The organism is Trabulsiella odontotermitis (assembly GCF_030053895.1).
GTDB classification, from domain to species: domain Bacteria; phylum Pseudomonadota; class Gammaproteobacteria; order Enterobacterales; family Enterobacteriaceae; genus Trabulsiella; species Trabulsiella odontotermitis_C.
In genome coordinates, this window is record NZ_CP125781.1 from 4,416,020 (window position 1) to 4,473,690 (window position 57,671).

The following is a 57,671-nucleotide window of genomic DNA, read 5'->3' on the forward strand; positions in this document are numbered from 1 at the left end:
GGGTCGCCGTGGAGGAAATCCACAATCACTTCCTGCCCCACCCGCGGCAGGGCGAGGTTGCCGAACCCGGCACCGGCCCATGCCTGAGACACCCGTATCCAGCATGAGCTGTCCTCATTCCCCGGCGCGTACCGGTCCCAGTGAAAACGCACCCGTACCCGGCCGTACTCATCACAGAAGATTTCCTCGCCGGCCGGGCCGGTCACCATGGCACTCTGCGGACCGTCCACTTTCGGTTTCGCGGCCGGCCGCGGCCGCCAGGTGCGGTCTGCCGGTATCACTGTCAGGCAGTTGCTCAGGGTGGTGCCCTGACCCCGGCTGCCGTGCAGCGCCTGCGGCTGTTCACCACTCAGCACACCACTCACCACCTGCCAGTCCCGGTTGCACGGGTCTGACGGATGTCCGGTCAGGGTGAAGCGGGCACCGGGCCACAGGGACGGTGAGTTACTGACACAGGCGGCCATTTCCGCATCATTACGCCAGCCTTCCGTCTGATAACGCGCAAAGTCCCGGCCGTGCTGTTCATCCTTAAAGCGCCCCGGGTAGTCGAAGATTTCATACTGCGTGTACTGCCCGTTCAGGTGCTCACCGTCTCGACCGAAGCGGGCGTCCCACAGCGGTGATTTGAAGGTGTGGTCCTGTGTTTCGACAGAGGAGGGGCGAACCTGCACCTGATAGCGGAATTCACTGATGCAGGGGTTTGTGGTGTCTGCGTGGCTGTCAGGGTTAAACGCCATCTCCCCGGCCGGGTACAGTCCGGCTTCGTCATCGGTCAGCCTCAGCGTCAGCCCGTCTCCTTCTGCTGACGGACGGTCATAAAAGAAGATACCTTCTTCAGACCACAGGCGGGTCAGGAAGGCCAGGTCGCTTTCCCCGTACTGCACGCAGAATTCCCGGGCGGGGTGTTCGCCGTAACACCACGGGGTCCAGTCGGTGATACCGTTTTCCGCCAGCAGGGTGGCGGTGATGGCCTCAATGTCCTGCTGCTGGAATATACGGAAGTTCTGCCGCAGGCTGCTGCGCCACAGCGGCGGATGGATGCGCAGCATATACTGCGTCTGCCAGCCGTTGTCCGCCCCCGTGCAGAAGGCGGCCACCACACCGGTGACCCGGCGCAGCGCGGTCATGCCCTGCCAGACAGTCAGGACGGCGGTTTTCTCGAGCAGTGCATCCGCGGCCTGGCGGAACCGGTTGCCGGCCACTTCCGCCTCGAGTGTAAAGGGGGTGGACAGTGCCTGGGTGAGGCGGAAACGGACAACGGCGAAGGTTTCCGTCCTCTGCCCGTCGATATCCAGCGTGAAGCGTAATCCCTGTAATGACATACCGGCGTCCCTGAGATATTCATGGCATCAGTGCGGGAGTCTGATTTATTGATAACATGAATAAAAACAATGTGTTATAAACTGGAGACGAATGCTGGCATGAGGAGAGGGCAGAGACTGTGAGCGGGGTCACGAAGGGAAATGTTGAATGCGTCAAAAGCCGGTTTCGGACAGGAATGTAGTTAGTGCAGAGAACCGATATAAGGCAGGCATTCACCTGCCTTATACGAAGAGGGAATTAGCGGGAAAGGATCAGATGCAGCCCAAACGCAGCGAAGAGCGTTCCGGCGACGCCGTCGATCCATTTCGCCATGCGCTGATAGCCACGGCGCATCGCCGGGAGCGCAAAGAGGCTGGCGACGAGGGTGAACCAGGCAAAGGTTTCTACAATGATCAGCAGGAAAATGCCCCAGCGCTCGGCGCCGCCGATGTTGTCGCCAACAAACAACGAGAACACCGAACCGAAATAGATAATCGCTTTGGGATTGGCGAGGTTCGTCAGCAACCCCTTCAGAAAACTGCGCCCGCTGCGGGCTAATTCTACCTGCGGTGCCGGCGCGGTACTGACCTCTTTCTTCAGCGCGCCGCGCAGCATCTGATAGCCCATCCAGCAGAGATAAAGGCCGCCGCCGACCATGATGATATTATGCAGCCACGCCATTTTTTGCAGGATTAAGTGCAGACCAAGCAGCGCAACGCCTGCCCAGACCATAACGCCAGCGGTGATCCCCAGCACGCCCATCATGGCTTCTTTGCGTGAGCGGCTGACCGCTGTTTGCGAAACGAAGAAAAAGTCCGGTCCTGGGCTCATCAGCGCGATGATATGCACCAGCGCCACGGTGAGAAAGAGCATTAACATAGGCGATTACTCATGGAGGAAATAGTTCAGCAAGTAACCATACTGGCACTTTTTTCCTGCCTTGACTACTCCTCGTCGTCACCATCGACGTGCGAGCGAATCAGCGTCATGAACGCTTTACCAAAACGCTCCAGCTTGCGCGTTCCCACGCCGTTAACGCTGAGCATCTCTCCCGGCGACAGCGGCATTTGCTCGGCCATTTCAATCAGTGTGGCATCGTTAAAGACCACGTAAGGCGGAATGTTCTCTTCATCGGCAATGGCTTTACGCAGCTTGCGCAGTTTAGCGAACAGTTTGCGGTCGTAATTACCTACCGCCGCTTTCTGCATCACGCGCGGTTTCAGGGCGACAATACGTGGTACGGCAAGCTGCAGCGGCGCTTCGCCACGCAACAGCGGACGGGCGGCATCGGTCAACTGCAATGCGGAATGTTGAGCGATATTCTGCGTGATAAACCCTAAGTGGATCAGCTGACGGATCACGCTGACCCAGTGTTCGTGGCTCTTTTCCCGCCCCATGCCGTAGACCTTGAGCTTATCGTGCCCAAACTCGCGGATACGCTGATTATTAGCGCCGCGAATCACTTCCACCACGTAGCCCATCCCAAAACGCTGGTTGACGCGACCAATGGCGGAAAGCGCGATCTGCGCATCGCTCACGCCATCGTATTGCTTCGGCGGATCAAGGCAGATGTCGCAGTTGCCGCAGGGCTCCTGCCGCCCTTCGCCGAAATAGTTGAGCAGCACCAGGCGACGACAGGTTTGCGCTTCGGCAAAGGCGCCCATCGCATTGAGTTTGTGACGTTCGATATCCTGCAGTTGCCCGGCGGGTTTTTCTTCCAGGCAGCGGCGCAGCCACGCCATATCGGCCGGATCGTAAAACAACATGGCTTCAGCGGGCAGACCGTCACGCCCGGCACGGCCCGTTTCCTGATAGTAGGATTCGATATTGCGCGGGATGTCAAAATGCACCACAAAGCGCACGTTGGGTTTGTTGATACCCATGCCGAACGCCACCGTCGCCACCACAATTTGCAAATCATCGCGCTGGAATTTTTCCTGCACGTCGGCGCGAACGTCGTTCTCCAGCCCCGCGTGATACGCCCCGGCGCTGATGCCGCGGCTTTGCAGACGCGCAGCGGTATCTTCCACTTTCGCCCGGCTGTTGCAGTAAATAATGCCGGACTTACCGCGCTGTTCCTGTACATAGCGCATCAGTTGATCGAGCGGTTTAAATTTTTCCATCAACATGTAGCGGATGTTCGGGCGGTCAAAGCTGCTGATCTGAATTAGCGGATCGTTCAACCCCAGCAGACGTACGATATCGAGGCGGGTGGTGTCGTCGGCGGTCGCCGTCAGCGCCATAAACGGCACGGCAGGGAAACGCTGACGCAACTGTCCCAGCGCCGCATATTCCGGGCGGAAATCATGGCCCCATTGCGAGATACAATGCGCTTCGTCCACCGCCAGCATCACCGGATTCCAGTGGCTGAGGTTATCGAGGAAGTTGTCGAGCATCAGGCGTTCAGGCGCGATGTACAGCAGGCGAATTTTGCCGGTACGGCAGCCGGCCATCACCTCAAGCTGCTGCTCGCGGCTTTGCGTGGAATTGAGACAGGCCGCCGCCACACCGTTGGCCAGTAGCTGATCGACCTGATCTTTCATCAGTGAAATCAGCGGCGATACGACAACCGTAAGCCCGTCAAGTACCAGCGCCGGGATCTGATAACAGAGCGATTTTCCGCCGCCTGTCGGCATCACCACCAGGCAGTCGCGCCCTTCCAGCGCCGTATTGATGATCGCTTCCTGGCCCGGGCGGAACTGCTGGTAGCCAAAGGTTTCCTGCAAAACCTGCTTCGCCAGTGATTCCTGATTGAGTACTTCCGCCTGTGCCACAGTGACCCCATTTCTCAGAATAAAAACAGGCGCTATTTTCAGCGCCTGTGAGCGAAACTGCAATGTTTTAAAACAGATCGTTGAGCATAACGCCAACGCCGATGCGCGTCTGGTTAAAGTTGTAATCAATCAACGATTCACCATAGCCGCTATAAACCTGTGTATAAACACGTACATGCTTCGTGATCGGATAACTGACGCCGACTTCTGCGCCGCCATAGCCCGTATTCCAGTTGTACTGGCCCTGCGCGCTGAGCACCGCATCACCAAGCTGATAGCCGATTTTCAGACGGTAGTAACCCATGTATTTAGCGATATCCGGGTTATCGTTGGTGCTGCCAATCACATACCAGGGTTTCACTTCCACCAGCCAGTTACCGTTCTGCGCCATCAGGCGGGTATAGAGACGGTTCCAGCTACGGGACGTCGGGTCGGAACGGCCGTTCGAGTCGTGGTTATAGCCGAACTCCACGTCACGTAACGTCCAGCCGGCAAAAGAGTAATCAGTGGCAAAACCGAGAAACAGCTGAGGTTCATAGTTGGTTTCGCGAAACGGCGCGGATTCTTTGCTGTTGGAAAGCTGCCACCACGAACGTTGCGTATACGACGCCCCCAGCACGGAGTTATCGCCCAGAATGCCGCGCCAGAGCGGAAATGCCAGGCTCAACTGGAATTTCACTTCATCTTTGCGCGCATTCTCCGACCAGTCGTAGCTCCGAATCGCTTCTTTGTTCAGATCGCTGGTCCAGGTGTAGAGCAAATAGTTGCTCTCATAAGGATAAAGGGTGAAGGGATTATCATGTTCCTGCAGCAGATTCGCGATGATGCTACCGCGAACGGCGGGCGCGTCATGAACTTCCTTAATTGTCGCTTCCTGCGCGAGGGCCGAAAATGACAGCCCGACCATTGTCAGCAGCCAACCCAGAAAAATACGCATCGATTCTGTTCTCCCGAACCTTAGATTATTTGCCAGAGTTATTATTCTGCGCCTCATTCTACAGACTTACATGACACAACGCTTGCCTGAATATTCTTTCTTAAAAGTGGAAATCAACAATTGATAATCATAAAATCAACATTTCATTAACCAACGGATAAACTGTTATGTCTGCTGAATTAACGGCCGAAGCGGTACTCAACATGGTGGGCGAGATCTTTGTGTATCACATGCCGTTTAACCGTGCACTGGGCCTGGAGCTGGAACGCTACGAGAAAGAGTTTGCCCAGTTGAGCTTTAATAATCAGCCGATGATGGTCGGTAACTGGGCGCAAAGCATTCTTCACGGCGGCGTGATTGCTTCTGCGCTGGACGTGGCGGCGGGCCTTGTTTGCGTGGGCAGCACGTTGACGCGCCACGATACCATCAGCGAAGAAGAACTTCGCCAGCGTCTGTCGCGAATGGGAACTATCGATCTGCGCGTGGATTATCTGCGTCCGGGGCGCGGCAACCGTTTTACCGCGACCAGCAGCCTGCTGCGTGCGGGTAACAAAGTTGCCGTGGCGCGCGTGGAGTTGCACAACGAAGAGCAGGTGTACATCGCCAGTGCAACTGCCACATATATGGTGGGTTGAGTCGCTATTATCGGGTAAAATCCCTTCACTTTTTTGCAAGGAATTGAACCGATGGATGCTAAACAGACGCGGCTGGGTGTATTGCTTGCACTCGCCGCTTATTTTATCTGGGGTATCGCACCAGCCTACTTCAAACTGATTTATTACGTTCCTGCTGATGAAATCCTCACGCATCGGGTCATCTGGTCATTTTTCTTTATGGTGGCGCTGATAAGCCTCAGCCGTCAGTGGCCGCAGGTCAAAAAATTACTGCATACGCCAAAGAAGATATTCTTGCTGGCGCTGTCGGCCGTGCTGGTCGGGGGAAACTGGCTGCTGTTTATCTGGGCGGTGAATAATCACCATATGCTGGAAGCCAGTCTCGGCTACTTTATCAATCCGCTGGTGAATATCCTGCTGGGGATGATTTTTCTCGGCGAACGTTTTCGCCGAATGCAATGGGTGGCCGTTGCGCTGGCAGTATGCGGTGTACTGGTTCAGCTATGGACGTTTGGCTCGCTGCCGATCATTGCGCTGGGGCTGGCGTTCAGCTTTGCTTTTTACGGCCTGGTGCGGAAGAAAATCGCGGTGGATGCGCAGACCGGTATGCTGGTTGAAACGCTGTGGCTGCTGCCGGTGGCGGCGGTTTATCTGTTTGGTATTGCTGACAGCGCCACCAGCCATATGGGGCAAAACCCAATGTCACTCAATCTGTTACTGATGGCGGCAGGGGTAGTGACCACCGTTCCGCTACTGTGCTTTACCGGTGCCGCGACGCGTCTGCGCCTCTCCACGCTCGGCTTCTTCCAGTACATTGGTCCGACGCTGATGTTCCTGCTGGCGGTCGCGTTCTACGGCGAAACGCCGGGCGCAGACAAAATGGTGACGTTCGCGTTCATCTGGGTCGCGCTGGTGATCTTCGTGATAGATGCAGTGTATACACAAAGACGAGGACGTCAGAGCTAGAAGATTGCCGGATGGCGCTTCGCTTATCCGGCCTACGATGATGTGCTCTTGTAGGGCGGGTAAACGCAGTGCCACCCGCCATTTTTTTACAGCCAGTTCTTGCGCTTAAAATAGAGGTACGGCGCCAGGCCGGCGAGGATCATAAAGATAATCGCGCCCGGATAGCCAAAGCTCCACTTCAGCTCCGGCATAAACTCGAAGTTCATCCCATAGCTTGAAGCCACCAGCGTCGGCGGCAGGAATACCACAGAGACCACCGAGAAGATCTTGATGATGCGGTTCTGCTCGATGTTGATAAAGCCCATCGCCGCCTGCATCAGGAAGTTCACCTTCTGGAACAGCGATTCGTTGTGTGGCAGCAGGGACTCGATATCTCGCAGGATCTCGCGCGCCTGCTCCAGTTGACCGGCAGGAATACGCGCTTTACGCACCAGAAAGTTCAGGGCGCGCTGGGTATCCATCAGACACAGGCGAACCTTCCAGCCGATATCTTCCAGTTCCGCCAGTGTAGAAAGCGGTTCGTCGTATTCATCACCCTGATGGCCTTCCATGATGACGCGGCTCAGCTTTTCCAGATCGCTGTAAATATTTTCAATTTCATCCGCCAGCTGTTCGATTTTGGTTTCGAACAGATCCAGCAGCAGCTCATAGGCGTTGCCGTCGACCATTTCCTGGCTGCGGGCGCGCATACGATAGAGACGAAATGCCGGCAGTTCACGTTCGCGCAGCGTGAAAAGACGCCCTTCGCGAATGGTAAATGCGACGGTGGAGTTACCGGCGTGGTCTTCCGCATCTTCAAAAAAGAAAAATGAGTGAATGTGCAGCCCGTCTTCGTCTTCAAAAAAACGCGCGGATGCTTCGATGTCTTCCAGTTCAGGTCGTGTCGCCAGGTTCTGGCCCAATTCCGTTTGCACACGGCTTCGCTCGTCATCGTCCGGCTCGACGAGATCCACCCACACGGAACTGGCCAGGTGTTTGATCTCATCCGCCTCAAGACGCGTTAAGCGGTTATTTTCCAGTTGAAATGCGCTCAGCATGACCGGGACTCCCAATGCAAAATATTATCGGACAGTTCGGAGGGCACACAGAAACGAATGGAGTTTCAGACCATTAAGTCTGACTCAGCGCGACGGGATAGAGAAAGGTCGCCGACAACCGCTAAGGCTATCAGCATAAGAGGATAGCCTTAGGAGTTGTTCCTGATTGACAGGAAGTTGAGCCAGCATCTACTGGGTGTGTCCAAGGCGAATGTCCTCTTAGCGTAATCGTGCGCGCATGTTACGCCAGCAAAAATGCAGCGTCAACAGACAACGAAACGCCAGAGAGTATTAATTCCCCTCTGGCATATAAGGCTAGCAGATTATTACAAAAAAATGATATTTTTCTGAATGTTACACAGTTTCAAGGCGCGCATAAGCGGCAACCAGCCATTTGATGCCCTGGCCCTGGAACGCCACCTGCAACCGGCTGTGCTCACCGCTGCCTTCCAGATTGACGATAGTCCCCTCGCCAAACTTCGCGTGACGCACGCGCTGGCCCAGCTTGTAGCCAGTATCGTTCTCCGTCACCGGCGTACCCAGACGCTGATGGCTGACCGGGCGGCTCACCGTCGCGCGTAAACGTACCTCTTCAACGCAGGCTTCAGGCAGTTCACCGATAAACCGTGACGGACGGTGGTACACCTCTTTGCCATACAGACGGCGTGTTTCGGCGTAGGTCAGCGTCAATTTTTGCATCGCACGGGTTACGCCCACATAGGCCAGACGACGTTCTTCTTCCAGACGACCGCCTTCATCCAGCGACATCTGGCTCGGGAACATCCCCTCTTCCATGCCGACGATAAACACCTGTGGGAACTCCAGCCCTTTTGCCGAGTGGAGCGTCATCAGTTGAACAGCATCCTGCCACGTGTCTGCCTGCCCTTCGCCCGCTTCAAGTGCGGCATGAGACAGGAATGCCTGCAGCGGTAGCAGATCTTCGTCTTCATCCTGATAGCTGAACTGGCGCGTTGCCGTCACCAGTTCCTCTAAGTTTTCGATACGCGTTTGACCCTTCTCGCCTTTTTCCTGTTCGTACATCATTCGCAGGCCAGAATCTTTAATGACCCGGTCGGTCTGAACATGCAGCGGCATGTCGGCCGTTTCCTGCGCCAGCGCGTCAATCAGTTCCAGAAAACGCTGTAACGCGCTGGCAGCGCGCCCGGCGAGGGCTTTTTCCTGCAACAGTTCGCGACAGGCCTGCCATAGTGTCAACTGACGATCACGCGACGCCTGGCGCACCACGTCCAGTGTGCGATCGCCAATACCACGCGTCGGGGTATTCACCACACGCTCAAACGCCGCGTCGTCATTGCGGTTGGCAATCAGACGCAAATAGGAGAGCGCATCTTTGATTTCCTGGCGTTCGAAGAAGCGCATACCGCCGTAAATACGGTACGGCATACTCGCCTGCAGCAGCGCCTCTTCCAGCACACGCGACTGGGCGTTGCTGCGATAAAGAATGGCACATTGTTCCAGCGCGCCGCCGTTGTCCTGCCAGGTTTTGATCCGGTTAACCACAAAGCGTGCTTCATCCAGTTCGTTGAAGGCGCAGTAGAGGGAAATCGGTTCGCCGTCGACCCCGTCGGTCCAGAGTTTTTTACCGAGGCGGCCATCGTTGTTTTCGATCAGGGCATTCGCCGCGCTGAGGATATTACTGGTCGAACGGTAGTTCTGCTCCAGGCGGATGGTTTCCGCACCCGGGAAATCGTTCAGGAAACGCTGGATGTTTTCCACCTGCGCGCCGCGCCAGCCGTAGATCGACTGATCATCGTCGCCGACGATCATCACTTTGCCGGTGTCGCCCGCCAGCAGACGGATCCACGCGTACTGAATGTTGTTGGTATCCTGGAATTCGTCGACGAGGATATTAGTGAAGCGTTCGCGGTAGTGTTGCAGGATATGCGGCTTGTTGAGCCATAGCTCATGCGCACGCAGCAGCAGTTCGGCAAAATCCACCAGCCCGGCACGGTCGCAGGCTTCCTGATAGGCCTTATAGACATCGATCCAGGTTTGCTCCATGGGATTACCGTAACTCTGGATATGATGCGGGCGCAGCCCTTCATCTTTCTGACCGTTGATGTACCACATCGCCTGACGCGGCGGCCACTGCTTCTCATCAAGATTCATGGCTTTGATCAGGCGTTTCAGCAGACGCAGTTGATCTTCGCTGTCGAGGATCTGGAAATCCTGCGGCAGGTTGGCATCCAGATGATGCGCCCGCAGCAGACGATGCGCCAGACCGTGAAAAGTACCGACCCACATGCCACCCTGGGAGGTGCCCATCAGTTGCGAAATACGATGACGCATTTCCGCCGCCGCTTTGTTGGTGAACGTCACCGCCATAATTGAATACGGCGAGCTGTTTTCCACGCTCAGCAGCCAGGCGATGCGATGCACCAGCACACGCGTCTTACCACTGCCCGCCCCCGCCAGCACCAGCATATTGGTGCGCGGCGCCGCCACGGCTTCACGCTGTTTATCATTGAGGCTGTCGAGCAGGTAAGAAACGTCCATTGGCACCGCCGAATATGTGTCGGGGACGGAAAGCGTGACGCCTTCCGTCAAAACCCTGGGAATTTATACAGAACTGCTGGTGATTATATCAGCGTCGTGAGGGATGCCAACCGGGAAATTTCGATGTGCGGCAGCAGGCGACTGTCATTGATTTGCATCAGCGAGCCTTCAAGCAGGTTGATCCAGCATGCCTGCATGCCACAGCGGATCGATCCCGCAACATCGGTTGTCAGGTCATCGCCAACGTGCAGGATCTGGCCGAGCGGCACATTCAAACGCTCTGCGGCCAGATGGTACATATCAGCAAAGGGTTTGGAGCGGCCGTCCGGGCCGGCGCGCAACACAAACTGGAAGTAGTCGCTCAAGCCAAACAGCTCCGGCTGGGCGTTACCGTTAGTGATCGCCACCAGCGGCCACCGTTTCGCCAGCGCGGCCAGCGTATCGTGCGTCTCCTGTGGGACATCAACCCGGCTACGCCATTTGGCGAAATTGACCATCGCCGCCGTCGCGCCAATGGACGCCTCTTCGGCGCTCAACCCTGCCTGCAGCATGGCCTGTTCCACCGCCCGACGGCGCCATTCGGTGACGTCATGGTAAATATCGGGTTCGATTTTGCGCAGCGCATGGCGCAGTTGCATAAAGTCGCTGCTCGCAAAACCGCTGAGCGCAGGATGATAATTTTGCAGAAACGCCAGCGATTCCTGCTCCGTTTTCAGGATCACCTGACGGTTATCGTAAAGGGTATCGTCCAGGTCAAACGTCAGCGCGGAAATCTGACCTAATGGGCGGTAAAAACGCATTATTTCCCCCGTTTGGCGCGTGGGTGCGCCGCATCGTACACCGAGGCAAGGTGTTGAAAATCAAGGTGGGTATAAATTTGAGTCGTCGCCAGATTGGCGTGGCCCAGCAGTTCCTGCACGCCGCGCAGATCGCCACTCGATTCCAGCATATGTGTGGCAAACGAGTGACGGAGCTTATGCGGATGCACATGGCTGTTCAGCCCCTGCTTAATGCCCCACTCGGCAAATCGCTTCTGTACGTTGCGCGCCGAAATTCGCTTGCCCTGCTTCGATAAAAACAGTGCGTCGTCATCGCCGCCGAACAGGCCGCGAAGATCGAGCCAGTGTTCAATCCATGTCACCGCAGTGCGGCCAATGGGTAAGCGACGCTCCTTGCTGCCTTTGCCGATGACCCACACTTCGCCGGTAGTGAGATCGAGGCTTTTGATGTCCAGGTTCACCAGCTCGGACAGGCGCAACCCGGCGCCGTACATGATTTCCAGCATCGCGCGGTCACGTACCGCCAGCGGGTCGTTAAGATCAATATCCAGCAACCGGTTAACATCGTCTACGTCGATATTTTTCGGCAAATGGCGCGGCGCTTTTGGCGCAGAGACCGCTTTCGCCGGGTTGGCGTTCAGCTCTCCCTGCCACACCATCCAGTCAAAGAAACTGCGCAGCGCCGAGAGCCGCAACGCCAGGCTTGCCGGGCCGAGACCGTTACGCCGACTGCGAACCACAAAGTTACGCACTACGGCGACATCACATTGCTGCCAGCCCGAAATGCCAGTGTCACCGGCTATCTGGATGATGGCATCAAGTTGCTGTCGGTAATTGCGTAAGGTGATGGGGCTGAGCTGGCGCTCAACGCCCAGATAGCGAAGGAAGCGTTCGACAGCGTCGTGCATTGAGGAATCGGTCATACGCGCTCAATCCAGCGCTCCAGCAGTCCGGGCAGCATCAGCGCAATTTCCTGTAACAGCTGGGTGCCTTGCCCCTGCTGGTAATGATGCGCATCGCGGCTGCTAAAGAGGATTACGCCAAGATCGCTGTCGCTGCCGAGCATCGACATCGCGACCGAGCCAATGGCCTTCGCGTCCGGCAGGACAACCAGCAGTTCCGGCCCGTTCAGCGAGCCAAGGTAATGACGTGCGTGGCCCAGCCGCTGAATACGCAGCGGCTCAAACGCCTGGCGGGACAACGCCAGATGCGTCGCGCGGGTCGGCGCGCCGATGCGCCAGCGATCAGGGAACAGGCGAACTGTCGCCCCGGCAAGACCGAGATCTCGCGCCCAGCGGTGAAAACGGGTCAGCATGTCGTCGAGGCTTTCAGCGGACGCCAGCCGGGTTTGCAGGTGCAACAGACGATAGAACAGGCTTTCGTTTGTCGTGGCCTGCTCCATTAGCAGCGAAATGTTTTCTTCCAGCGTGCTGATGTGGTTACGCGCCCGCGCCATATGCCATTCCACCAGCGATACGGTGCCGCGAACCGGATGAGGAACCCGCATCTGCTCGACGAACGGCGCATTGCGGGTAAAAAATTCAGGATGTTGCAGCAGGTACTCCACCACGGCGCGATCGTCCAGCGCCGTGACCACATCCTGCTGTTCTTCCCCGACTTGTTTCATAAGTGAATAAATCCGTCGTAGACATGTGCCGCCGGGCCAGTCATAAACAACGGTTGACCCGGACCTTTCCAGGCGATATCGAGTCGCCCGCCTGGTAATTCCACGCGTACTTCTTCTGCCAGCAGCCCTTGCTGAATGCCGACAGCGACCGCCGCGCACGCGCCGCTACCGCAGGCCTGCGTTTCCCCTGCGCCGCGCTCATAAACGCGCAGACGAATATGGTCACGGTTGACTATCTGCATAAAGCCGATATTAGCGCGCTCGGGAAAACGTTCGTGACTCTCCATCACCGGTCCCAGCGTTTCTACCGCCGCGGTGTCGACGTCATCGACCTGAATCACGCAGTGTGGATTTCCCATCGACACCACGCCGCACAATATTGTCTGCTCGGCCGCACGCATAATATAGGTCTTTTCCGCTTTGTTCGCGCGAAACGGCACCTGTGACGGCTCAAAGTTGGGCTCACCCATGTTCACCCGAACCAGATCGTCATCTGTTACGCTTAATACCATACGACCATTCGCCGTACTGACGCGAATATCACGTTTATTGGTCAGCCCTTTCAGGCGCACAAAACGCGCGAAGCAGCGCGCACCGTTGCCGCACTGCGACACTTCGCTGCCATCGGCATTGAAAATACGGTAGTGAAAATCCAGTTCAGGATCGTACGGCGGTTCAACGATCAGCAGTTGATCGAAACCGACACCGAGATGCCGATCCGCTAACCGCCGGATCAGCTCCGGCGAAAAAAACACATTCTGCGTTACCGCGTCGACGACCATGAAGTCGTTACCCAGACCGTGCATTTTAGAGAACTGCATCATCTACTCCATTCACGGGATTGAGAACGGAACCGTCAGTAATTCACCTGAGTCGGGCCGCCATTGTCGCCACGATCGTTACGATCCGGCGTTGTACTCTGAATTGTGCTATCAACCGGTTTTGTCGGCGGCGGTGCGGTTTTATCTGCCGGAGGGAAATAAAGCGGCCCTTTCAGTCCACAGCCGGTCAGGCTGAACATCGTCAGTAGTATGGCGAGCGTTCGGTAAACGTTTTTCATTCTAAAATGCCTGTTGTTCATGCTTTCTGTTTTCTATCATCGCAGGAGAAGACGTAAAAGCAAGCGTTTAGCGCCTAACTGCAACGCATTATGTTTCGCGTTATACTGCCGCCATCACTAAAAAATAGGAAACAAAAATGAACGACAGTGAATTTCATCGCCTTGCGGACGCCCTGTGGCTGACCATCGAAGAACGCCTTGACGACCGGGACAGCGACAGTGATATCGACTGCGAGATTAACGGCGGCGTGCTGACGCTCTCTTTCGACAACGGCAGCAAAATTATTATTAACCGTCAGGAGCCGTTGCACCAGGTGTGGCTGGCGACAAAACAGGGCGGCTATCACTTTGACCTGAAAGGGGATGAGTGGGTCTGCGATCGCAGCGGCGAAACGTTCTGGGATCTTTTAGAGCAGGCTGCCACGCAGCAGGCGGGAGAACCGGTCAGTTTCCGCTAAGCGCGGTCTGCCGCGTAACTACGAAAAATATTGCTGCAGTAACGGCGCCGTGTTGTCCTGATCGATCGCGGCGGCCGTGCCAATCGCCTGGGTGCGGAACGGAATGACCTGCGCGCGCCCGTCGACTTTCACAATCTGGTAAAACTGCGGCAGGTTGAAGTTGATAAAGCTGGAGCCGTAGGTAAAGCGGTCGTGAGACGATGAATAGAAGCGGCTGACGTCACGAACCAGCTCCTCTTTACTCCCTTCGCAGTGGTGGTAGACCTCTGCCCGGTTTGTCTCATCCAGAATGTAAATATTAAAGCCGTTATCATCACTGGTATCTTCAAAGAAGAACTGGATGATCCCTTCGCTGGCGAAACCGTCAACCACCGGCGGTAGCTGAACCTGATTGGTTTCGACCTGAACAGACAGACCGTGCAGCTTGTTATGCGAAATGGCGCCGTAAAACTCGATGGCGTTTTCCAGCTTCTGTACCGACACGTTCAGACGTTCGAAGAACAGGCCCCAGGTCTGCCCGGAGACGCGCAGCGCTTTGAAGCGCCCGGTTTCCTGACGCGTACTGGAAAGGCGCAGCTCGATACATTCAGAAACCAGTTGCTGCACGCGGGTGCGAATCAAACCACGAAGGTGCTGGCTGTAGCAAAAGACTTCAACGCTGTCCGGCGGCGCGGCATCCTGGTGCATTTTGCCGAGAATCGTTTTTAAAGCTTCGATCATCGCCTGCTCGCCGTTGAAATGCAGTGTCCGCACTTCGTTCCACGAGTTGCGATACAGCAGATCAATACTGCCAATCAGGCAATTTTGCGCTTCGCCAAAGCTGAAGACATCCAGCTTGCGGAAATCGAAATGAACCACCTGATTGCGGAACGCCGCCGTCGGGTCGTATTCGAGGTTAACGATAATCGCCAGATGGCGGATTTCACAGGGGCTGTACAGCGCTTTTGGCGTCGGTGCCGGCAGGCGCAGCGGGAAGTGATGAGACACATCCGCCACCATTTCCTGCAGTTTCGCCAGATCAACAAGACCGTTGCCCTTAATAAACAGGTGCGTGCGTGACGTCAGCAGGCCGTTAAACCAGGCCCAGGCCACCAGCTTATTAAGATAACGGTTATATTCCAGCGGTTGATGGCTGACGATAGATTCCATGTTCGGCGCACGGTTGTAGAGATACCACCCCGTACGGTTAGCGCGGCCCGGCGGCACATAAATAAACGTCAGATTCGGCTCGGAAAGATCCGGGGAAATCTGCGGATTCACCAACGTCACTTTGCCCGGTAAGGCTTCAAATGCGGCATACAGTTTACGCGTCAGCACGCCGATATCCTGCGGGCTGGCGGAGACGCTCAGGTTGTTACGGCGGGCGAAACGGATGAGGTTACGATAGCTCTGCATCATCGCATCGAGCAGTTCGTTATGCGCATTGCGCACTTCATCGATTTTCCAGTTCGCACGGTTGTCGAGCATGGTCAGACGCGCATCGTCCCAGCCCCACTCTTTCACTAACTGGGAGAGCACTTCACGACGCCAGCCGACGCAGGCGCGCTCGCGGCTCAGTTTTTCGCACACTTTGAGATAGAAACAGCGGCGTACCAGATCAAGACGCGTTTCGTCTTCAATATTAACGAGATATTCGGTGACGCGCTCCAGCATCATGCAGTACGGGTCGAGACCAAACGAAATGATCTCACCGTCATGCAGGCGCTGTTTGATATCTTTCGCCAGCAGGCGCGGATTGGGATATTCCCAGGAATAGGCCTCCAGCAGCAGGGTTTTCAACACCGCTTTGTAGGGCGAGTCGATGCTTTTATAAAGCTGCCACAGGCTGGCGCCAAAGTACTCTTCCGCCGACAGCGAGCTCAGACCGCCAAGATCCAGCCACTCGTTCGGTGTCAGCACGCCCTGCGCATACAGTGTCATCACGTAGTCGTCGTAATGCTCTTCTTCGTCGCCAGGCACCATATTCCACAGAATACGTTTCCCGGCGAGGCGCACGGCGGTACGATAAAATTCGTCGAGCAGCAGGATGTGCTGCGTTGAGCCGCAGTCCTCGCCGCCGAGGCTGCCGCTTTCATTGTGGCGGAAGCGGTTTTCGTCAATCAGGAAGAAACTAACCTCAACACCCAACGACGCGGCCCAGCTTTCCAGCAGACTGCATTTACGTTGCAGCAGTTGGCGTTCGTCGTTGTCGAGCCACGACTGGTGGCAGACCCAGATATCCAGGTCAGAGGAACAGCTTTGCCCTACCGACGACGTACTGCCCATGGTGTACACGCCAGTGATCGGCAGTTCACCCTGCGGGGTTTCCTGCCTCGGCATGCCGCGGTGCAGTTCGAGTTCATCAAGATAGTGGCGTTGGGTTTCATCAGGCGTGAAAAGGCAGATGCCAGCGGGAACGTTACCGTCAAGGTAACCCGGCATCAGCGGGTGATGATAATGCAGCAATGTCGGCAGTAGACTGTAGACCTGTTGGAACGCAGGCCCCATGGCAGCAAGCGCGCGATCCACACGCAATTGATTGATGGCATCCAGTCTCTGTTTAAGTGTCTCAATGTAGAGGTACAAGACATTTCGCCTGATGTTCAAACCCCGGTACCCAAGGCGATGAGCCGCCAGAGATACGACATGGGTTGCAGTAATTCAACAAATACCGTTACCGTTTGTCGTCGTTTTCGTTTTGGTCGCGTTGACGAACAAATGGTTTAAAACGTGATCAATCTAACACCTTGCTGATTGACCGTAAAGAAAGATGCGCTACATACAAGTGTAGCATCAATTAATTCACGAAAATTTCTGAAAGCGGTCCGGGCGGGTTACGCAGTCGATCGCATAATGACGTAACGCTTCCACTTCCCTCTTCCCGCAAAAAACCGTGAAAACTGACATCCTTAAGGCAAGAGTGTTAGGATGGTTAGTGGACGATTATGACGGTAACAAGCATGTTAGACAAAGTTTTGAGAATTGCCACACGGCAGAGTCCCCTCGCGTTGTGGCAGGCACATTATGTCAAAAATAGCCTCATGGCCTGTCACCCCGGACTGGATGTCGAACTTGTGCCGATGGTGACCCGCGGCGATGTGATCCTCGACACCCCACTGGCCAAAGTCGGCGGTAAAGGGCTGTTCGTCAAAGAGCTGGAGTTAGCGCTGCTTGAGAATCGTGCTGACATCGCCGTTCACTCGATGAAAGACGTGCCCGTTGATTTCCCCGAAGGGCTTGGGCTGGTGACCATTTGCGAGCGTGAAGATCCGCGCGACGCCTTCGTCTCTAACCACTATAACTCGCTGGATGATCTCCCCGCCGGCAGCGTTGTTGGCACCTCCAGTTTACGCCGTCAGTGTCAGCTTGCCGCCCACCGCCCTGATCTGGTGATCCGTTCCCTGCGTGGCAACGTCGGAACGCGGCTGAGCAAGCTGGACAACGGCGACTATGACGCCATTATTCTCGCCACCGCCGGGCTGATCCGTCTGGGGCTTGAGTCTCGCATCCGCATGGCGTTGCCGCCAGAAACCTCGTTACCGGCCGTCGGTCAGGGCGCGGTTGGCATTGAATGCCGCCTGGGCGATGACTGGACCCGTGCGTTGCTGGCGCCGCTGAACCATACCGAAACCGCAATCCGCGTAAAAGCGGAGCGCGCCATGAACATGCGCCTCGAAGGCGGTTGTCAGGTTCCGATTGGCAGCTATGCTGAGCTCATTGACGGCGAAATCTGGCTGCGCGCCCTGGTTGGCGCCCCGGACGGTTCGCAGATGGTGCGTGGCGAGCGCCGCGGCAAACCCGAAGAGGCGGAACAACTGGGCATCTCGCTGGCGGAAGAACTACTGCAAAACGGGGCGCGCGCTATCCTGGCGGCGGTCTACGATGGAGAATCGCCTGCATGAGTATTCTGGTCACCCGCCCGTCTCCGCAGGGAGAAGAATTAGTGAGCCGCTTGCGCACACTGGGGCGAGTGGCCTGGAATTTCCCGCTGATCGAATTTACCCCCGGGCGGGAATTACCGCAGTTGGCCGGCCTGCTGAGTAACCTCAGTGAAAACGATCTGCTGTTTGCGCTGTCCCATCACGCGGTGGCATTTGCCGACGCGCAACTGCGCCAGCAGCAGGTTCACTGGCCGCAAGCGCCCCACTATTTCGCCATTGGCCGCACCACAGCGCTGGCATTACATCAGGTCAGCGGCAACGCGATTCACTATCCACAAGATCGGGAAATCAGCGAAGTCTTGCTACAATTACCTGAATTACAAAAAATTGCGGGAAAGAAAGCGCTGATATTGCGCGGCAACGGCGGGCGGGAATTGCTCGGCGAAACGCTGCAATCGCGCGGTGCTGAAGTGACCTTTTGCGAATGCTATCAGCGAACGGCAAAACATTACGATGGCGCGGAAGAAGCCATGCGCTGGCAATCACGTGGGGTGACCACGCTGGTCGTGACCAGCGGTGAAATGCTACAACAGCTCTGGTCGCTTACCCCGCCGTGGTATCGTGAACACTGGCTACTACGCTGTCGGCTGCTGGTTGTCAGCGAGCGACTGGCGCATCTCGCCAGGGAATTAGGCTGGCAAGAGATACAGATTGCCGATAGCGCCGACAACGATGCGCTGCTGCGCGCGTTACAATAACTCTCAAAACTGGAAGCCATAATGACGGAACAACAACATTCCTCCGCCGTGGTTGAAGAGACCAGGGAGGCCGTGGAAACCACGCCACAGCCAGAAAAAAACCCAGAGCCGCAGAAAACGGCCCCCAAAGGCAGTGGCAACAAGACCAGCCTGGTACTGAGCGCTGTCGCCATTGCTATCGCGCTGGCGGCGGGCGTTGGCTTATACGGTTGGGGAAAACAACAGGCGTTGACGCAAACAACGGCGAATGACACTCTTGCTAATCAACTGATTGCGTTACAGAAATCGCAAGAAACGCAAAAAACCGAATTCGAAGGCATCATCAAACAGCAGGCAGACCAGCTCGCTGAGGCGAAACGCCAGCAGGATGCACTGACTAAACAGCTCGACGAAGTACAGCAAAAAGTAGCCACTATTTCCGGCAGCGACGCCAAAACCTGGCTGCTGGCGCAGGCGGATTATCTGGTCAAACTTGCTGGTCGCAAACTGTGGAGCGATCAGGACGTGACCACCGCGGCGGCGCTGCTGAAAAGCGCGGACGCCAGCCTCGCCGACATGAACGATCCCAGCCTGATCACCGCACGCCGCGCCATTACTGACGATATCGCCAGTTTGTCCGGCGTCGCGCAGGTGGATTACGACGGCATTATTCTGAAGGTTAACCAGCTGGCGAATCAGGTCGATAACCTGCGTCTGGCCGATAACAACGACGACGGCTCGCCGATGGATGACGACGACAGCAGCGAACTCTCCAGCTCGCTCAGCGAATGGCGGGTGAACCTGCAAAAGAGCTGGCAGAACTTTATGGACAACTTTATTACCGTTCGTCGCCGTGATGAAACTGCCGTTCCACTGCTGGCGCCAAATCAGGATGTCTATCTGCGAGAAAATATTCGTTCCCGCCTGTTAGTCGCGGCGCAGGCTGTACCGCGCCATCAGGACGAAACCTACAAACAGGCGCTGGATAACGTCTCCACCTGGGTTCGGGCTTACTACGATACCGAAGACGCGACGACCAAAGGTTTCCTTGAAGAGATCGATAAGCTCAGCCAGCAAAGCATTTCAATGGATATCCCTGACACGCTGCAAAGCCAGGCAATTCTGGAAAAACTGATGCAAACAAGGGTGCGTAACCTGCTGGCCCAGCCCGCTGCTCCGTCTGCAGCAGATGCCGCACCGCAAGCTGATGCCCCGGCTGCGGCACCGCAAGGAGAATAATCATGTTGAAAGTGTTATTGCTCTTTGCATTGTTGATCGCCGGGATTGTACTCGGCCCGATTGTCGCCGGTCATCAGGGCTATGTGCTCATCCAGACGGATAACTACAACATTGAAACCAGCGTTACCGGTCTGGTGATCATTCTCGTTCTGCTGATGGTCGTACTGTTCGCTATTGAATGGCTGCTGCGTCGTCTCTTCCGTACCGGCGCACACACGCGTGGCTGGTTTGTCGGTCGCAAGCGCCGTCGCGCACGTAAACAGACAGAACAAGCGTTGCTGAAACTGGCGGAAGGCGACTACCAGCAGGTTGAAAAGCTGATGGCGAAAAATGCCGATCACGCCGAACAACCGGTAGTGAATTACCTGCTGGCGGCGGAGGCGGCACAGCAGCGCGGTGATGAGATACGTGCGAATCAGCATCTGGAACGCGCCTCTGAGCTTGCCGGTAACGATATGATCCCGGTGGAGATTGCTCGCGTGCGTCTGCAACTGGCGCGTAACGAAAACCACGCGGCGCGCCACGGTGCTGACAGGCTGCTGGAAGTGACGCCGCGCCACCCGGAAGTGCTGCGTCTCGCAGAACAGGCGTTTATTCGCACCGGCGCATGGAGCTCGCTGCTCGACATCATTCCTTCTATGGCGAAAGCCAACGTCGGTGACGATGAGCATCGCGCCGCGCTGGAGCAGCAGGCGTGGATTGGGCTGATGGATCAGGCGCGCGCCGATCAGGGCAGCGACGGTCTGCGTGAGTGGTGGAAGAATCAAAGCCGTAAAACGCGTCATCAGCCCGCACTGCAGGCGGCGATGGCGGATCATCTTATTGAATGTGACGATCATGACACCGCGCAGCAGATCATCATCGACGGCTTAAAACGTCAGTATGACGATCGGCTGGTATTGCTGATCCCGCGTCTCAAGACTAACAATCCGGAACAGCTGGAAAAAGTGCTGCGTCAGCAAATCAAAACCGTGGGTGATCGCCCGCTGCTGTGGAGCACACTCGGTCAGTCGCTGATGAAACACGGCGAATGGCAGGAGGCGAGCTTCGCTTTCCGTGCGGCGCTGAAACAACGTCCGGATGCCTTTGACTACGCCTGGCTCGCCGACACGCTTGACCGTCTCCATCAGCCTGAAGAAGCGGCCACCATGCGCCGTGACGGCCTGATGCTGACCCTGCAGAATAACCCGCCGCAATAATCCTTCCGCTCGCGGTATGGCGAGCACATAAAAAAACGCCTGCGCTGTTTCCAGTGCAGGCGTTAAAACAGGTCTGTTTGACAACATAAATAGGTGCTTCACTCAACGTTATGTCCATGGTGTTTGATGAGGCCGAAGCGACATCTGTCTGTGGACGATAAGCACCGTAAATGGCTCTGCATCATTCCTGAGTTTATGAGGCACTAAGGCGAGCATAAGAGATGGAATGAGCATCTACACGCATATTATTGCACAACGCGTGCCAGAGTTGCATCCCCATTCTGCGTGGCTTCGCAACCTTTAAGAATTGAGGAGATGTCGCCGGACGGAGACATAAACGAGCGATATGGAAAAGTGACGGTAAAATCAGTTAGTTATATGTCACCTGCTGGCAACAGTGCTCAGACGGGTTGTCGTGGTGTAGAGACGGCGGGATAACACATTGAAATAGCGCAGAAAACAAAAAACCCCGCCGAAGCGGGGTTCAAAATTGGTCGGCGAGAGAGGATTCGAACCTCCGACCCACTGGTCCCAAACCAGTTGCGCTACCAAGCTGCGCTACTCGCCGATGTACTGCTTTTTTGAATTTTTAGTTCAATCTGTTAAGTCGTGGTGCGAGGGGGGGGACTTGAACCCCCACGTCCGTAAGGACACTAACACCTGAAGCTAGCGCGTCTACCAATTCCGCCACCTTCGCATATCACAACTTCAAATAATGGGGTGGCTAATGGGATTCGAACCCACGACAACTGGAATCACAATCCAGGGCTCTACCAACTGAGCTATAGCCACCACTGTATTCTTTCACGCGGCCCTGCTTAACTTCACAGACCACCGCAGCTCCAGCGCCGGGTAAAATGGCGCGCCCGACAGGATTCGAACCTGAGACCTCTGCCTCCGGAGGGCAGCGCTCTATCCAGCTGAGCTACGGGCGCTTAGCGCCGTTGCGGGGGTGGATAGTACGGACTTAAGGCGCGCCTGTCTAGTGCTTTTTTTAAGAAAATGCGCGTTTGGTTATGCTTTGCGCATTTTGCCGCTTATTCCCTCACCTTGTCTGCCGAACCATGCCGATTCAGGCCAAACACGTTGTAAATCAGCGTCACCGCGGCCAGGAAGATAATGCCGACAAACAGCGACATACGTGTGTCTTCATTGAATCCCATGCCAATTAATACGCAAACCAGGAACGCCATCGTCAGATAGTTCGCCCAGGGAAACAATACTGAACGGAAGGGGTGGCTGGCGATCGCTTCTTTGTGCGCATGGCGGAAACGCAACTGGCTAATCAGGATGACGAACCACGGCACCATTCCCGGCAACACGCTGGCGCTATAAACATAGACAAACACCCGCTGTGGATTGGGAATGAGGTAGTTCAGGCAGGAGCCGAGCAACAGAATGATAATGGAGATGGTCACACCCGCCACCGGGACACCGCTGCGGGACAGTTTCGCCACCCCAGGCGGTAACTGGCGGTTTTTCGCTAATGCATAAAGCATACGCCCGCAGCTGTACATGCCGCTGTTACAGCCGGACAGCGCTGCCGTCAGCACCACAAAGTTGATGATCCCGGCCGCCGCCGTAATACCGATTTTCGCGAAAGTGAGTACAAACGGGCTGCCGTTGGTGCCGATCTCATTCCATGGGAAAATGGTGACGATAACGAAAATAGCCCCCACGTAGAAAATCAGGATACGCCACAGCACCTTGCTGACCGCGCTGCGCAGCGTCACCTGCGGATTTTTCGCTTCACCGGCGGTAATGCCGATGAGCTCAACGCCCTGATACGACGCCACCACAATACAGAGCGCCGTCAGGAACCCTTTCCAGCCCCCGGCAAAGAAACCGCCGTGTTCCGTCAGGTTGCCGAAACCTACCGAATGTCCCCCATTACCGAAGCCGAAGAAAATGACGCCCAGCCCGACCACAATCATCACAATGATGGTGGTGACTTTGATCATTGCGAACCAGAACTCCAGCTCACCGTACAATCTGACCGCCGCAAGGTTTGCCAGCGCCACCAGCGCTACCGCAATAATGGCCGGTATCCATTGGGGAAGTTCAGGGAACCAGAACTGTACGTAGACACCGATGGCGGTGATTTCGGATATCCCCACCGCCATCCACATAAACCAGTAGGACCAGGCGGTTAAATAGCCGAAGAACGGGCTCATGTAGCGGTGCGCGTAAACGGCGAATGAGCCTGCTACCGGCTCAAGGAACAGCATTTCGCCCATCGATCGCATAATGAAAAAGACAAACAGACCGGCAACGATATAGGCCAGCAGAACGGAAGGTCCGGCCCATTTCAGGGTGCTCGCAGCCCCCATGAACAGGCCGACGCCAATGGTGCCCCCGAGGGCGATTAATTCAATATGACGGGCTTCCAGACCACGCTGGAGCTCCGGTTTTTCCTCAGCCATAGAACCTCTTGTGTTTGCATTGTTCCGGTCATTGCCGGTTATTTTTATGAGTAACGTGTTTTATCGGATGGTGAAGAGCAGTCAAAAAATGCAGCAGACAGCCATTCAGGCAGCGAATGGTTTAACAATTTCTGAGAAATGGCAAACAAAGTCTTAAAAAACTGGAATCATTGCACAATAATCGTTCAATGCTTCCAGTTATGAGCGAGGATCAGAGCTGACCGGTGTAGTGCCAGCGGAGATAGCGGAGGAGTTTCAGTTGCCGCTTAATACGGCTCGGTTGGGAGAGCAGACGGTAAAGCCACTCCAGCCCCAGATTCTGCCAGATTTTCGGCGCGCGTTTGACGTGGCCGGTAAAGACGTCATAGGTGCCGCCGACGCCCATGTACAACGCGCCCGGATAGACCTGGCGGCAGTCGCGCATGAAAATTTCCTGCTTCGGCGAGCCCATCGCCACAGTGATAATTGCCGCCCCGCTGTCGCGGATACGTACAAACAGTGCCTGACGCTGTTCTGGGGAGAAATAGCCATCCTGGCTGCCGACAATATTGACGTTCCACTGCTGGCGGAGTTTGTCTTCGGTCTGCGCCAGTACGTCCGGCTTACCACCGACTAAAAATACTGGCGTCCCTTCCGCCCCGGCGCGCGCCATCAGCGCTTCCCACAGATCAGCGCCCGCCACGCGGGAAACGTCCGCCTGTGGGTATTTTTTGCGTACCGAACGCACGACGCTGATGCCGTCAGCATATTTAAATTCCGCAGCGTCAATCAATGTTCTGACTTCAGCATTCCCTTCAGCAGCCAGCACTTTTTCCGCATTAATGGCCACCAGCGTGCCGGATTTCAGCATTCCGCCCGCGTAGAGGTAATCCAGCGCATGCTGCATATTGCGCCAGCCGATAAGTTGTAAACCACGCAATGTATACAGCGGCGCGGAGGTTGGATCAGTCATGGGATTCCTTATCAGACCTGAGGTTGCGACAGGGGGCGTATCCGCTTGTGGATCAACCCTGCATTTTCCAGGAGCCAGTACAACAGTTTAGCCATCAGCAGACAGAGACCGAAAACCACAAGGAAAAAGACGACGCGCGAGGCGAAGGAGTCCAGCCCCTCTCGCGCCAGGACAATCATGTTGAAAATCGCGCCGAAGCAGAAACTGTGCAGGATAGCCGCCTTGTAGCGGTTGGTTTCCTGATTCCCCAGCGCATACAGCCAGTCAAACCACTTGATGATAAGCCCGACGACCACCGCGCCCAGCGGGATAAACCAGACGCCGCCCATTACCACCAGCGAGCCGATCAGCGTCGGGGAAATCGCCAGCCCGGAATGGTTGTTCAGCACTTCCCAGGTAAAATAGTTCGCGGTGTTGAGCACCAGGCCGGGGCGATCCGGCCACAGCCAACTCGGGATAAAGACGTAGAAGTCACGCATGACTGGCGCGAGCCCCTGGAAATCGATCTTGTCGTAATTTTGCAGCAACAGCGCGAGGTTTTCCCACGGCGAGAAGGTATCGCGGGTCAGATACAGGAACGTGTAAAACGCTTCATCGCCGCTGACGTTCAGGCCATAGCGTTTCAGCGCCAGCCAGAACATGCCGACAATTCCCAGCACGCCTGCCGCCGCCAGCATCCACAACGAAATCCAGCCGCGAATAATACCGATGAACAGGAAAATGGCGAAGGCGATGATGATATTGGCACGTGTGCCGCCGACGATGGCGTATGTCAGCAAGCCAAACGCGACAGTACTGATGAGGAAAAAGCACCACGCTTTCCAGCCCGGACGCAGAAAATAGACCACCAGCATCGCCGGAATAAAGAAGTAGAAGAAGCGCTTCAACGCCACGCCGGAAACTTCGCTGGAAAAGATCTGGCTGTAAGAGTGCAGCTTAAACAGCAGAAAACCGTTATGCATGAAGAAAGTGCCGACGCTCAGCAACGCAATCCCCATCAGCAACATCCAGGTAAGATGCGCTTCCACCCGGTTAATGGTAAACAGCGGACGGCGTGGCGCCGGTGCTGTGGCAGCGCGCAGGCGCGTTTTATAGGTGACGTAGTAAATGGCGTAGAAGCAGACGGCAGCCAGCAACGTTTGCAACAGGATATCCGGCGGCGCGACGCCGACGTCGAAACGGAATACCAGCGTGCAGGTCAGCGGGAAACCGAAGAAAAAGGTCAGTAAAAACAGCAACGAGAAAAAAACGTTGAAGTTAAAGCGCACGCGACGAAATTCGAAGTACGTCAGCGTGGCGATAAACAACGTCGACAGCAGCCAGACCACGAACAATCCGGTAAATTGCATCAGACTCATGCACGCTCTCCTGCGGCGACACGCAGCGCCTGATGCCACGGCTCAAGATATTTGGGCCGGAAAAACGCGATCTGACTTTTATCAACAGACAGCAACTGCCGCTGCGCCTCGCGCAGTATCTCCGCATTGAGCGGATCGGTAGTGAACAGCACCGGAATATGCTGCTCGGCCATATCCTGCCAGAATGGGTTTTCGCGGTTCAGCACGCACGGCACACCCGCCTGAATCAGCAGACACAACGTGCCGATCCCTTGTTGACGGGCAAAGATGAAATAACCTGCATCACAGCGGCGCAGCAGCGCCAGGTAATCATCAAACGCCATTTTTTCGCTGAGGATGTGCAGATTGTCGCCGCTGAAGAGAGTGAGCCCGGCAGTACGCACTTCCTCAATATAACGCGCATTGTTGGCCGGGTAGCCCATCGGCACAATCACGTTGACCGTATCACCAAACTGCTGATGAACCGCCTTCAGCGCGGCAATGTGTTCATTGCTGGGGTCGCCGGAGTTGCCGACCAGAATCGTCAGCTTCCCTTCCCGCGGCGTTTCATTCGCCATGTGGTTAAGTGCCGGATCCATCCGCGTCGGGAAATAGAGTAACTCACCCGGCACGCGCGGATGCAATTGAGCTAAATAGTTCAGATCGCCCCGCGTCGCGAAAGCGCGCCCGACACGCCCCTGCGCCATGCGGCGCAACGGATAAAACAGACGGAATTTCCAGCCACGGGACACTTCGTACAGATCAGCGCCCCAGATATGCCAGTTAAACTGTTGCGGCTTAATGCCGCCATTTAACAGCGCCAGCCACAGGCCGGTGTTGAACTGCCCGTGAAAGAAGAAGCGCTGGGAACGATCCTGTTTTGCCCGGGCAACCACCGCCTGCGCCAGCGCTTTTTTGCCTGGAAAGAACGTTAATGACAACGCCGGAAATGCGTCGCGAAGTCCGTCCCCGGATCCTGCCACCATAAATTCGCGCGCATGCGCGCTTCCCGCCGCCAGCTCGTCGTTAAAGAAAGCCAGAACGGTTCGGTTATGATGAGGGATATCCGATCCCAGTACGTGTATCAGTGCTGTCATGCCCGCCTGTACCAAAGTAAAAACACGCCACTACAGAGCGCAAAATAAACGATATACGTTGCCATATAGGCCTGTGCCGCCCCCAACGCGCCATGCGACGGGATCAGCCAATGCGAAAATGCCGTCAGCAAGGCAAACTGGCTGATTTCGGTCAGAATATAAAACCGCAGCGACGCTTTGGCGATCACCAGATAGCCATAAACGTAAGCGCCGACTTTCAGTACATCCCCCACCAGTTGCCAGGCAAAGAGATCGCGCATCGCGGTAAACTTCGCTGAAAACAGCAGCCAGATGGCGAAATCACGCAGCAACCAGACGGTAAAACTGGCAGCCGCCACCGCAGGCAGGACGAATTTCAGCGACTTCACGATCTCGCGGGTGATCTCCGCTTTGGCCGTCAGCCGCGAGAGCGTGGGTAACAGATAAACGCTGAATGAAGCGGTGATAAACTGCAGGTAAGCGTCAGAAATACTGCTGACCCCCTGCCAGATCCCTACCTCATCCCAGCTGTAATGCGCCGCCAACAGGTTTCGCATCATTACGTACGCAACCGGCAGCGTCACAGAGGTGATGAGCGCCATCAACGTAAATTTGCCCAGCTGACTTGCCAGCCATTTATCCCACTGCGGTTTGAGATAGCGCAACGGGATCGCGCCACGACGGGAGAGCATGACTGCCGCCGGAATCACGACTAACGCCGGGACCAGCGCCAAGCCGAGCAGCGCGCCCTGATAACCGCCAAAGTAATAGCAGGCGTAGTACGCCAGCACGCCGATAATGCTACCGGTAATGAGCGACAACGCATTGCCCGCCGCATCACGAAAGCCTTTCATCAACGCCAGTAGCAGGTTCGCCCAGGCGATCCCCATCTGCACCAGCGCGACCAGACGCACCAGCCCCTGGTAATGCGTATGACCAAACAGCCCCTGGCTAATCGGCGCGGCCGCCAAGACGAAAATCACCGCCAGCAGCGTGGAAAACCCCAGCACCATGGCTGACGAGGTGCCGACCACTTTCTGCAGTTGATCCGGCGAGTCATGATACTGGGCGACATATTTGGTGACGCCGTTGAAGATCCCGGCGCCCGCCAGCACGCCGAGCACCGTCACCAGTTGGCGAAAGTTACCCGCCTGCCCGACGCCTGACGGCCCGAACGAGACCGCCAGTATTTTAATGACCAGCAGGCCTGCACCGATTTTTACCAACGTGGACGCTGCCGTCCACACCGACGCTTTTGCCAGCGACATATCAGCCGAAGAAGCTCAGTAAAGAGTTAATCACCGTACGCTGGTTAACTGACGACAGGTTATAGAACAGCGGCAGGCGCAACAGGCGTTCGCTTTCGCGGGTGGTAAAACGATCTTCACCGTGGAATTCGCCAAACGCTTTACCCGCCGGACTCGCATGAAGCGGAATGTAATGGAACACCGCGAGGATTTCCGCTTCTTTCAGCCAGCTAATCAGCGCGCTGCGGTCGTCGATGTCGCGCAGCTTGATGTAGAACATATGTGCGTTCTGTTTGCAGTCCGCCGGAATGGTGGGCAGCTCAATGCGCCCGGTTTTCGCCAGCGGCAGCAAGGCATCGTAATAGGTTTGCCACAGCGTCAGACGCTGCTGGTTAATGCGCTCAGCGGCTTCCAGTTGCGCCCACAGATACGCGGCCTGGAGATCAGCCATCAGGTAACTCGAACCAATGTCCCGCCAGGTGTATTTATCGACCTGACCACGGAAAAATTGACTGCGGTTCGTGCCTTTTTCACGAATGATCTCCGCGCGTTCAATTAGCGCGCGTTCGTTAATCAGCGTCGCCCCACCTTCGCCGCCTGCCGTGTAGTTTTTGGTTTCATGGAAACTGAAACAGCCGATATGGCCGATGGTACCCAGCGCCCGGCCCTTGTAGGTCGACATCACGCCCTGCGCCGCATCTTCCACAACAAACAGGTTATGCTTTCTGGCGATGGCCATGATGGTGTCCATCTCACAGGCCACGCCCGCATAGTGAACCGGCACAATGACGCGGGTCTTTTCAGTGATGGCGGCTTCAATCTTCGTTTCATCAATGTTCAGTGTATCAGGGCGAATATCCACAAAGATGATTCTGGCGCCACGCAGCACAAAGGCATTGGCGGTGGAGACGAAGGTGTAGCTCGGCATAATGACTTCATCGCCCGGCTGGAGATCCAGCAGCAGCGCCGCCATTTCCAGCGACGCGGTGCAGGACGGCGTCAGCAACACTTTCGCGCTACCAAAATGCTGCTCCATCCACTGCTGGCAACGGCGTGTGTAACCGCCATCGCCGCACAGCTTGCCGCTGCCCATGGCTGATTGTATGTAATCTATTTCGGTTCCCACCACCGGCGGCGCGTTAAATGGAATCATCTTCTCACCTGTATAGCCAGTAAGCGGTGCTCTCGATACAGGCACCGCTTTGAATGTAACGTTTAAGCGCGGCGGTGTTGCCCATCTGGGTCGCCACCCGCAATGTTGTCAGCCCGCGCTGCTGCGCCCAGTGGATGGCCGCCTGCATCAGTTCAGCCCCGGCACCACGACCCGCCAGCAGCCCGATACGCGCGTCGGTGTCGTTTAACTGCCGCAGCGACACAAAGGCGCGAATATCGCCATTTGCGGCGCGGAACACCAGGCACTGGTGATCAAAAACGCCCTTCACGGCATTTTCAATCCATCGGGCATAGAAGCGCCCGCTGGCCTCCGGCGCATACCAGGGCGCGCGAAAACGGCTTTGGGCAAAGGCCTGCGCCGCCTGCTCGCGCAGCAATGGAATATCGGCGTCGTCGGCAATGTGCGCCTGAGGATCGGTCACGTCGACGACGGGCAGAACCAAATCCACCTCGCCTTCCACCAGCCGGAAATCGAGCCGTTGTAACGCATCCAGCAAATCGGTGCGCTGTGCAGGGATTTTCGCCTGCACTCGCCACCAGCCCACCAGTCTTTCTGGTTTCAGCGCAGGGGCGTCTTCCGTGAAACGCAAAATGGCGCTTTTCACGCCGAAAAATTCATTTTCCCACGTCAGGGGTTCAATACTGGCGCGGACGTGCACGGATGATCTCCAGCAGATACTGACCGTAACCGGTCTTCGCCAACTGCGTGGCAGAGCGTTTTAACGCCTCGTCGTCAAGCCAGCCATTGCGCCAGGCAATCTCTTCCAGACAGGCAACTTTAAAGCCCTGCCGTTTTTCTACCGTCTGCACGAAGGTGCTGGCTTCGATCAAGCTGTCATGCGTACCGGTATCGAGCCAGGCAAAACCACGACCCAGCAGCTCGACATTCAGTTTGCCGGCTTCCATATACATCTGGTTAATGGATGTGATTTCCAGCTCGCCACGTTCTGACGGCTTCACCCGTCTGGCGTACTCAACAACGTTGCTGTCATAGAAATAGAGGCCGGTAACCGCCCATTTAGATTTCGGCTGCTTCGGTTTTTCTTCCAGCGAAATGGCATTGAAGTTATCGTCAAACTCCACCACGCCAAAGCGCTCAGGATCCATCACCTGGTAGCCAAAGATCGTCGCCCCTTCCGTTCGCGCCGCCACTTTGCGCAGTTTCGGGCTGAAGCCCATGCCGAAGAAGATGTTATCCCCCAGCACCAGGCAGGAAGGTTCGCCGTTGAGGAAGGTTTCACCAATGATGAACGCCTGTGCCAGCCCGTCCGGACTGGGTTGTTCGGCATAGTGCAGTTCGATGCCGAATTCAGAACCATCGCCCAGCAGTCGTTGAAAATAGTGCTTATCTTCCGGCGTGGTAATGATCAGAATTTCGCGGATCCCGGCCAGCATCAGCACCGAAAGCGGGTAGTAAATCATCGGCTTGTCGTAAATCGGTAATAACTGCTTCGACACGCCGCGGGTAATCGGATGCAACCGTGTACCGGAACCACCCGCCAGAATTATGCCTTTCATCGATATCCTCTCCCGGCGTTAGCCTTTGAGTCCGAGCCGCTCGCCCTGATAGCTGCCATCTTGTACCTGCCGCCACCAGTTTTCGTTCGCCAGATACCACTGAACGGTTTTCCGCATGCCACTTTCGAAGGTTTCACGCGGCGTCCAGCCCAGCTCACGAGCGATTTTCGCCGCATCAATGGCGTAGCGCAGATCGTGCCCGGGGCGATCGGTGACAAACGTAATCAGCGAGCGGTAGCTGTCGACACCCTGCGGTTTCCGGGGCGCAAGCGCTTCCAGCAAATCGCAAACCGTCTCAACCACCTGCAGATTTTTGCGTTCGTTATGACCGCCAATGTTATAGGTTTCGCCGATTTTACCCGTTGTGACAACAAGATAAAGCGCTCTGGCGTGGTCTTCAACAAACAGCCAGTCGCGCACTTGCTGACCGTTGCCGTAAACCGGTAGCGGTTTTCCCGCCAGCGCGTTGAGGATAGTCAGCGGGATCAGTTTTTCCGGGAAATGATAGGGCCCGTAGTTATTCGAACAGTTGGTCACCAGAGTGGGCAGCCCGTAGGTACGCAGCCAGGCGCGAACCAGATGGTCGCTGCCCGCTTTCGAGGCGGAATAAGGGCTGCTCGGCGCGTACGGTGTGGTTTCGGTAAAGAAATCATCGCTGCCATGCAGATCGCCATACACCTCATCGGTAGAGATGTGGTGGAAACGAAACGCGAGTTTCTTCGCCTCTGGTAACGCATTCCAGTACAGGCGAGCCGCTTCCAGCAGCGTGTAAGTGCCGACGACGTTGGTTTCAATAAACGCCGCCGGGCCATCAATGGAGCGATCCACATGGCTTTCGGCGGCCAGATGCATCACCAGGTCAGGCTGGTGCGCCGCAAATACGCGATCCAGTTCGCTACGGTCGCAGATATCCACTTGCTCGAAGGCAAAACGCGGATCCGCCGCCACTGGTGCCAGCGACGCCAGGTTTCCGGCGTAGGTGAGTTTATCAACCACTACGACGCTGTCTGACGTTTCGTTGATGATATGGCGTACTACGGCTGAACCAATAAACCCGGCACCACCAGTAACCAGAATCTTTTTCAACGCCATACTCCTTTGGTATCCACAATGTAGCGCTGTTGAATGCTTTCCGCGCTCCGCGCTTTAAACGGAGTGTGATCCACCAGCATCACCAGCACATCGGCGTCGTTCAGCGCGTCATCCAGCGTGGCGAGACGGCAAAGTCCTTCCAGCTTTTTCGGTAACTGGTGAATGTTCGGTTCCACCGCCAGCGTTTCGCCGCTGTGCCACTGCGCAATCAGTTGGGTAATTTCCATCGCCGGGCTTTCGCGCAGATCGTCGATATTCGGCTTAAAGGCCAGACCGAAGCAGGCAATCTTCAATTCATTCGCCCGTTTGCCGCTGATGGTCAGGCAATCCGCCACAGCGGCTTTCACCTGGTTAATCACCCAGTGAGGTTTGTGATCGTTCACTTCGCGGGCTGTGCGGATAAGCCGTGACTGTTCCGGATTCTGCGCGACGATAAACCAGGGATCGACCGCGATACAGTGACCACCCACGCCCGGTCCTGGCTGCAGGATGTTGACGCGCGGATGGCGGTTCGCCAGGCGAATCAGTTCCCAGACGTTAATCCCCTGATCGGCGCAAATCAGCGACAATTCATTGGCGAAGGCGATGTTGACGTCACGGAAGCTGTTTTCGGTCAGCTTGCACATTTCGGCCGTGCGGGCGTTAGTGACCACACACTCCCCTTCAAGGAAAATATTGTACAGCTCGCTGGCGCGTGCAGAGCACGCTGGCGTCATGCCGCCAATCACACGATCATTTTTAATCAGTTCGACCATCACCTGGCCCGGCAGCACGCGCTCAGGGCAATAGGCGATGTTAATATCTGCCTGTTCTCCCGCCTGCTGCGGGAAGGTTAAATCCGGGCGAGCGTCCGCCAGCCATTGCGCCATCTGTTCTGTTGCGCCCACCGGCGAAGTGGATTCGAGGATCACCAGCGCCCCTTTCTTCAGCACGGGCGCGATGGATTTAGCGGCCGCTTCGACATACACCATGTCCGGCTCGTGATCGCCTTTAAACGGTGTCGGCACCGCAATCAGATACGCATCGGCGGCTTCCGGGATGGTGGTAGCACGTAAAAAATGCTGAGCGACGGCGGCTTTTACCACCTCGCCCAGTTCTGGCTCGACAATATGAATTTCACCGCGGTTAATGGTGTCTACCGCATGCTGATTGATATCAACCCCCACCACCTTTTTTTGCCGGGAGGCGAACGCTGCCGCCGTCGGTAGACCGATGTAGCCAAGGCCAATCACAGAAATGGTAGAAAAACTCATAGCGTTACCTGATTATTTTTAAGTGCTGTCAAAATACGGCTGCAGGCTTGCCCGTCCCCGTAAGGGTTATGGGCGCGACTCATCGTTTCGTATTCGTCTTCATCACGCAGCAAGCGCGTGACCTCTTCGACAATGCGCTGACGATCGGTACCAACGAGGCGTACCGTTCCGGCTTCCACCGCCTCGGGGCGCTCTGTCATCTCGCGCATCACCAGAACCGGTTTGCCGAGCGACGGTGCCTCTTCCTGAATGCCACCGGAATCGGTCAGGATCAGCCACGCGCGATTCATCAGCCAGACGAAAGGCAAGTAATCCTGCGGCTCGATAAGAATAACGTTATCGATATGACCGAGAATGCGGTTCACCGGCTCGCTCACATTCGGGTTGAGATGAACCGGATAGACAATTTGTACATCGGGATGCTGCGCGGCGATCTCCGCCAGCGCATGGCAAATCTGTTCAAAACCACGGCCAAAGCTTTCTCTGCGGTGGCCGGTAACCAGAATCATTTTTTTGCTGGCGTCGAGGAAGGGATATTGCTCCGACAGCCCGGCGTGCAGCGACGCATCCGTCAGAACGCGGTCGCGCACCCAGAACAGGGCATCGATCACTGTATTACCAGTGACGAAAATCCGCGCATCCTGCAGATTCTCACGCAGCAAATTCTGGCGGGAATTTTCGGTTGGCGCGAAATGCCAGACCGCCAGGTGCCCGGTCAGGGTCCGGTTGGCCTCTTCCGGCCAGGGGGAATACAGATCACCGGTACGTAAACCGGCTTCAACATGTCCGACGGGGATGCGCTGATAAAACGCGGCCAGGCTCGCCGCCACCGTGGTGGTGGTATCGCCATGCACCAGCACCACATCAGGTTTAAACGATTCGAGTACCGGCCGTAAGCCTTGCAGGATACGGCAGGTAATGTCGGTCAGCCCTTGTCCAGGGCTCATAATATTGAGATCGTAATCCGGTACGATGGAAAAGAGGGACAACACCTGATCAAGCATTTCACGGTGCTGTGCAGTTACGCACACTTTCGCCTCGAAGTGAGGATCCCTGGCCAACGCATGTACCAGAGGCGCCATTTTTATCGCCTCTGGTCGGGTGCCAAACACAGTAAGTACTTTCACGTCGATTCTCTTCGATAAGATGATGAGGATCGACTGATCCTCATCACACAAGGTGTATTCACTGAATACGACGTCGCGTCAATGCTACGCCTGCACCGATAAGTGCACCTACAATTCCCCACATCACCATCAGGAAAGCGCGACGTGGGCTATCGCGTTTCACGGGTTCTTCTGGTGTTCGCAAATACCGATAGGTCTGAAAACGAGGATCCAGCGTCGGTCCGACGTTCAGCGTCGTCAGCATAGCGCGGTTTTGATCGTAATCCAGGTCAAAATCCGGCCCCACGGCGCGCAGATTCTCCAGACGCGCCTGTAGCATTGGGCGCCCCAGTAAAAATAGCTCAGAGTCCGGTAATTGCTCGGCGGGAACGTCGGTCTCGCTGCGGGAAATATTATTCTGTTGCGCCACTTTCAGCGCTTCTTCAACGCTGTGGGTTTTACGATCGAAGATAGACTGCGCCACCTCTTCCTGGCGTTTGACCTGCGCCTTCATCTGAATGGTTCTGGCGGCCCAGGCTCCTTTCAGCTCTTCGTTCAGATGGCCCGCCGCGCGCTGGCTGGCAAAAGCCACGTACTGACGCAGCAGGTTATTGGCATCCGCCGCCGTTTCCGCGGTGAGCTTGACGCTGTCGCTGATACTGCGCAGCGCGTCGCCAGGCATAAACTGGATGTCATCGATAAGATCGTCAAGCAATGCGGCGTCAGCGCGGGAGTTTCCCACCATCCGCTGTTTGTAGTAATCCGTCTGGTACCAGAACTCGCGGCGGGTATCCCATGAGGCGAGTTGCATGATGAACTCTTTATAGGCGTCATCCATTACCGACGGCTGGTCGGCCGACGCCATATCGGCTTTCACGTCCAGATTGCGTAAAAACTGCTGCTGGGAGTAATACCCGCCCAGCATGTTGACGGTGGGGCGGTCGGTGATTGCCGTCGCGCTCCACTCCTGGCGGGCAAAGAAAGTGTAACCCAGCGCAATCACCGCAAAGAGTAACGCAATCCCCACAATCCAGAACTTCCCCATCCATAGCGTACGAAACAGACCGCGAACGTCCAGTTCATTCTCCGCGCCGACTGACTGTGCTCCTGGTAATGGTTGAGTCATCACTTCCCCAGCTTTACTTGGTTAAATTAGGATTGTTATCACTGTTCCTGCGCATCCTGCGCTTCAAACGTTTAATGAAACGCGCCACTTTCCAGGCACGCTTAATGCAGTAACCGTACAGGAAAAAGGCTAGCAAGAATAATACCAACATGACCCACTCAGGAACGATATGAGTATATTCTGCAAGTACACCAATTGATGCCAGTAACGCTGCTGAAAGCGTAATAAGAACAAAAGCCTGACGGGAAGTAAAACCGGCACGCATAATCAAATGGTGAATATGCTGGCGGTCAGGTGAGAACGGGCTCATCCCTTTACGCAGACGGCGGTACATAATAGCGACCATATCCATCAGCGGGATAGCAATAATCCACAGCGCGGTGACAGGGCTAATCGGATGGGTTTTGCCCTGGGTAGTTTCCATCAGGATCCAGATGACCGTGAAACCAATCAGCGTACTGCCCGCGTCACCCATAAAGACTTTGTAGCGACGCCCCAGAATACCGAGGTTCAGCATGATGTAGGGCAGTATCGCGGCGATCATCGCGAAACACCACATGGCCAGGCTCTGTTGTCCGTCGAACCAGAGGATCATCCCCATCGCGGCAAACGACACGCAGGATAACCCACCCAGCAGACCATCAATACCATCGACCATATTGAAGGCGTTGATCGCGGCCCAGACGGCAAACAACGTGAGGAAGAAACCAAAAGGCCCGAGCACCAGTTCCCAGGAGCCAAAAATGTAGCCCAGACTGCTCAGGTAGAGTTTGCCGAAGACCATCATTACAACGCCGACGGCAGCCTGAACCGTCGCACGAATTTTGACGCTGATATCAAAGCGGTCGTCAAGCGCGCCAACCAGCACCAGCGCGCCCGCACACATCAGATAGAGTGCGGCATGAGGAATGTAGTAGTTAACGATCCCAAACGTAAAACACAGACCAGCATAAACCGAAATTCCCCCCACCAACGGAATGAGTCCCTGGTGACGTTTTCGGAAGTTTGGTTTATCCACTAAACCGACCTTTTTAGCTACCTTGCGTGCAAAAAAAAGGAACAGGGTTGTGAATAAAAAAATACTGATCAGATCAGCACCTGCAGTCAGCAAATTCACAATAAATGCTCTCAGCAAATAGTAATGGCGAAAGTATACCTACGATGGCTCTTCATCAGAAGAGGAAGTCGGATGAGATTCACCGAATCAGACTGTTTTTTAAACAAAAAAATTGGCCTTACGTCACTGAATCAGATAAATGGTTCTCATCCGCATATTTGAATTAGTTTCCACTGAAGTATGTCCTTAAAAAACAAAAACGCCACGCGAAGCGTGGCGTTTTTCGTTCAGCGCAAATTACGAGCGTTTCATCATGTCGAAGAAATCGTCGTTGGTTTTGGTCATCGCCAGCTTATTAATGAGGAATTCCATCGCGTCGATTTCGCCCATCGGGTGAATGATCTTACGCAGGATCCACATTTTCTGCAGCTCTTCTGACGTGGTCAGCAGTTCTTCTTTACGCGTACCGGAGCGGTTGTAGTCAATAGCCGGGAAGACACGTTTTTCAGCGATCTTACGGGAGAGATGCAGCTCCATGTTACCGGTGCCTTTAAACTCTTCGTAGATAACTTCGTCCATTTTAGAACCGGTGTCGATCAGCGCCGTCGCGATGATGGTCAGGCTTCCGCCCTCTTCCACGTTACGCGCCGCGCCGAAGAAACGCTTCGGACGATGCAGGGCGTTGGCGTCCACACCACCGGTCAATACTTTACCGGAAGCCGGTACGACGGTGTTGTAAGCGCGCGCCAGACGGGTGATGGAGTCGAGCAGAATGATAACGTCTTTTTTGTGCTCAACCAGACGTTTGGCTTTTTCGATAACCATTTCCGCAACCTGCACGTGACGGGAAGCCGGTTCGTCAAAGGTTGACGCAACCACTTCGCCTTTCACCAGGCGCTGCATTTCGGTCACTTCTTCCGGACGTTCGTCAATCAGCAGCACCATCAGCACACAGTCAGGATGGTTGTAAGCGATGCTCTGCGCGATGTTCTGCAGCAGCATGGTTTTACCGGCTTTCGGTGGTGCGACGATAAGACCACGCTGGCCACGACCGATTGGCGATGCCAGATCCAGAACGCGCGCCGTTAAATCTTCAGTTGAGCCGTTACCACGCTCCATGCGCAGGCGGGAATTCGCGTGCAGCGGAGTTAAGTTTTCGAACAGAATCTTATTACGCGCGTTTTCTGGTTTGTCGTAGTTTACTTCGTTAACTTTCAACAGCGCAAAGTAACGCTCACCCTCTTTCGGAGGACGAATCTTACCAGAGATGGTGTCACCAGTGCGGAGGTTGAAACGGCGGATTTGGCTGGGGGATACGTAGATGTCGTCAGGGCCGGCGAGGTAGGAGCTGTCTGCGGAGCGGAGGAATCCAAATCCATCCTGCAATATCTCCAGCACACCGTCGCCAAAAATATCTTCGCCACTCTTCGCGTGCTGCTTCAGGATGGCAAAAATAATGTCCTGCTTGCGCATACGAGCCAGGTTTTCCAGCCCCATATTTTCGCCGAGAGTAATCAGCTCAGAAACCGGCGTATTCTTTAATTCGGTAAGATTCATAATGGTGTGGGTTCTTAAACTCGGGGTAAATCTCGAACTTAATGTTGTGAATGGTATGGCAGGGTCATCCATGCCTGTTTACGGCCATCAACTCACGTCTGTACGCTGCCTGGTTACAGGAAAAAAACGCAGAACTGAAACGACATGACGGAATGAGTGACAAGCCCGGAATTTTTCTGCCTCACGCGTATTGAATACGGGAAGCGTCGGGTAAAACAAGATTCAAACAAAGGTATGTTTAAAACGAAGTCAAAACTAACTTAGCACGACTGAAGGCAGGCGTCCAGCGTTCCACATGAATTAGGAATACCGAACGCCTGAATCAAAAAGGCTTACGCTTGATTGGCGTCCACGAACTCTTTCAGTTGACCTTTGGACAGGGCGCCCACTTTAGTCGCAATCACTTCGCCGTCTTTAAACAGCAGCAGCGTCGGGATGCCGCGGATACCGTATTTCGGTGCAGTGCCCGGGTTCTCGTCAATGTTCAGTTTAGCCACGGTCAGCTTGCCCGCATACTCAGTAGCGATCTCATCCAGAATCGGGGCGATCATTTTGCACGGACCACACCACTCTGCCCAGAAATCGACGAGGGTCAGCCCCTCAGCCTTGAGTACGTCCGTGTCAAAACTGTCGTCAGTCAGGTGAATAATTTTATCGCTCATATTTAACTCCGCAGGAATAAGCCTGGTGCGTTGGTGTAGCATTAATCAACAATCAACGACACGTTGATGTTGCTTTAGCCAACTAAAAGGTTGACGTTATTTCACCGGATACGCTTTCTTAATGCAATAGTAAGCTGATATTCTACCACACTATGAGCAAAACACATTTAACTGAACAGAAGTTTTCCGACTTCGCGCTGCACCCAATGGTGATTGAAGCCCTTGAAACTAAAGGGTTTCATAACTGTACGCCCATTCAGGCGCTCGCACTGCCGCTGACGCTGGCGGGTCGTGACGTTGCCGGGCAGGCGCAAACCGGTACCGGCAAAACGATGGCGTTCCTGACGTCAACGTTTCATTATCTTCTCTCTCACCCCGTGCCAGAAAACCGCCAGGTTAACCAACCGCGTGCGTTGATCATGGCGCCGACGCGCGAGCTGGCGGTGCAGATTCATGCCGATGCAGAGCCTCTGGCGAACGCAACGGGCCTGAAGCTGGGGCTGGCTTACGGTGGCGATGGTTACGACAAGCAACTGAAAGTGCTGGATAGCGGCGTCGATATCCTGATTGGCACCACCGGCCGTCTTATTGATTACACCAAGCAGAACCACGTTAACCTTGGCGCGATTCAGGTGGTTGTGCTGGATGAAGCCGATCGCATGTACGATCTGGGCTTTATTAAAGATATCCGCTGGCTGTTCCGCCGTATGCCGCCGGCGAATCAGCGTCTGAATATGCTATTCTCCGCAACCCTTTCTTACCGCGTACGCGAACTGGCGTTTGAACAAATGAACAACGCCGAGTACGTCGAAGTCGAACCGGAACAAAAAACCGGCCACCGTATCAAAGAAGAGCTGTTCTATCCTTCCAACGACGAAAAAATGCGTTTGCTGCAAACGCTGCTGGAAGAAGAATGGCCGGACCGCACCATTATTTTCGCGAACACCAAACACCGTTGCGAAGATATCTGGGGTCATCTGGCAGCCGACGGCCATCGCGTGGGTCTGTTGACCGGTGACGTGGCGCAGAAAAAACGCCTGCGCATCCTGGATGAATTTACCCGTGGCGATCTCGATATTCTGGTCGCGACCGACGTTGCCGCGCGTGGCCTGCATATCCCGGCGGTTACGCACGTGTTCAACTATGATTTACCGGACGACTGCGAAGACTACGTTCACCGTATCGGCCGTACCGGTCGTGCGGGCGCAAGCGGTCATTCGATAAGTCTGGCCTGTGAAGAGTACGCGCTGAATCTGCCGGCAATTGAAACCTATATCGGTCACTCGATTCCGGTCAGTAAATACAATTCGGACGCACTGATGACGGATTTACCGAAACCGTTGCGCCTGACCCGGACTCGTCAGGGTAATGGACCGCGCCGTTCGGGCGCACCGCGTAACCGTCGTCGCTCAGGTTAAAAAATATGCTCAGCTCTACCTCGCACTCGCTTTATGCGGCTATTGATCTCGGTTCGAATAGTTTTCATATGCTGGTCGTGCGCGAGGTGGAAGGCAGCATTCAGACCCTGACCCGCATCAAACGCAAAGTTCGTCTGGCGGCGGGTCTGAACAGCGAAAACTGTCTCTCTGCAGAGGCCATGGAACGTGGCTGGCAGTGTTTACGGCTCTTCTCTGAACGTTTGCAGGACATCCCCCCGACCCAAATCCGTGTTGTGGCGACCGCCACTCTTCGTCTGGCCATCAATGCCAGTGAATTTATCGCTAAAGCACAAGAGATCCTCGGTTGTCCGGTGCAGGTCATCAGTGGCGAAGAGGAAGCTCGCCTGATTTATCAGGGCGTGGCGCACACCACTGGCGGCGATGATCGTCGTCTGGTTGTGGATATCGGTGGCGCCAGTACAGAGCTAGTGACGGGAACCGGTGCACAGGCAACCTCGCTGTTTAGCCTGTCGATGGGGTGTGTCACCTGGCTTGAGCGCTACTTTACCGACCGCAATCTGGCGCAAGAACATTTCGATGAAGCTGAGCGTGCGGCGCGTGAAGTGCTGCGTCCGGTTGCCGATAACCTGCGCTACCATGGCTGGAAAGTTTGCGTGGGCGCCTCCGGTACAGTGCAGGCACTGCAGGAAATCATGATGGCGCAGGGAATGGACGAGCGCATCACGTTGCCGAAACTGCAGCAACTAAAGCAGCGCGCCATTCAGTGCGGGCGTCTGGAAGAGCTTGAAATCGAAGGGCTGACACTGGAGCGCGCACTGGTGTTCCCCAGCGGTCTGGCCATTCTCATCGCCATTTTTACCGAGCTAGACATCCAGTGCATGACACTGGCTGGCGGCGCACTGCGTGAAGGTCTGGTGTATGGCATGTTACATCTGGCGGTGGATCAGGACATCCGCAGCCGCACGCTGCGCACTATTCAACGCCGTTTTCTGGTCGATACCGAGCAGGCACAGCGCGTGGCGAAACTCGCCGCACGGTTTGCAACAGCCGTGGAAGAACACTGGGATCTGGAACCGATTAGCCGCGAACTGTTGCTGAGCGCCTGCCAGCTGCATGAGATTGGGTTGAGCGTCGATTTCAAACAATCGCCGCAGCACGCCGCCTATCTGGTGCGGAATCTGGATTTGCCGGGCTTTACGCCTGCACAGAAAAAACTGCTGGCGACGCTGGTACTCAATCAAACCAACCCGGTGGATCTGCCGTCGCTGCATCAGCAAAACGCGGTTCCTCCGCGCGTGGCGGAGCATATGTGCCGTCTGCTGCGCCTGGCGATTTTGTTCGCCAGCCGTCGCCGGGACGATCTGCTGCCGGAAATTACGCTGCATGCCCATGGCGAGCAACTGACGCTGACGCTGCCGGAACACTGGCTGGCAGAACATCCGCTCGGCGCGGAAATGGTTGAGCAGGAGTGCCAGTGGCAGAGTTACGTCCACTGGCCGCTTGAGGTGAAGTAAGCTTACTTTTCTTTCGCTTTCGCCAGCATCGCCCTGATGTTGGCTACGTTCGCCTGACCTTTGTGCATCCGTTCTTCTGCGGTAATGACCTTACGCTCCTGCTCCCAGCTCACATCATCCTGCGGCAGTTCCAGTAAAAAACGGCTCGGTTCCGGACGCACCAGTTCGCCGTACTGACGACGCTCTTTGCATAGCGTAAAAATCAGCTCTTTTTGCGCGCGGGTAATGCCCACATAAGCCAGCCGACGTTCTTCATCGATATTGTCTTCATCGATGCTGCTCTGGTGCGGCAGAAAGCCCTCTTCCATCCCCACCATAAACACATACGGGAATTCCAGCCCTTTCGAAGCGTGCAGCGTCATCAGCTGGACCTGATCCATATCTTCTTCGCTCTCACCGCGTTCCATCATGTCGCGCAACGTAAAGCGGGTCACCACCTGGGTGAGTGTCATGGGCTCCTCCAGCTCGGAGCCTTCCAGCATTTCCGTCATCCAACTGAACAGCTGGTTGACGTTTTTCATGCGCATCTCCGCGGCTTTCGGGCTGGGCGAGGTTTCAAACAACCAGGATTCATAATCGATGCCATGAATAAGATCGCGCACAGCGGCAACTGGCTCGCGTTCTGACAGCCGCTGGATCTCGCCGAGCCAGTGGGTAAAGCGCGTTAACGCCTCATAACCGCGCCCTGACAGGGTTTGCGTCAGCCCCATGTCGAAGCTGGCGGTGAACAGGCTCTTGTTGCGACTGGATGCCCATTCTCCCAGTTTTTGTAGCGTCGCCGGGCCAATCTCGCGCTTTGGTGTATTCACAATACGCAGGAACGCGCTGTCGTCATCCGGGTTGGTCAACACGCGCAGATAAGCAAGCAAGTCTTTGATTTCCGGACGCGAGAAAAACGAAGTGCCGCCGGAGATCTTGTACGGAATGCGGTTCTGCATCAGCATTTTTTCAAATACGCGCGACTGATGGTTGCCGCGATAGAGAATGGCGTAATCCTTGTACTGCGTTTTATTCACAAAATGATGAGCGATGAGCTCCCCGGTCACCCGCTCCGCCTCGTGCTCTTCATGGTTCGCGCTCAGCACTTTCAGCTCCGGGCCATAACCCAGCTCCGAAAACAGACGCTTTTCAAACACGTGCGGGTTATTGGCAATCAGGATGTTCGCCGCTTTCAGAATGCGACCCGAGGAGCGGTAGTTTTGCTCAAGCTTGATCACCTGTAGCGCAGGAAAATCCTGACTGAGCAACACCAGATTCTGCGGACGCGCACCGCGCCAGGAGTAAATCGACTGGTCGTCGTCGCCCACCACGGTGAAGCGGGCGCGGGCGCCCACCAGCAGTTTCACCAGCTCATACTGGCTGGTGTTGGTGTCCTGATATTCATCCACCAGCAGATAGCGGATCCGGTTCTGCCAGCGCTCGCGAACCTCTTCATTGCGCTGCAACAGTAGCGTCGGCAGCAGGATCAGATCGTCGAAATCCAGCACATTACAGGCTTTCATATGCGCATCGTACAGGCCGTAGCAATGCGCGAAAATGCGGTCCCGCTCGCCTTTTGCTTGTGCCGCGGCTTGCGCGGGCGTCAGCAGATCGTTTTTCCAGTTGGAGATCGTTGAGATCAGCTGTTGCAACAGGGTTTTGTCATCTTCAATCAACCCTTCGGTCAGCTCTTTCAGCAGCGCCACCTGATCGGTATCGTCAAACAGCGAAAAGTTCGATTTCATCCCCAGCGCGGCAAATTCACGTTTGATAATCTCCAGCCCCAGCGTGTGGAACGTTGAGATCATCAGCCCGCGCGCCTCTTTACGCCCGAGCGTCTGCGCCACACGCTCTTTCATTTCGCGCGCCGCTTTATTGGTAAACGTCACCGCAGCGATGTGCCGCGCCTGATAACCGCAGCCACGGATCAGATGCGCGATTTTATTGGTGATCACGCGGGTTTTGCCGGATCCCGCCCCCGCCAGCACCAGGCACGGTCCGGTGACAAATTCGACGGCTTGTTGTTGTCCGGGGTTTAAACGCATAAGGATCGCTCAATGAAAGTCGGGAGGGAGAAATAACCGCGTGGTAGTATAGCGAGCCTAATCCATAGCACTCAAGGCACGATCATGGCAAAAACGGCAGCAGCACTGCATATCCTTGTAAAAGAAGAGAAACTGGCGCTGGATCTTCTGGAACAGATTAAAAACGGCGCCGACTTCGGCAAGCTGGCGAAGAAACATTCTATCTGTCCGTCAGGCAAACGTGGTGGTGATTTAGGCGAATTCCGTCAGGGTCAGATGGTTCCGGCATTCGATAAAGTGGTGTTCTCCTGCCCGGTGCTTGAGCCAACCGGCCCGCTGCATACCCAGTTCGGTTACCACATCATTAAAGTGCTGTACCGCAAGTGATAAAAAAGCCCGGTGGCGCTAACGCTTACCGGGCCTACATCATAGATGCGAAGCGCCACCCGACATTTTTTTATCCGGCAACCGCAATGCGTTTCATATCAGTCATATAACCGCGCAGTTTCTGGCCCACTTTCTCGATCGCATGGCCGCGAATCGCGTCGTTAACGTCGCGCAGCTGAGCGTTATCTACCGCGCCTTCAGCAATCGCTTTGCCCAGATCGCCCGACTGCAGGGTGGTCATGAATTCTTTCAGCAGCGGTACGCACGCGTAAGAGAACAGATAGTTACCGTATTCGGCGGTATCTGAAATTACCACGTTCATTTCATACAGACGCTTACGCGCGATGGTGTTGGCAATCAGCGGCAGCTCATGCAGGGATTCATAGTACGCTGACTCTTCGATGATGCCCGCGTCGACCATAGTTTCAAAGGCCAGCTCAACGCCCGCTTTCACCATTGCAATCATCAGTACGCCTTTGTCGAAGTATTCCTGCTCGCCAATTTTACCTTCAAACTGCGGTGCGGTTTCGAATGCCGTTTTACCGGTCTCTTCACGCCAGGTCAGCAGTTTTTTGTCGTCGTTCGCCCAGTCTGCCATCATGCCGGAAGAGAACTCGCCGGAGATGATGTCGTCCATATGTTTCTGGAACAACGGCGCCATAATAGTTTTCAGCTGTTCAGACAGCGCGTAAGCGCGCAGTTTCGCCGGGTTGGACAGTCGGTCCATCATCAGCGTGATGCCGCCTTGTTTCAGCGCTTCGGTCACGGTTTCCCAGCCAAACTGAATCAGTTTTTCGGCGTATGCCGGGTCGGTGCCTTCCGCTACCAGCTTGTCGAAGCACAGCAGAGAACCGGCCTGCAGCATACCGCACAGGATAGTCTGCTCACCCATCAGGTCAGATTTCACTTCCGCAACGAAAGAGGATTCCAGCACCCCCGCGCGATGACCCCCTGTTGCCGCAGCCCAGGCTTTAGCAATCGCCATACCTTCGCCTTTCGGATCGTTTTCCGGGTGAACGGCGATCAGGGTCGGCACACCGAAACCACGTTTGTACTCTTCACGCACTTCGGTACCCGGGCATTTTGGCGCTACCATCACCACGGTGATGTCTTTGCGGATCTGCTCGCCCACTTCCACGATGTTAAAACCGTGGGAATAACCGAGTGCCGCGCCGTCTTTCATCAGCGGCTGAACGGAACGCACCACGTCAGAGTGCTGCTTATCTGGCGTCAGGTTAACAACCAGATCAGCCTGCGGGATCAGCTCTTCATAGGTGCCCACTTTAAAACCGTTTTCGGTCGCTTTACGCCATGATGCGCGCTTTTCAGCAATCGCTTCTTTACGCAGGGCGTAAGAGATATCCAGGCCGGAGTCACGCATGTTCAGGCCCTGGTTCAGCCCCTGAGCGCCACAGCCGACGATGACCACTTTTTTACCCTGAAGGTAGCTCGCGCCATCGGCAAATTCGTCGCGCGCCATAAAGCGGCATTTGCCCAGCTGCGCCAGCTGCTGGCGCAGATTCAGTGTATTGAAGTAGTTAGCCATGGTGATACCTCGTGATGTGTTGTGCTTGCTTATTGTTCGGTTCGCTTTTGCGAGAATGAACTCACTATATGACAGGAAAAGTATTGCGGAAATTGATATATTCACAACATCACATTGCAATTTCTGCAATACCAACCCGTGGAGCCTCGCCCGTGGATTTACGCGATCTGAAAACCTTTCTGCATCTGGCGGATAGCCGCCACTTTGGCCGTAGCGCGCGGGCGATGCACGTCAGCCCTTCCACGCTCTCCCGGCAAATCCAACGGCTGGAAGAAGACCTCGGTCAGCCGCTGTTTGTGCGCGACAACCGCACCGTCACGCTGACCGAGGCGGGTGATGAGCTGCGGACCTTCGCGCAGCAGATGCTGTTGCAGTATCAGCAACTGCGCCACACTATCGATCAAAAAGGGCCGTCGCTCTCTGGCGAACTGCATATTTTCTGCTCCGTCACTGCGGCCTACAGCCATTTGCCGCCGATCCTCGACCGCTTCCGCGCCGAACATCCCTCGGTGGAAATCAAGCTCACGACCGGTGATGCCGCTGACGCGATGGAAAAAGTCGTTACTGGCGAAGCCGATCTGGCGATCGCCGGTAAGCCGGAAACCCTGCCCGGCGCGGTGGCATTTTCCATGCTGGAGAATCTGGCGGTGGTGTTGATTGCCCCGGCGCTACCCTGCCCGGTGCGCAATCAGGTCACGCAGGAGAAACCCGACTGGTCAACGGTGCCGTTCATCATGGCCGATCAGGGGCCAGTACGTCGTCGCATCGAACTGTGGTTCCGTCGTCAGAAAATCAGCAACCCATCGATTTACGCCACTGTTGGCGGCCACGAGGCGATGGTGTCGATGGTCGCGCTCGGCTGCGGTGTGGCGCTGTTGCCGGAAGTGGTGCTGGAAAACAGCCCGGAGCCAGTGCGTAATCGCGTAATGATTCTGGAGCGCAGCGACGAGAAAACGCCGTTTGAGCTTGGCGTATGCGCACAAAAAAAGCGGCTGCATGAGCCGCTGATTGATGCCTTCTGGAAGATTGTGCTGGAAAGAAAAATCGACGAAGGAAAGTGAGCGTTATAAATCAGCCGGGTCGATCTGCTTCATCGTTTCTATCGTCATTAGCCACTGATACAGCGGCTCCAGTTGACGGAATCCGTCGGCCAGTTGCGTCACCAGATCGGCGTGGAAGAGTGGTTCCATATCCGGGCTATCGACAATGGCCGCGAAGGATTTGCGGTTGTACCAGGTGGCAATGGCGGGATCGAGGTCTTTTACCAGCGGGCGTTTGTAACTCTCACCAATGAGCTCAAACGGTTCCCGGCAACACCCGGCGACTTCCAGAAACTGAGTCGGGCGCTGTTTCAGCGTATGCCGAAAGAGATCCATCGTCGGTTTACTGGCGCTGTAATAGCCAAGGCCATAGTGTACGGAATCCGGCGCGATGCCAAAAAAGTACGATGGCGCATCGGTCCAGTTTTTCGCCGGACGCTTGAAGGTCACCCACATCCGGTCACGGTAAAGGGATTTATCCTGCGAGAAACGGGTGTCGCGATGGATCCGCGAGATTGTCTTGCCAATCGCTGAGCGTGTTTCAATTAACGGATCAATCTCCAGCATCACCGGGGCCAGATCATCCACCAGCGCCCGAAACGGGTTCAGTACACTGCGATCGTAAATAAAACGGTGCTCTTCAAACCACGCTTTATCATTTTTCGCTTTGACCTGTTGAAGAAAATTAAGCCCTTCTTGTGTAAATCCTTGAAAGCGTCCTGCCATTTGCTTGTCCTCATAATCATTAACCCGCCAGGAAGAAACGAAACGCCGGGTTGCGGGTTTCGTCATGACACTCGTAGCCCAGTTCGTTAAGCCGCGTTTCGAAATCCGGCTCGTGCTCGCCCAGTTCAAACGCCGCCAGTACACGACCATAATCGGTGCCGTGGCTGCGGTAGTGGAACAGCGAAATGTTCCAGTGGGTTCCGAGCGTATAGAGAAATTTCAGCAACGCGCCGGGTGATTCCGGAAACTCAAAACTGAACAACCGCTCCTGCAGGGGTTTCGACGGACGACCGCCCACCATGTAACGCACGTGCAGTTTCGCCATCTCATCGTCGGAGAGATCCACCACGCTGTAACCGCCGTTGCGCAGCATGTCGAGGATCTCTTTGCGCTCTTCCAGGCCACGACTCAGACGCACGCCAACGAAAATGCAGGCGTCTTTGGCATCAGCGAAACGGTAGTTGAACTCCGTGACCGAACGCCCGCCGAGCAACTGGCAGAACTTCAGGAAGCTGCCCTTCTCTTCCGGAATGGTCACCGCCAGCAACGCCTCGCGTTGCTCGCCCAGCTCGCAACGTTCAGACACATAGCGCAGGCCGTGGAAATTCACGTTCGCGCCAGACAAAATATGCGCCAGCCGTTCGCCACGAATGTTATGTTGCGCGACGTATTTCTTCATGCCCGCCAGTGCCAGCGCGCCGGACGGTTCCGCCACCGCTCGCACGTCTTCGAACAGATCTTTCATCGCCGCACAGATGGCGTCGCTGTCGACCGTGATGATGTCATCGAGGTACATCTGACACAGGCGGAATGTTTCATCGCCGATGCGCTTCACCGCCACCCCTTCGGCAAACAACCCGACGCGCGGCAACTCAACCGGATGACCGGCATCCAGCGCGGCTTTCAGACAGGCGGAGTCTTCCGCTTCGACGGCAATCACTTTGATCTGCGGCATCAGCTGTTTGATCAGCACCGCCACGCCCGCCGCCAGCCCACCGCCGCCAACCGGAACAAATACGCGATCGATATGCGCATCCTGTTGCAGTAACTCCAGCGCCAGCGTGCCCTGCCCTGCAATCACCATCGGATGATCGAACGGCGGCACCCAGGTAAACCCCTGCTGTTGTGACAGTTCAATAGCTTTCGCTTTCGCTTCATCAAAGTTCGCGCCGTGCAGCAGCACCTCGCCACCAAAGCCGCGTACCGCGTCGACTTTGATATCTGCGGTGGCGACCGGCATGACAATCAACGCCTTCACGCCGAGGCGCGCAGAAGAAAACGCAACGCCCTGTGCATGGTTGCCCGCAGACGCCGTGATGACGCCCCGCGCTTTTTGCTCTTCAGTCAGCCCTGCCATCATGGCGTACGCGCCGCGTAGCTTAAAGCTGTGCACTGGCTGCCTGTCTTCGCGCTTCACCAGAATGACGTTTTCAAGGCGCGACGACAGCTTTTCCATTTTCTGCAGTGGCGTGACCTGCGCGGCTTCATACACCGGCGCGCGCAGCACGGCCCTGAGATATTCTGCCCCCTCAGGGGCAGCGGATAGGGATTCGGCCATCATTAGCCTCCAAGTTTGGATTTATCGCGCACAGCGCCTTTATCCGCACTGGTGGCCAGGCTCGCATAAGCCCGCAGAGCGAAGGACACTTCACGCTGACGATCGCGCGGCGTCCAGGCTTTATCACCGCGTGCTTCCTGCGCTTCACGACGCGCCGCCATCTCCTGATTGCTGACCTGAAGCTGAATGTCGCGGTTCGGGATATCAATAGCGATCAGGTCGCCATCTTCAACCAGCGCAATGCTGCCGCCGCTGGCGGCTTCCGGTGAAACGTGACCAATGGAGAGACCGGAGGTACCGCCGGAGAAACGTCCGTCGGTGATCAGCGCACAGGCTTTGCCAAGTCCCATTGATTTCAGGAAGGTGGTCGGATAGAGCATTTCCTGCATGCCCGGGCCGCCTTTCGGCCCTTCGTAACGGATCACGACAACATCACCTTCCACTACTTTGCCGCCAAGGATGGCGTCTACCGCTTCTTCCTGACTTTCGTAGACTTTCGCCGGGCCGGTGAACTTCAGGATGCTGTCGTCAACGCCCGCCGTTTTTACGATACAGCCATTCTCGGCGATGTTGCCGTACAACACCGCCAGCCCGCCATCTTTGCTGTAGGCGTGTTCAAGCGAACGGATACAGCCTTCGGCGCGGTCGTCATCAAGGGTTTCCCAACGGCAATCCTGAGAAAACGCCTGCGTAGTGCGAATGCCCGCCGGGCCTGCGCGATACATCGCTTTCACCGCTGCGTCTTCCGTCAGCATGACGTCATACTGCGCCAGCGACTCCGGCAAGGTCAGACCCAGCACGTTTTTCACGTCGCGGTTCAGCAGACCCGCGCGATCCAGTTCGCCGAGAATGCCAATCACCCCGCCAGCGCGGTGAACGTCTTCCATATGGTATTTCTGCGTACTCGGTGCCACTTTGCACAGCTGCGGCACTTTGCGCGACAGCTTATCGATATCACTCATGGTGAAATCAATTTCTGCTTCCTGGGCTGCCGCCAGCAGGTGCAGCACGGTGTTGGTGGAACCGCCCATCGCGATATCCAGCGTCATGGCGTTCTCAAACGCCGCCTTGCTGGCGATGTTGCGCGGCAGTGCGCTGGCATCATCCTGCTCGTAATACCGTTTGGTCAGCTCAACAATGCGTGAACCGGCATTGAGGAACAGCTGTTTACGGTCGGCGTGGGTCGCCAGCAGCGAGCCATTACCCGGCTGCGACAGACCCAGCGCTTCGGTCAGACAGTTCATTGAGTTGGCGGTGAACATACCGGAACAGGAGCCACAGGTCGGGCACGCGGAACGCTCCACCTGATCGCTCTGCGCATCGGACACTTTCGGATCCGCCCCCTGGATCATCGCATCGACCAAATCCAGTTTGATGATCTTATCGGAAAGCTTGGTTTTCCCGGCCTCCATCGGGCCACCGGAGACGAAAATCACCGGAATATTGAGACGCAGGGACGCCATCAGCATCCCCGGGGTAATCTTGTCGCAGTTGGAGATGCAGACCATCGCATCTGCGCAGTGGGCGTTGACCATGTATTCGACAGAGTCGGCGATCAGCTCGCGCGATGGCAGTGAATAAAGCATGCCTCCGTGGCCCATCGCGATGCCGTCATCGACAGCGATCGTATTGAACTCTTTCGCCACGCCGCCTGCGGCTTCGATTTGTTCGGCAACCAGTTTGCCGAGATCGCGCAGGTGAACGTGCCCCGGCACAAACTGGGTAAACGAGTTCACAACGGCAATGATCGGTTTGCCGAAATCGGCATCGGTCATACCGGTGGCGCGCCACAGCGCGCGGGCACCCGCCATATTACGGCCGTGGGTGGTAGTGGCGGAACGGTACTTAGGCATGCTTTGTTTACTCCCGGTGACAATCTGTTAAACGGGACGGTGCGTGCCGTCCCGTTATTTAATTATTGATTTACTGGATCCAGCCAGCCCCATTTATCTTCGGTTTCGCCAGTAAAGAGGCCAAAGAACGCTTTCTGAATACGTTTAGTGACCGGACCACAGCGGCCTTCGCCCACCTGAATACCGTCAACGCTGCGTACCGGCGTGATTTCCGCGGCGGTACCGGACATGAACACTTCGTCGGCCAGATACAGCGATTCGCGGGACAGCACCTGCTCACGCACTTCAATGCCCAGCTCTTTCGCCAGCTTGATGATGGCATCGCGGGTGATGCCTGGCAGTGCAGAGGAGGTAAACGGCGGGGTGAACAGCACGCCGTCTTTCACTTCAAACAGGTTTTCGCCAGCGCCTTCGGAGATATAACCGTTAACGTCCAGCGCGATACCTTCCTGATAGCCGTGGCGGCGCGCTTCGCTGCCAACCAGCAGCGAGGAGAGATAGTTACCACCCGCTTTCGCGGCGGTCGGAATGGTGTTTGGCGCAGCGCGGTTCCAGGAAGAGACCATCGCATCAATACCTTGCTCCAGCGCTTCCGCACCGAGGTAGGCACCCCACGGGAAGGCGGCGATGATGACATCTGTAGTGTATCCCGGAGGCGGGTTCACACCCATGCCGACGTCGCCGACAAACACCAGAGGACGAATATAAGCACTGGTCAGGTTGTTTTTACGGATCACCGCGCGGCAGGCTTCCATCAGTTCATCGACGCTCTGAGACACCGGGAAACGATAGATTTTGGCTGAGTCGCGCAGACGCTGCATGTGTTCACGATGACGGAACACCACCGGCCCTTTGTGAGAATCGTAGCAGCGGATCCCTTCAAAAACGGAGGTACCGTAGTGCAGTGCGTGGGACATTACGTGCACTTTGGCATCTTCCCAACGAATCATCTCGCCATTAGACCAGATGTAATCAGCTTTTTTCGTCGTCATTTTTCTTCCTTTTGCGCTCAGGCGCGGATTTGTTGTGATGATGTTGTTCGTTGCTGGATCTCGACACAGGCGACGTCGACCAGTTTGCTCAACTGACTAAACAGTAATTCGACTGGACGAGGACTGGCAACGGTCAATTCGATATTAATATTTTGCGCATCAGTTGCAGTCTCCATATTCATAGAACAAATCTGAAAACCGCGATGGCGCACCACGCGTAAAACACGCTCTAACGTTTCCGGGTTGAAACGAGCCTGAACGGCGAGCTGATGTTGCATCATGATAATTTCTCCAGCATTTGCGAGTTACTGGCACCTGGCGGCACCAATGGCCAGACGTTCTCAAGCTCATCGATTGAGACATGAAGCAGGTAAGGCCCCTCGCTTGACAGCATGGTGTCGAGTGCCGCTTCAACCTGGTCTTTACGGGTGATGTGCTGGCCTGGAATGCCGAAGGCGCTGGCCAGCGTGAGGAAATCGGGATTATCGGTGAGGGTTGTTTCGCTATAACGTTCCTGAAAAAACAGCTGCTGCCACTGGCGAACCATGCCTAATCGCTGGTTATCCATTAAAACGATCTTTAATGGCAGCTGTTTTCGTTTTACGGTGCCCAGCTCCTGAACATTCATCATGAACGAGCCGTCACCAGAGATACAGATAACCGTATCATTCGGGCGCGCCACCTGAGCGCCAACGGCGGCCGGTAAGCCAAAACCCATCGTCCCCAGACCGCTGGAGGTAATGAAGTTTTCCGGGCGGGTGTAAGTCATGTGCTGCGCCGACCACATCTGGTGCTGGCCCACGTCGGTGGTCACCACGCAGTCAGCCGGTTTACGATCAGACAGTTGCTTCAGCAGCAAAGGGGCATAGATGGACTCGCCCGGATGATCGTAGCGCCAGGCGTGTTCTGCACGTAATTCAGCCACCTGCTGTTGCCAGGCATTGATGGACAATGGTTGCGTCAGTGCAGGCAGCATGGCATTCAGATCACCCTGCAGCGCGACATGCACCTGACGCAGTTTGTTCATCTCTGCCGGATCGATATCCATGTGGATCACGCTGGCGTTTGGCGCGAAGGTATTCAGTTTGCCGGTCACACGATCGTCAAAACGCGCGCCAACGGCAATCAGCAGATCACATTCCTGCACCGCCAGATTCGCCGCTTTCGTGCCGTGCATCCCAAGCATACCGAGATAGTACGGATAATCCGCCTCCACTGCGCCGAGCCCTTTCAGAGTGCATACCGCGGGCATTTGCGTGGTAGCGATAAACGCGCGCAGCGCCGGAACCGCCTGCGCCATACCCACGCCGCCGCCAATGTACAGCATCGGTTTTTGCGCCTGCGCCAGCATCTGGCGTGCCTGTTCGACTTCAGCGTGAGGGAACGCTTCCGGAGTTTCAACAGTGGAAAAATGCGGCTCCAGCGCCGCCTGTGCCAGCTGAATATCTTTAGGGATATCCACCAGTACCGGGCCAGGACGACCTGAGTTTGCCACCTCGAACGCTTCCGCCATTACCCGCGGTAACTCGTCGAGAGATTGCACCAGAAAACTGTGCTTGGTGCAGGCCAGCGACAAACCGAGAACGTCCACTTCCTGAAACGCGTCGGTACCGATAAACGGTGACGCCACCTGTCCGGTGATGGCGACCACAGGAACGGAGTCGAGCAGGGCATCCGCCAGACCGGTGATCAGGTTGGTTGCGCCAGGGCCGGATGTGGCGATACAGACGCCGGTTTTACCTGTCGCGCGGGCGTAACCGATGGCCGCCATCGCAGCCCCCTGCTCGTGCCGGCACAGGAGATGTTCCACGCCGCCGTCATACAATGCATCGTAAACCGGCATGATGGCGCCACCAGGATAGCCGAATACCGTGTCAACTCCCTGTGCGCGCAATGCATGTACCACCCACTGAGCTCCATTCATAGTTACATCCCCGCCATAAATTGTGAGAAACAGAATATTGTGCTGTTGGTCATTGTCTGTTCCTCGCTTCAGTATTTAAGTCATAAAAAAACCCCCGGACCTTTCGGTGCGGGGGTCTTAGTTCGTTAAGGCTTGATTTCTAAACCTTTCCTCGTCCAAGTGCAGCCCCGCACGGTGGGATAATAATCACCACCACGCTAATCACGACCAGGCTAATCACTCGTAGAAGGGCTTTCATTTTGTTTACTTTCGGCTTCTTGTTCGAAGGAATACCTAAAGAGGTAACACAGGCTGGGGAAGGAACACAAGATTTTTTTATGACGCGTTTCGTGAGCTCGCTAACGATTCACATTAAACGCCTTGTTTTTTATAAGAAAAATCGCAATTGAAAAAATTTCAGTTATTTTTGCTACATTGGGAGCCCACCTGTCGCAATTTTCGTCTCTGCGAGGCGGGTTCCACCTTTCCTGCAATGCGGTGAAAATCCGCAAAAATGCAGGAATCAGCCTCGTATTTCGCATAAGTCAACGCTAACGCTGCGGTTCTCAGCCGATATAGTGTCGCCCTCAGGAGGCTCTATGTCGTTATCAGTGGTCTACACCCGTGCAGCACTTGGCATTACCGCGCCGCTTATTACCGTCGAGGTGCATATCAGTAATGGTTTACCCGGATTAACGTTAGTTGGCCTTCCGGAAACCACCGTCAAAGAGGCCAGAGATCGGGTGCGCAGCGCAATCATTAATAGTGGTTATGAGTTCCCGGCAAAAAAAATCACCATCAATCTTGCCCCTGCCGATCTGCCCAAAGAAGGCGGACGATACGATTTACCTATCGCCATTGCGCTTCTGGTGGCCTCTGAACAGCTTAACGGGGCAAAGCTGAGTCAGTACGAGTTTGTGGGTGAGCTGGCCCTCACCGGCGCGCTACGGGGAATTCCTGGTGCTATTTCGGGGGCGATGGAAGCCATCCGGGCCGGGCGGAGCATTGTCGTGGCGGAAGATAACGCCGCCGAAGTGGGATTGATTGGCGGCACCTGTTGTTTTATCGCAAATCATCTGCAGGAAGTCTGTGCTTTTCTGGAAGGAAAACACTCGCTGAGCCTGGCGCCGTCAACGCACGCAGAGGCTGCGGAATCGCCGCATGAGGATCTTCGCGATGTCATTGGGCAAAGTCAGGGAAAACGCGCACTTGAGATCACTGCCGCAGGCGGCCACAACCTGCTGTTCATTGGCCCGCCGGGAACTGGCAAAACGATGCTTGCCAGCCGACTGAATGGTTTGCTTCCCCCGTTGAGCAACGATGAAGCGCTCGAAAGTGCGGCAATCATTAGTCTGGTAAATGCGACGAGCGTTAAAGCACAGTGGCGTCAGCGGCCCTTTCGTTCTCCACATCACAGCGCATCGTTGAACGCCATGGTAGGAGGTGGATCCATACCCATGCCTGGCGAGATATCGCTGGCACACAACGGCATTCTGTTTCTTGATGAACTGCCGGAATTTGAACGGCGCGTGCTGGATGCGCTGCGGGAACCGATTGAATCCGGTCAGATCCACATTTCGCGAACCCGGGCAAAAATCACCTATCCGGCGCGTTTTCAGTTGATTGCCGCAATGAACCCCAGCCCGACAGGCCACTATCAGGGAAACCATAATCGCGCGACGCCGGAACAGACAATGCGCTATCTGGGCCGCCTGTCTGGCCCCTTTCTCGACCGTTTCGATCTCTCACTAGAAATCCCCCTTCCGCCGCCGGGACTGCTGAGCCATGCAACGAACAGTGGCGAAGACACCGCGACGATTCGGGAACGGGTGATACAGGCGCAGGCATGCCAGTATGCGCGGCAGCACAAACTCAATGCCCACCTGGAAGGAGGAGAAATACGGGAACATTGTCTGCTGAATGATGACGATGCGCTGTGGTTAGAACAAACGCTGACGCAACTGGGGTTATCAATCCGTGCATGGCAGCGCCTGCTGAAGGTGGCACGCACCATTGCCGATCTTGAACAGGCTACGCGCATTACACGGCAGCATCTGCAGGAGGCGTTAAGTTACCGGGCGATCGATCGCTTACTCATTCATTTGCAGAAACTGCTGGCATAAAAAAAGGGCCGCAGCCCTTTTTTTATTTAATCATCGCTTTCTGTGTAATCGTCAGAGCCTTCCATCTGCGGTTTACCACCGGACAGCGTATGGAAACGCTTCGGACGCTTAATCCGCGCCATATACTTGAACCATACACGCTCTGCTTCCGTGGTTGGTTCACGTTCACCGCGGCACACCGCAACAAATTGTTTCTCGTCTTCGGTTACAGGTTCGCGCTTACCCAGCTCCAGTTCGTTGAGGGCATAACCATAACGTTCAAGCAGTTGTGCCTCTTTGATGGTGAAATCACCATGACGGGAGAAACCACGCGGATAATTTTTATTGTCGAAAAAACGATTTGTCGTCGTAAAGCTTTCCGCCATCCTACACGCTCCTAATTCTTTGGCCGAGCTATTTATGGCGCGGAGTATTAGTTACGCTTGACAGAGTGTAAAACAAAAGATTTAAATCATAACGAAAAATAATTTTGCGGAGAAGGTTGTGGATACGGAATTGCTTAAAACTTTCCTCGAAGTCAGCAGAACTCGTCACTTTGGACGCGCTGCTGAAGCGCTCTATTTGACACAATCAGCCGTCAGTTTTCGCATCCGTCAGCTGGAAAATCAGCTCGGCGTAAATCTTTTTACCCGACATCGCAATAACATACGGCTTACGGCCGCCGGCGAAAAACTGCTGCCTTACGCAGAAACGTTGATGAACACCTGGCAAGCAGCGCGCAAAGAGGTTGCGCATACGTCACGACACAATGAATTCTCCATCGGTGCCAGCGCATCACTTTGGGAATGTATGCTGAATAGCTGGTTGGGCAGGCTCTACAAAACCCCCAATAATCTGCAGTTCGAAGCCCGAATAGCTCAACGCCAGTCGCTGGTTAAGCAATTGCATGAACGGCAGCTTGATCTGCTGATCACTACCGAATCGCCGAAAATGGATGAATTTAGCAGCCAGTTATTAGGCCATTTCACGCTTGCGCTTTATGCTGCAGAGCCTGCGCAAGTGAAGGCGGATCTCAACTATCTGCGCCTGGAATGGGGACCGGATTTTCAGCAACATGAGGTAGGCCTGCTGGCCAGCGATGATATTCCCAGCCTGACGACCAGCTCTGCGGAACTGGCGCGACAACAACTTTCTCCGCTTAATGGTTGTACCTGGTTACCCATGAGCTGGGCGAAAGAGAAAGGGGGATTACATACGGTGACAGACAGCGCAACGCTTTCCCGCCCGTTGTATGCCATCTGGCTACAAAACAGTGATAAACAGACGCAGCTCCGCGACATTCTGAAGACCAGTGTGCTGGATTAACCATGAGGGCGGAATGCCCTCATGAAGCGCTCGGTAAATAGCAGACAAAAAAAATCCTTTGCCGAAGCAAAGGATTATTTTTTATGGCAGGGGCGGAGAGACTCGAACTCCCAACACCCGGTTTTGGAGACCGGTGCTCTACCAATTGAACTACGCCCCTAATTAGGGTGGCGGAACGGACGGGACTCGAACCCGCGACCCCCTGCGTGACAGGCAGGTATTCTAACCGACTGAACTACCGCTCCACCGAAACTGTCTACAACGCCCGGTTTTACCCGGGTTACTGCTAAATGGATGCCTGGCAGTGTCCTACTCTCACATGGGGAAGCCCCACACTACCATCGGCGCTACGGCGTTTCACTTCTGAGTTCGGCATGGGGTCAGGTGGGACCACCGCGCTAAAGCCGCCAGGCAAATTCTTTGTGCTCAGTACGCAATAATTTATCGCATCCGCTGCGTTGGCTGCGCTCGTAAACTCAGTCACATACTTCTGTATGCTCCTTCCTTTCCTTCGCTTGCCGCCTTGCCGCTGCGCAAACTATTGCCTACTCTGAATCAATGCTGAAAATCTGTCTCTCACGCCAAAACAGCTTCGGCGTTGTAAGGTTAAGCCTCACGGTTCATTAGTACCGGTTA

51 protein-coding genes, 6 tRNA genes and 2 rRNA genes (2 of these 59 running past the window's edge) are annotated in these 57,671 nt (G+C 55.5%); 13 read left to right on the forward strand and 46 right to left on the reverse strand.

The window, feature by feature from the left end:
• The 4 genes from QMG90_RS21010 to pldA all read right to left on the reverse strand — a co-directional run.
• A protein-coding gene (locus QMG90_RS21010; RefSeq protein WP_283281657.1) for a type VI secretion system Vgr family protein crosses the window boundary here: on the reverse strand, positions 1–1,322 show its 5' portion. 880 nt of this gene lie to the left of the window's left edge; only the first 1,322 of its 2,202 coding nucleotides appear in the window; its start codon is at positions 1,320–1,322; the stop codon falls past the left edge of the window.
• Positions 1,323–1,560: 238 nt separating this feature from the next.
• The gene (gene rhtC / locus QMG90_RS21015) at positions 1,561–2,181 is read right to left on the reverse strand and encodes a threonine export protein RhtC (RefSeq protein WP_283281659.1); all 621 of its coding nucleotides are present in this window, start codon (positions 2,179–2,181) and stop codon (positions 1,561–1,563) included.
• A 65-nt stretch (positions 2,182–2,246) separates the two neighbouring features.
• On the reverse strand, positions 2,247–4,076 hold the full coding sequence (gene recQ / locus QMG90_RS21020; RefSeq protein ID WP_283281661.1) for an ATP-dependent DNA helicase RecQ: 1,830 nt from the start codon (positions 4,074–4,076) through the stop codon (positions 2,247–2,249).
• 67 nt (positions 4,077–4,143) lie between these two features.
• A complete protein-coding gene (gene pldA / locus QMG90_RS21025) occupies positions 4,144–5,013 on the reverse strand; it encodes a phospholipase A (protein WP_283281663.1) in 870 nt (289 codons plus the stop codon).
• Positions 5,014–5,180: 167 nt separating this feature from the next.
• On the opposite strand from pldA, the gene yigI reads away from it, so the two are divergent.
• Positions 5,181–5,648, forward strand: coding sequence for an acyl-CoA thioesterase YigI (gene yigI, locus QMG90_RS21030; protein ID WP_049847183.1), 468 nt, complete (start codon positions 5,181–5,183; stop codon positions 5,646–5,648).
• A gap of 51 nt (positions 5,649–5,699) precedes the next feature.
• A complete protein-coding gene (rarD, locus tag QMG90_RS21035) occupies positions 5,700–6,593 on the forward strand; it encodes an EamA family transporter RarD (protein WP_283281665.1) in 894 nt (297 codons plus the stop codon).
• A gap of 86 nt (positions 6,594–6,679) precedes the next feature.
• On the opposite strand, the gene corA is transcribed toward rarD, so the two are convergent.
• The 8 genes from corA to lptM all read right to left on the reverse strand — a co-directional run bounded on the left by corA (position 6,680) and on the right by lptM (position 13,613).
• A complete protein-coding gene (corA, locus tag QMG90_RS21040; RefSeq protein WP_038160458.1) occupies positions 6,680–7,630 on the reverse strand; it encodes a magnesium/cobalt transporter CorA in 951 nt (316 codons plus the stop codon).
• A gap of 149 nt (positions 7,631–7,779) precedes the next feature.
• The gene (gene ysgD, locus QMG90_RS22590; protein ID WP_350494802.1) at positions 7,780–7,836 is read right to left on the reverse strand and encodes a YsgD/CorL family protein; all 57 of its coding nucleotides are present in this window, start codon (positions 7,834–7,836) and stop codon (positions 7,780–7,782) included.
• 148 nt (positions 7,837–7,984) lie between these two features.
• Positions 7,985–10,147, reverse strand: coding sequence for a DNA helicase II (uvrD, locus tag QMG90_RS21045; protein ID WP_283281668.1), 2,163 nt, complete (start codon positions 10,145–10,147; stop codon positions 7,985–7,987).
• An 83-nt stretch (positions 10,148–10,230) separates the two neighbouring features.
• Complete coding sequence (yigB, locus tag QMG90_RS21050) at positions 10,231–10,947, reverse strand: 5-amino-6-(5-phospho-D-ribitylamino)uracil phosphatase YigB (RefSeq protein ID WP_283281669.1); 717 nt, start codon at positions 10,945–10,947, stop codon at positions 10,231–10,233.
• Positions 10,947–11,849 carry a tyrosine recombinase XerC gene (gene xerC / locus QMG90_RS21055; protein ID WP_283281671.1) on the reverse strand — a complete coding sequence of 301 codons (903 nt, stop codon included), beginning with the start codon at positions 11,847–11,849 and terminating at the stop codon, positions 10,947–10,949. Before xerC ends, yigB begins: the two co-directional genes overlap by 1 nt.
• The gene (locus tag QMG90_RS21060; RefSeq protein WP_283281673.1) at positions 11,846–12,553 is read right to left on the reverse strand and encodes a DUF484 domain-containing protein; all 708 of its coding nucleotides are present in this window, start codon (positions 12,551–12,553) and stop codon (positions 11,846–11,848) included. Before QMG90_RS21060 ends, xerC begins: the two co-directional genes overlap by 4 nt.
• Positions 12,550–13,374, reverse strand: coding sequence for a diaminopimelate epimerase (gene dapF, locus QMG90_RS21065; protein ID WP_283284017.1), 825 nt, complete (start codon positions 13,372–13,374; stop codon positions 12,550–12,552). Before dapF ends, QMG90_RS21060 begins: the two co-directional genes overlap by 4 nt.
• A gap of 35 nt (positions 13,375–13,409) precedes the next feature.
• Entirely contained in the window at positions 13,410–13,613 is a 204-nt protein-coding gene (lptM, locus tag QMG90_RS21070) for an LPS translocon maturation chaperone LptM (RefSeq protein WP_283281675.1), read from the reverse strand.
• 137 nt (positions 13,614–13,750) lie between these two features.
• Between lptM and cyaY the strand changes: the two genes are divergently transcribed.
• Positions 13,751–14,071 (forward strand): iron donor protein CyaY, encoded by a 321-nt coding sequence (gene cyaY, locus QMG90_RS21075; protein ID WP_283281677.1) that lies wholly within the window; start codon positions 13,751–13,753, stop codon positions 14,069–14,071.
• An 18-nt stretch (positions 14,072–14,089) separates the two neighbouring features.
• On the opposite strand, the gene cyaA is transcribed toward cyaY, so the two are convergent.
• Positions 14,090–16,636: a class I adenylate cyclase gene (gene cyaA / locus QMG90_RS21080; RefSeq protein WP_283281679.1), complete on the reverse strand. Its 2,547-nt coding sequence runs from the start codon at positions 16,634–16,636 to the stop codon at positions 14,090–14,092.
• 374 nt (positions 16,637–17,010) lie between these two features.
• Here cyaA and hemC point away from each other — a divergent pair, with 374 nt between their 5' ends.
• The 4 genes from hemC to hemY are packed head-to-tail and all read left to right on the forward strand — an operon-like array spanning position 17,011 to position 21,106.
• Positions 17,011–17,952 carry a hydroxymethylbilane synthase gene (gene hemC, locus QMG90_RS21085; protein WP_283281681.1) on the forward strand — a complete coding sequence of 314 codons (942 nt, stop codon included), beginning with the start codon at positions 17,011–17,013 and terminating at the stop codon, positions 17,950–17,952.
• A complete protein-coding gene (gene hemD / locus QMG90_RS21090; RefSeq protein ID WP_283281683.1) occupies positions 17,949–18,689 on the forward strand; it encodes a uroporphyrinogen-III synthase in 741 nt (246 codons plus the stop codon). The genes hemC and hemD overlap by 4 nt, the downstream gene beginning before the upstream one ends.
• A gap of 21 nt (positions 18,690–18,710) precedes the next feature.
• Positions 18,711–19,907: a uroporphyrinogen-III C-methyltransferase gene (gene hemX, locus QMG90_RS21095; protein WP_283281685.1), complete on the forward strand. Its 1,197-nt coding sequence runs from the start codon at positions 18,711–18,713 to the stop codon at positions 19,905–19,907.
• Between the two features lie 2 nt (positions 19,908–19,909).
• A complete protein-coding gene (gene hemY / locus QMG90_RS21100; protein ID WP_283281687.1) occupies positions 19,910–21,106 on the forward strand; it encodes a protoheme IX biogenesis protein HemY in 1,197 nt (398 codons plus the stop codon).
• Between the two features lie 491 nt (positions 21,107–21,597).
• On the opposite strand, the gene QMG90_RS21105 is transcribed toward hemY, so the two are convergent.
• From QMG90_RS21105 to trxA, 19 genes are all read right to left on the reverse strand, one after another.
• A tRNA-Pro gene (locus QMG90_RS21105) sits at positions 21,598–21,674 on the reverse strand.
• A 42-nt stretch (positions 21,675–21,716) separates the two neighbouring features.
• Positions 21,717–21,803 (reverse strand) — tRNA-Leu (locus QMG90_RS21110).
• A 19-nt stretch (positions 21,804–21,822) separates the two neighbouring features.
• Positions 21,823–21,898: transfer RNA gene (locus tag QMG90_RS21115), tRNA-His, on the reverse strand.
• A gap of 66 nt (positions 21,899–21,964) precedes the next feature.
• A tRNA-Arg gene (locus tag QMG90_RS21120) sits at positions 21,965–22,041 on the reverse strand.
• A gap of 102 nt (positions 22,042–22,143) precedes the next feature.
• Positions 22,144–23,529: a bifunctional threonine/serine APC transporter ThrP gene (gene thrP, locus QMG90_RS21125; protein ID WP_283281689.1), complete on the reverse strand. Its 1,386-nt coding sequence runs from the start codon at positions 23,527–23,529 to the stop codon at positions 22,144–22,146.
• A 211-nt stretch (positions 23,530–23,740) separates the two neighbouring features.
• The gene (gene wecG / locus QMG90_RS21130) at positions 23,741–24,481 is read right to left on the reverse strand and encodes a lipopolysaccharide N-acetylmannosaminouronosyltransferase (protein ID WP_283281691.1); all 741 of its coding nucleotides are present in this window, start codon (positions 24,479–24,481) and stop codon (positions 23,741–23,743) included.
• A gap of 11 nt (positions 24,482–24,492) precedes the next feature.
• Entirely contained in the window at positions 24,493–25,839 is a 1,347-nt protein-coding gene (gene wzyE / locus QMG90_RS21135; RefSeq protein WP_283281693.1) for an ECA oligosaccharide polymerase, read from the reverse strand.
• The gene (locus QMG90_RS21140) at positions 25,836–26,915 is read right to left on the reverse strand and encodes a TDP-N-acetylfucosamine:lipid II N-acetylfucosaminyltransferase (protein WP_283281695.1); all 1,080 of its coding nucleotides are present in this window, start codon (positions 26,913–26,915) and stop codon (positions 25,836–25,838) included. Before QMG90_RS21140 ends, wzyE begins: the two co-directional genes overlap by 4 nt.
• Positions 26,912–28,162 carry a lipid III flippase WzxE gene (gene wzxE, locus QMG90_RS21145; RefSeq protein ID WP_283281697.1) on the reverse strand — a complete coding sequence of 417 codons (1,251 nt, stop codon included), beginning with the start codon at positions 28,160–28,162 and terminating at the stop codon, positions 26,912–26,914. Before wzxE ends, QMG90_RS21140 begins: the two co-directional genes overlap by 4 nt.
• A gap of 1 nt (position 28,163) precedes the next feature.
• Positions 28,164–29,294: a dTDP-4-amino-4,6-dideoxygalactose transaminase gene (gene rffA / locus QMG90_RS21150; protein ID WP_038160407.1), complete on the reverse strand. Its 1,131-nt coding sequence runs from the start codon at positions 29,292–29,294 to the stop codon at positions 28,164–28,166.
• 4 nt (positions 29,295–29,298) lie between these two features.
• Positions 29,299–29,973 (reverse strand): dTDP-4-amino-4,6-dideoxy-D-galactose acyltransferase, encoded by a 675-nt coding sequence (rffC, locus tag QMG90_RS21155; protein WP_283281699.1) that lies wholly within the window; start codon positions 29,971–29,973, stop codon positions 29,299–29,301.
• Positions 29,951–30,832 (reverse strand): glucose-1-phosphate thymidylyltransferase RfbA, encoded by an 882-nt coding sequence (gene rfbA, locus QMG90_RS21160; RefSeq protein ID WP_283281701.1) that lies wholly within the window; start codon positions 30,830–30,832, stop codon positions 29,951–29,953. The genes rffC and rfbA overlap by 23 nt, the downstream gene beginning before the upstream one ends.
• Before the next feature lie 18 nt (positions 30,833–30,850).
• Positions 30,851–31,918: a dTDP-glucose 4,6-dehydratase gene (rffG, locus tag QMG90_RS21165; RefSeq protein WP_283281703.1), complete on the reverse strand. Its 1,068-nt coding sequence runs from the start codon at positions 31,916–31,918 to the stop codon at positions 30,851–30,853.
• On the reverse strand, positions 31,915–33,177 hold the full coding sequence (gene wecC / locus QMG90_RS21170; protein WP_283281705.1) for a UDP-N-acetyl-D-mannosamine dehydrogenase: 1,263 nt from the start codon (positions 33,175–33,177) through the stop codon (positions 31,915–31,917). The genes rffG and wecC overlap by 4 nt, the downstream gene beginning before the upstream one ends.
• On the reverse strand, positions 33,174–34,304 hold the full coding sequence (gene wecB, locus QMG90_RS21175; protein WP_283281707.1) for a non-hydrolyzing UDP-N-acetylglucosamine 2-epimerase: 1,131 nt from the start codon (positions 34,302–34,304) through the stop codon (positions 33,174–33,176). Before wecB ends, wecC begins: the two co-directional genes overlap by 4 nt.
• 58 nt (positions 34,305–34,362) lie before the next feature.
• Positions 34,363–35,409: an ECA polysaccharide chain length modulation protein gene (gene wzzE, locus QMG90_RS21180; protein WP_049847164.1), complete on the reverse strand. Its 1,047-nt coding sequence runs from the start codon at positions 35,407–35,409 to the stop codon at positions 34,363–34,365.
• 13 nt (positions 35,410–35,422) lie between these two features.
• Positions 35,423–36,526: a UDP-N-acetylglucosamine--undecaprenyl-phosphate N-acetylglucosaminephosphotransferase gene (wecA, locus tag QMG90_RS21185; protein WP_054180987.1), complete on the reverse strand. Its 1,104-nt coding sequence runs from the start codon at positions 36,524–36,526 to the stop codon at positions 35,423–35,425.
• A gap of 237 nt (positions 36,527–36,763) precedes the next feature.
• On the reverse strand, positions 36,764–38,023 hold the full coding sequence (gene rho / locus QMG90_RS21190) for a transcription termination factor Rho (protein WP_038160391.1): 1,260 nt from the start codon (positions 38,021–38,023) through the stop codon (positions 36,764–36,766).
• 332 nt (positions 38,024–38,355) lie between these two features.
• Entirely contained in the window at positions 38,356–38,685 is a 330-nt protein-coding gene (gene trxA, locus QMG90_RS21195; protein ID WP_283281711.1) for a thioredoxin TrxA, read from the reverse strand.
• Positions 38,686–38,837: 152 nt separating this feature from the next.
• Here trxA and rhlB point away from each other — a divergent pair, with 152 nt between their 5' ends.
• The gene (gene rhlB / locus QMG90_RS21200) at positions 38,838–40,103 is read left to right on the forward strand and encodes an ATP-dependent RNA helicase RhlB (RefSeq protein WP_283281712.1); all 1,266 of its coding nucleotides are present in this window, start codon (positions 38,838–38,840) and stop codon (positions 40,101–40,103) included.
• A 5-nt stretch (positions 40,104–40,108) separates the two neighbouring features.
• Positions 40,109–41,599: a guanosine-5'-triphosphate,3'-diphosphate diphosphatase gene (gene gppA, locus QMG90_RS21205; RefSeq protein WP_283281714.1), complete on the forward strand. Its 1,491-nt coding sequence runs from the start codon at positions 40,109–40,111 to the stop codon at positions 41,597–41,599.
• Between the two features lie 2 nt (positions 41,600–41,601).
• Here the strand turns inward: gppA and rep are convergent, their stop codons facing one another.
• Positions 41,602–43,623 carry a DNA helicase Rep gene (gene rep, locus QMG90_RS21210; protein WP_283281716.1) on the reverse strand — a complete coding sequence of 674 codons (2,022 nt, stop codon included), beginning with the start codon at positions 43,621–43,623 and terminating at the stop codon, positions 41,602–41,604.
• Positions 43,624–43,707: 84 nt separating this feature from the next.
• Between rep and ppiC the strand changes: the two genes are divergently transcribed.
• Positions 43,708–43,989 carry a peptidylprolyl isomerase PpiC gene (gene ppiC / locus QMG90_RS21215; RefSeq protein WP_004886861.1) on the forward strand — a complete coding sequence of 94 codons (282 nt, stop codon included), beginning with the start codon at positions 43,708–43,710 and terminating at the stop codon, positions 43,987–43,989.
• A gap of 70 nt (positions 43,990–44,059) precedes the next feature.
• On the opposite strand, the gene ilvC is transcribed toward ppiC, so the two are convergent.
• Positions 44,060–45,535: a ketol-acid reductoisomerase gene (ilvC, locus tag QMG90_RS21220; protein ID WP_283281719.1), complete on the reverse strand. Its 1,476-nt coding sequence runs from the start codon at positions 45,533–45,535 to the stop codon at positions 44,060–44,062.
• A 68-nt stretch (positions 45,536–45,603) separates the two neighbouring features.
• Between ilvC and ilvY the strand changes: the two genes are divergently transcribed.
• Positions 45,604–46,596 carry an HTH-type transcriptional activator IlvY gene (gene ilvY / locus QMG90_RS21225; RefSeq protein WP_283281721.1) on the forward strand — a complete coding sequence of 331 codons (993 nt, stop codon included), beginning with the start codon at positions 45,604–45,606 and terminating at the stop codon, positions 46,594–46,596.
• A gap of 3 nt (positions 46,597–46,599) precedes the next feature.
• On the opposite strand, the gene QMG90_RS21230 is transcribed toward ilvY, so the two are convergent.
• From QMG90_RS21230 to ilvL, 7 genes are all read right to left on the reverse strand, one after another.
• Positions 46,600–47,301: a DUF2461 domain-containing protein gene (locus tag QMG90_RS21230; RefSeq protein ID WP_283281723.1), complete on the reverse strand. Its 702-nt coding sequence runs from the start codon at positions 47,299–47,301 to the stop codon at positions 46,600–46,602.
• Between the two features lie 19 nt (positions 47,302–47,320).
• The gene (gene ilvA / locus QMG90_RS21235) at positions 47,321–48,859 is read right to left on the reverse strand and encodes a threonine ammonia-lyase, biosynthetic (RefSeq protein ID WP_283284019.1); all 1,539 of its coding nucleotides are present in this window, start codon (positions 48,857–48,859) and stop codon (positions 47,321–47,323) included.
• A 2-nt stretch (positions 48,860–48,861) separates the two neighbouring features.
• Positions 48,862–50,712, reverse strand: coding sequence for a dihydroxy-acid dehydratase (ilvD, locus tag QMG90_RS21240; protein WP_283281725.1), 1,851 nt, complete (start codon positions 50,710–50,712; stop codon positions 48,862–48,864).
• Positions 50,713–50,774: 62 nt separating this feature from the next.
• Positions 50,775–51,704, reverse strand: coding sequence for a branched-chain amino acid transaminase (locus QMG90_RS21245; protein ID WP_283281727.1), 930 nt, complete (start codon positions 51,702–51,704; stop codon positions 50,775–50,777).
• A gap of 17 nt (positions 51,705–51,721) precedes the next feature.
• Positions 51,722–51,985 (reverse strand): acetolactate synthase 2 small subunit, encoded by a 264-nt coding sequence (ilvM, locus tag QMG90_RS21250; protein WP_038160346.1) that lies wholly within the window; start codon positions 51,983–51,985, stop codon positions 51,722–51,724.
• Entirely contained in the window at positions 51,982–53,628 is a 1,647-nt protein-coding gene (gene ilvG, locus QMG90_RS21255) for an acetolactate synthase 2 catalytic subunit (protein ID WP_283281729.1), read from the reverse strand. The genes ilvM and ilvG overlap by 4 nt, the downstream gene beginning before the upstream one ends.
• A 139-nt stretch (positions 53,629–53,767) precedes the next feature.
• Positions 53,768–53,866 carry an ilv operon leader peptide gene (gene ilvL / locus QMG90_RS21260; RefSeq protein WP_283281731.1) on the reverse strand — a complete coding sequence of 33 codons (99 nt, stop codon included), beginning with the start codon at positions 53,864–53,866 and terminating at the stop codon, positions 53,768–53,770.
• A 340-nt stretch (positions 53,867–54,206) separates the two neighbouring features.
• Here ilvL and QMG90_RS21265 point away from each other — a divergent pair, with 340 nt between their 5' ends.
• Positions 54,207–55,730, forward strand: a complete 1,524-nt coding sequence (locus tag QMG90_RS21265; RefSeq protein ID WP_283281733.1) for a YifB family Mg chelatase-like AAA ATPase — start codon at positions 54,207–54,209, stop codon at positions 55,728–55,730.
• A 26-nt stretch (positions 55,731–55,756) separates the two neighbouring features.
• Here the strand turns inward: QMG90_RS21265 and QMG90_RS21270 are convergent, their stop codons facing one another.
• Positions 55,757–56,095 (reverse strand): MaoP family protein, encoded by a 339-nt coding sequence (locus QMG90_RS21270; RefSeq protein ID WP_038160338.1) that lies wholly within the window; start codon positions 56,093–56,095, stop codon positions 55,757–55,759.
• A gap of 88 nt (positions 56,096–56,183) precedes the next feature.
• On the opposite strand from QMG90_RS21270, the gene hdfR reads away from it, so the two are divergent.
• Positions 56,184–57,035, forward strand: a complete 852-nt coding sequence (gene hdfR, locus QMG90_RS21275) for an HTH-type transcriptional regulator HdfR (RefSeq protein ID WP_430381694.1) — start codon at positions 56,184–56,186, stop codon at positions 57,033–57,035.
• Between the two features lie 84 nt (positions 57,036–57,119).
• On the opposite strand, the gene QMG90_RS21280 is transcribed toward hdfR, so the two are convergent.
• The 4 genes from QMG90_RS21280 to QMG90_RS21295 all read right to left on the reverse strand — a co-directional run.
• Positions 57,120–57,195, reverse strand: a tRNA-Trp gene (locus QMG90_RS21280).
• Between the two features lie 8 nt (positions 57,196–57,203).
• A tRNA-Asp gene (locus QMG90_RS21285) sits at positions 57,204–57,280 on the reverse strand.
• A 51-nt stretch (positions 57,281–57,331) separates the two neighbouring features.
• Positions 57,332–57,447, reverse strand: a 5S ribosomal RNA gene (gene rrf / locus QMG90_RS21290).
• Positions 57,448–57,637: 190 nt separating this feature from the next.
• Positions 57,638–57,671 (reverse strand): 23S ribosomal RNA (locus tag QMG90_RS21295) (it continues 2,874 nt past the right edge of the window).

Coding starts and splice junctions, on each gene's coding strand:
- rhtC (WP_283281659.1), bottom strand. CDS start 2,181: ATGTTAATGCTCTTTCTCACCGTGGCGCTGGTGCATATCATCGCGCTG.
- pldA (WP_283281663.1), bottom strand. CDS start 5,013: ATGCGTATTTTTCTGGGTTGGCTGCTGACAATGGTCGGGCTGTCATTT.
- yigI (WP_049847183.1), top strand. CDS start 5,181: ATGTCTGCTGAATTAACGGCCGAAGCGGTACTCAACATGGTGGGCGAG.
- rarD (WP_283281665.1), top strand. CDS start 5,700: ATGGATGCTAAACAGACGCGGCTGGGTGTATTGCTTGCACTCGCCGCT.
- corA (WP_038160458.1), bottom strand. CDS start 7,630: ATGCTGAGCGCATTTCAACTGGAAAATAACCGCTTAACGCGTCTTGAG.
- uvrD (WP_283281668.1), bottom strand. CDS start 10,147: ATGGACGTTTCTTACCTGCTCGACAGCCTCAATGATAAACAGCGTGAA.
- yigB (WP_283281669.1), bottom strand. CDS start 10,947: ATGCGTTTTTACCGCCCATTAGGTCAGATTTCCGCGCTGACGTTTGAC.
- xerC (WP_283281671.1), bottom strand. CDS start 11,849: ATGACCGATTCCTCAATGCACGACGCTGTCGAACGCTTCCTTCGCTAT.
- QMG90_RS21060 (WP_283281673.1), bottom strand. CDS start 12,553: ATGAAACAAGTCGGGGAAGAACAGCAGGATGTGGTCACGGCGCTGGAC.
- dapF (WP_283284017.1), bottom strand. CDS start 13,374: ATGCAGTTCTCTAAAATGCACGGTCTGGGTAACGACTTCATGGTCGTC.
- lptM (WP_283281675.1), bottom strand. CDS start 13,613: ATGAAAAACGTTTACCGAACGCTCGCCATACTACTGACGATGTTCAGC.
- cyaY (WP_283281677.1), top strand. CDS start 13,751: ATGAACGACAGTGAATTTCATCGCCTTGCGGACGCCCTGTGGCTGACC.
- hemC (WP_283281681.1), top strand. CDS start 17,011: ATGTTAGACAAAGTTTTGAGAATTGCCACACGGCAGAGTCCCCTCGCG.
- hemD (WP_283281683.1), top strand. CDS start 17,949: ATGAGTATTCTGGTCACCCGCCCGTCTCCGCAGGGAGAAGAATTAGTG.
- hemX (WP_283281685.1), top strand. CDS start 18,711: ATGACGGAACAACAACATTCCTCCGCCGTGGTTGAAGAGACCAGGGAG.
- hemY (WP_283281687.1), top strand. CDS start 19,910: ATGTTGAAAGTGTTATTGCTCTTTGCATTGTTGATCGCCGGGATTGTA.
- thrP (WP_283281689.1), bottom strand. CDS start 23,529: ATGGCTGAGGAAAAACCGGAGCTCCAGCGTGGTCTGGAAGCCCGTCAT.
- wecG (WP_283281691.1), bottom strand. CDS start 24,481: ATGACTGATCCAACCTCCGCGCCGCTGTATACATTGCGTGGTTTACAA.
- wzyE (WP_283281693.1), bottom strand. CDS start 25,839: ATGAGTCTGATGCAATTTACCGGATTGTTCGTGGTCTGGCTGCTGTCG.
- QMG90_RS21140 (WP_283281695.1), bottom strand. CDS start 26,915: ATGACAGCACTGATACACGTACTGGGATCGGATATCCCTCATCATAAC.
- wzxE (WP_283281697.1), bottom strand. CDS start 28,162: ATGTCGCTGGCAAAAGCGTCGGTGTGGACGGCAGCGTCCACGTTGGTA.
- rffA (WP_038160407.1), bottom strand. CDS start 29,294: ATGATTCCATTTAACGCGCCGCCGGTGGTGGGAACCGAAATAGATTAC.
- rfbA (WP_283281701.1), bottom strand. CDS start 30,832: ATGAAAGGCATAATTCTGGCGGGTGGTTCCGGTACACGGTTGCATCCG.
- wecC (WP_283281705.1), bottom strand. CDS start 33,177: ATGAGTTTTTCTACCATTTCTGTGATTGGCCTTGGCTACATCGGTCTA.
- wzzE (WP_049847164.1), bottom strand. CDS start 35,409: ATGACTCAACCATTACCAGGAGCACAGTCAGTCGGCGCGGAGAATGAA.
- rho (WP_038160391.1), bottom strand. CDS start 38,023: ATGAATCTTACCGAATTAAAGAATACGCCGGTTTCTGAGCTGATTACT.
- trxA (WP_283281711.1), bottom strand. CDS start 38,685: ATGAGCGATAAAATTATTCACCTGACTGACGACAGTTTTGACACGGAC.
- rhlB (WP_283281712.1), top strand. CDS start 38,838: ATGAGCAAAACACATTTAACTGAACAGAAGTTTTCCGACTTCGCGCTG.
- gppA (WP_283281714.1), top strand. CDS start 40,109: ATGCTCAGCTCTACCTCGCACTCGCTTTATGCGGCTATTGATCTCGGT.
- rep (WP_283281716.1), bottom strand. CDS start 43,623: ATGCGTTTAAACCCCGGACAACAACAAGCCGTCGAATTTGTCACCGGA.
- ppiC (WP_004886861.1), top strand. CDS start 43,708: ATGGCAAAAACGGCAGCAGCACTGCATATCCTTGTAAAAGAAGAGAAA.
- ilvC (WP_283281719.1), bottom strand. CDS start 45,535: ATGGCTAACTACTTCAATACACTGAATCTGCGCCAGCAGCTGGCGCAG.
- ilvY (WP_283281721.1), top strand. CDS start 45,604: ATGACAGGAAAAGTATTGCGGAAATTGATATATTCACAACATCACATT.
- QMG90_RS21230 (WP_283281723.1), bottom strand. CDS start 47,301: ATGGCAGGACGCTTTCAAGGATTTACACAAGAAGGGCTTAATTTTCTT.
- ilvA (WP_283284019.1), bottom strand. CDS start 48,859: ATGGCCGAATCCCTATCCGCTGCCCCTGAGGGGGCAGAATATCTCAGG.
- ilvD (WP_283281725.1), bottom strand. CDS start 50,712: ATGCCTAAGTACCGTTCCGCCACTACCACCCACGGCCGTAATATGGCG.
- QMG90_RS21245 (WP_283281727.1), bottom strand. CDS start 51,704: ATGACGACGAAAAAAGCTGATTACATCTGGTCTAATGGCGAGATGATT.
- ilvM (WP_038160346.1), bottom strand. CDS start 51,985: ATGATGCAACATCAGCTCGCCGTTCAGGCTCGTTTCAACCCGGAAACG.
- ilvG (WP_283281729.1), bottom strand. CDS start 53,628: ATGAATGGAGCTCAGTGGGTGGTACATGCATTGCGCGCACAGGGAGTT.
- ilvL (WP_283281731.1), bottom strand. CDS start 53,866: ATGAAAGCCCTTCTACGAGTGATTAGCCTGGTCGTGATTAGCGTGGTG.
- QMG90_RS21265 (WP_283281733.1), top strand. CDS start 54,207: ATGTCGTTATCAGTGGTCTACACCCGTGCAGCACTTGGCATTACCGCG.
- QMG90_RS21270 (WP_038160338.1), bottom strand. CDS start 56,095: ATGGCGGAAAGCTTTACGACGACAAATCGTTTTTTCGACAATAAAAAT.